We start from the raw sequence: 56,512 nt of genomic DNA, 5'->3' as shown, positions 1-56,512 counted from the left end.
TCCGGCTGGCCGCTCTTCGCGCTCTTTGCGCTCTGGTGCGCCGGACGCGCCGTGCTGCTCGTGCCGGATGCGGTCGGCGTGACCACGGCCGCCGTTATCGACGCACTCTTTCTGCCGGTGCTGCTTGCCATCTGCACGCGCGAGGTCGTGGCGGGGCGCAAGTGGAAGGACCTGAAGGTGCTCGGCGGCCTCCTCGCCTTGTCGATCGCCAACGGCATCTTCCATGTGGCGGCGATCGACGGAGAACATGACCGCATGGCGATCCGCCTGGCCGTTGCCGCCTATGTCGTGCTGGTGATGATCGTCGGCGGCCGCATCCTGCCGAGCTTCACCCGCAACTGGCTCAACAAGTCCGGCCGCACGGATTTTCCCGTGCCTTACAACCGCTTCGACATGGTCGCGATCCTTGTCGGCGTCGGCGCGCTTGCCGCCTGGACGCTCGTGCCCGAACACCCCGGCACCGCCGGCCTCGGCCTGGGTGCAGCCGTGCTGCATTGCATCCGTCTTCACCGCTGGCGGGGCTGGACGACGCGGCCGGAAAAGCTGCTCGTCGTCCTGCACATTGCCTATGCCTTCGTGCCGATCGGCTTCGCCTCCATCGCCCTCAGCGCACTCGGTTTCCTGGAGGAGCGCTCCGTCCTGCATCTCCTCTCGGTCGGCGCCATCGCCTGCATGATGCTTGCCGTCATGACGCGGGCGAGCCTCGGCCATACCGGCCGGCCGCTGCAGGCCTCGCGCCTCACCGTCGCAGCCTATGGCGCGCTTATCCTCTGCGCGCTCATCCGCCCGCTCGGCGAGGTTTTCCCGGAAGCGAGCCACCTCGTCTACGCCGGCTCAGGACTTCTCTGGATCGCAGCCTTCGGGCTCTTCTGCCTGGAATATGCGCCAATCCTTGCCTGCAAGCGCCGCGCACCGCTCTGAACACGAAGCGGCCCGGAAGCATTTCCGGGCCGTTTTCCTTACCTAGAGTTCCGCCGCCATCATCTCCGGCGTCCAGGGCGGCTCATAGGTCAGCCGCACCTCGGCATATTCGACGCCCGGCACGTACCAGACGCAATTGCCCACTGCATCCTTGAGGTAGTCGCTCGCCGGGCAACCGCGTGTCGTCGTCGTCATGGCGATGCGCGCAATGCCACCCTCTTCCACCGCAATCTCGTAGATCAGGCCGAGATCGACGATGTTGCGGCCGATCTCCGGGTCGATGATCATGCGCAGGGCATTGCGGATGGCCTCGGTCAATGCAGCCTTCTCGTCCTCGTCCATCGGATCACCCCCTCGCCCGGCCGGTCCGCACAAGAATGCGGTAGGCCGAACCCGTCTCGTCGAAATTGCCGGCCCACTGGTGGCCACGCTTCGTCAGTTCGGGGAACAGGAACAGTGGCTCGCGGGACAGGAGCGCGAAGAGAACCTCCCCCGGCTCCAGCGTCTCGGCCGCCGCAAGGATGCGAACCATGGGCTCGGGCGGGTCTAGGTCGCTGAGGTCGAGATGGAGGGAGGGATCGGGCCAGGCTTCCGGACGGTCCGCATCGCCGGAGGTTTCGACGGGCGCCGTCACCTGCTGCGGCGTGAAGAGGACCTCCCAATCGCCGCCCTCGATCTCATGGGCATCGTGGTCGAAACCGCGGCTTGCCATGACGCGGAACAGCGGTTGCGGGCGGAAGGTGGCGAAGAGCCGGAGCCCCTGCCCGGGGCCGAGCGACTGCACCGCCTCCATGATCGCCTGGAACGGCTCGCCACCGCTTTCCAGGATCGGCCGCACGTCGAGGGTCTTGGGGGCAGTGGCGTTTGAAACGTCGGACATCGGTTATCTCCTTGAAACAGGTAAAGGCAGGAAGAGATGGGGGCGCACCATGCCGGCCGGCGCTCGCAGCGCCTGCGGCACGACACAAAGCCGGCGCGCGCGAATGAATTCTCCGATCAGCCCCAGCGTCGCTGCCAGTTGCACGAGGACCGCCCATCGGAAAGCACCGGAAGCCTCCGCGAAAAGTGCGAGCGTGGCCGCTGCAACCGCGCCGTAGTAGAACCAGAACAGGACACGCCCGCGCCGTTCATCGACAAGATCCTGCACGCGCGGCACCGGGGCACGGCCCAGCACCGGCCCATAGGCCTCCAACCATGTCAGGAAGGCGACGATCTTGTAGAGCTGGGCAAGCCCCAGCCCCGTCAGCCAGCCGAAGACGAAGAGGTAGACGGCAGCTGCAAGCCCCCCGCCCGCCCGGACGGCCGGCAGGTTGACGAGGGCGACGGACAGCACAAGTGCACCAAAGGCCGCGAATGTAGCCCGGATGTTCAGCTCCGCCTGCCTGCGCTTGCGCGTCCGGTAGAGATGCACGACATCGCCGCCATAGAGCAGCACCGCGGCAAGCGTCAGGAGGAGGGCGACGGCAAAGAGCACCGTCGCGCCGGGGGCGGCAACAAGGACGACGGGAATGCCGGCCGCGACAAGCCCGATGGCAAGGCTTGCCGCCCACCAGACGATGCGGCTCGTCGGCCGCTCCGTCTCTGGCGCCAAAAGGAACATGGCAAGCAGTCGGTAGCTGACGCCGACCGCGGTAACGCTCAGCCAGCCGCCAAGGCCAAGCGCCGCATGCAGATCCACGCCATCGGCGACGAGCCGGACAAGCAAGAGATTGTCACTGGTGCCGGAAAGAGCCAACGTGAAGGCGAAGCCGGCAAGCGCCGCCCCAATGAGCGCCGCCAGCCCGACGGCGACGAAGCGCGCAGGTAGCGGCAAGGGCCGCGCCGCAAGAAGCGTGGCGGCCAGGATAGCGGCGAGAAGGACGAAACCGGCCAGCAGCAATCCGCCCCCCAGTGGCAGAAGGGCAAGCGGCAGGTCGATGGCGCCGGACAGCGCCACGAAACCGCCGACCAGCGCGCAGAGCCCGGCGACAAGCAGCAGCAGAGCGGGCGCCGCAAACCGCCCGCCGACCAGCGGACGGGCGATCAGCACCGGCACGAATTGCAGGAGCGCCCCCACCATCAGAAGGCTCAGCCAGCCGATGGCGAGGACATGCACGAGCACCAGTGTTTCCAGCGCACTGACGGCAGCGCCCGGATAACCGTAGCCGGCCAGCATCAGGCCCTGTCCCGCAACGAGCATCAGGCAGGCCAGGGCGAAATAGGACATGGTCCAGCGGGAGAGCGTTGCACCCTGCATGTGGTTTCCCTTTCGCCGTACACCGTCTGCCGCCTAGTGGTCCGAGCCGCAGCAGCAATCGCAGCCACGGTCCTCGATCCGGTCGATCTCGACGCGCCAGACCTCCGGGCCCTGTTCGAGATAGTCCCAACCGAACTGCCCCGGAAAATTCGTCTCCAACTGGTAGTGCAGCGGCCGCGGGTCATGATCGCTGGTGATCAACATCGATTTGCCCGGAAGCAGCGCGCCGAGCATGCCAAAGATCCGCGGATGACGCTCGCGCGGGGCAATGGTGCGGACATCGATGGAGGGCTTGGCCTGGTCGTCGTCTGACATGGTTTTCTGTTCCGTCCCGGCCGTTCCGAATCCCGTTCCGGAAGGCACGGCTCGACCGACCGGAACCAGCCGACGCTAACCCCGCGGCCGGCCCACCACTTTGACGTTGCGCAAACAATTCCGGAAATACGCGACCGCGATGCCCTGCTGCTTGGCTTTTCGCAAAGAAGCACTCCCGCCCGGCCCCTAGGCTCCTGCCACCATCCATTCCGGACAAAGGAAAGCGCCATGCAACAGGCCCTGATCGAAAAATACGGCGAAGCGCGGCTACCACGCTATACGAGCTATCCGACGGCTCCGGGCTTTTCGCCTACGGTCGGTGCCGGCACCCACAGCGACTGGCTTGCCGCCATCAAGCCCGGCACCGATGCCTCGCTCTACCTGCACATCCCGTTCTGCCGCTCCATGTGCTGGTACTGCGGCTGTCACACGACAATCACCCAGCGCGACGAACCGATTCTCGACTACATCGACATGCTCCGCAAGGAGATCGACCTCGTCTCCAGGACGGTCGGTGGTCGGCCGAACATCCGCCACGTCCACTTCGGCGGCGGCACGCCCACCATCATGCAGCCGGAGGAATTCCGCGACCTGATCGGCCTTCTGCGCGCCCGCTTCGCCTTCGCCGCCGGCGCGGAAATCGCCGTCGAGATCGACCCGCGCACCCTCACCGCCGAGATGGCGACGGCGCTCGGCGAGGCGGGCGTCACCCGCGCGAGCCTCGGCGTGCAGAGCTTCGACCCCGTCGTGCAGAAGGCGATCAACCGCATCCAGAGCGAGGCGCAGACGGCCGAAGCCGCCGCAAGACTGCGCAAGGCCGGCATCACCGGCATCAATTTCGACCTCATCTACGGCCTGCCGCACCAGACGGTGGCTTCCTGCATCGAGACGGCCCAAGCGGCGATCCGCATGCGGCCGGAGCGTTTCGCCGTCTTCGGCTATGCGCATATCCCCTCCTTCAAGAAACACCAGCGGCTGATCGACGAACGGGCGCTGCCCGACGCCGCCATGCGCAGCGAGCAGGCCGAGGCGATCGCCGAAACGCTTGCCGGCGCCGGTTATGTCCGAATCGGCCTCGACCACTATGCCCTGCCGGACGACAGCCTCACCCTTGCCGCCAACCGCGGCCGGCTACGCCGCAATTTCCAGGGCTATACTACGGATGCCTGCACCACCCTCATCGGCTTCGGCGCCTCGTCGATCGGCCGCACGGCGGACGGTTATGTACAGAACGAGGTGCCGCCCGGCCTCTATGCCCAGCGCATCGCCTCCGGCCGCCTCGCCACCGCCAAGGGCTACCGGCTGACGGCGGAGGACCGGCTGCGCGCCGAGATCATCGAGCGCCTGATGTGCGATTTCCGCGTCGACGTGACGGGCATCGCCGCGCGGCACGGTTTCGACGCAGCCCCGCTTCTCGACGGCAATGCCCGGCTGGCGGCGCTGAAGGAGGATGGCGCGGTCGATATCCGCGGCGGCACCGTCACCGTGCGACAGGACCATCGCTTCATCATCCGTGCGGTCGCCGCCGCCTTCGATGCCTATATCGACCAGTCGGCCCGCACGCACAGCAAAGCAGCTTGAGACAAAAAGGGCCCGGCATGGTGCGGCATGCCGGGCCCTTCCTCGCCGATCTTGCGCCTCTATCCGACAAGACCGCGATAAATCGCCGGCAGCGCCGCAGGCAGCCGGGCGATATTGCTGACGATGGCATAGCCGTTGCGGCCGAAGATCGCCGGCACATAGGCCTGTGCCTCCCGGTCGACCGTCACCCCGAACACGCTGACGCCGGTGCGTCGCGCCTCGTTCACCGCCCGGCGGCTGTCCTCCAGCGCGAAGCGGCCCTCATAATGGTCGACGTCGTTCGGCTTGCCGTCGGTGAGCAGCAGGAGGAGCTTTCGGCGGTTCGGCTGCTCACGCAGCTTTGCCGCCGCATGGCGGATCGCCGGGCCGATCCGGGTATAGAAGCCCGGCTTCAGCGCCGCGATGCGCGCCTCCACGGCGTGGTTCATCGTCTCGCCGAAATCCTTGACCGTCTCGACCCGCACCCAGGAGCGGCGGCGCGAGGTGAAGGTGAGGATCGAATGGCTGTCGCCACAGGCCGCAAGACCGTGCGCGAGAACCAGCAGCGCCTCCTTCTCCACGTCGAGCACCCGGCGGTTGTCGAACCAGGCGTCCGTCGAAAGCGAGACATCGACGAGGATGGTGACGGCAAGATCATGCGTCTGCGGCCGGCTCATCAGGTGGATGCGGTCGCTGCCCTGTCCGCCGGCGGCAAGGTCGCACCGGGCGCGCACCACGGCGTCAAGGTCGAGTTCCACTCCGTCGAGCTGCGCGCGCAGCATTTCATGGCGCGGCCGCAGCACCTCGAACTGCCGGCGCACGCGTCGGATCAGGCTCTTCGTGTCCGCATCGGCCTCGGGCACGGCGGCCATATCCGGCGCCGGAGAGGCGACCACACGGCAATGATCCGGCAGATAGGTGCCCGTGCGGAAATCCCATTCGGGATAGGTGTGTTCGCCAGTCAGGCGCGTACGGTCGAGCGCTTCCGGCGGCAGATCGAGATCGAAATGGAAGCGGGCGGAAGGCCGGCCCTTGCGCTCGCCGAGCGTCATGTCATCCAGTTCGTCGGCAGCACTCGAATCGTGGTCGTCGCTGTCGTCGCCGGGACGGTCGACATTGACCATCTCCGCCATGGCGAGGATCTTCTCGAAGCGGTTGAGGATGAAGGGGCTGCGCTCGTTCTTGCGATTCTCGGCCTTTTCGCGCAGCGCGACATGGCGACCGGTCTCCGGCGTCTCGGGCGTGCCGCCCGTCGCGGGCTGATCCTCCTCGCCACGCCCCTCGCCCTCTTCGCGCAGAAGCGCATCCGGCCACAGCGGAACCGGCAGCATCGGCAGGTAGCCGGCCGGTGCGCGGTGCGGGAAGATGACCGGCAGCGTATCGTCCGCAAGACCAGCGCCCTTCCTCAGAAGGCTGAGGATACGGCTCTCCACATGCCGCTCGATGGAGGGCAGCGGCCGGCTGCGACGCGCGTCCAGCACGGCGGCCGAAAGCCGCCGGTAACGCCGCGCAAGACCCGGAAAGGCCAAGAGCACCGCCTTCACCGTCGCCTCCGCCCGCTGGAGAACAGCAAGGTCGCGCTGGAGCGGATCACTCTCCGTGACCGGATCCAGCGGCATCACCGCCATCGCCGCAGCGAGCCAGACATAGAGGTCCCGGTTGAGGCCGCGATCGGCGAAGAGGTCGATCGCGCCGGGCAGCATCAAGGCCGCATGGTCGCGGCCAGGCTGCACCAGCTTTTCCTCGCCGAGCCCCATGCGTTGGCGCAACCGGAGGCGATGCGCCGAGGTGCGCCCCCGGGCGGGCGCGATCTGCACCGCCCCCTCGCCGCCGAAACCGCGGAAGCAGACGGCGAGCACCGGCCGGACATCCTCCAGCCGCACGGCATGCTCCGGATAGCGCGGCCAGGTGCCGGTCTTGCCGACGAGCCGGTGCCAGGCCCGGCCGACCGTTTCCTCAAGCTCCAGGAAATCCAGCATGGCGGTTCCTCAGCGGATCATCGCATCGGCGATTTCAAGAAGGGCGACGCGGACATCCGGCTCGTCGGTCAGCGGCTCGATCATCGCCGCTCGCACCGCCTCGCGCATGGTCATGCCGCTGTCGATGAGGCAGGCGCAGTAGACGAGGAGACGGGTGGAAACGCCCTCTTCCAGGTCGTGACCCTTGAGAGCCCGCAGCCGATGCGCCAGTTCGACGAGCGGCGCGACCTGCGCTTCGTCCAGCCCGCTTTCCGTGGCGACGACGGCGATTTCCTGGGGCTTCGGCAGGAAATCGAACTCGATGGCAACGAAGCGCTGGCGCGTGGAGGGCTTCAGCGCCTTCAGGAGATTCTGGTAGCCGGGATTGTAGGAGACGACGAGCATGAAGCGGGACGGCGCCTCCAGCACCTCGCCAGTGCGCTCCAGCGGCAGGATGCGCCGGTCGTCGGTAAGCGGATGCAGCACGACGGCAACGTCCTTGCGCGCCTCGACGATCTCGTCGAGATAACACACGCCGCCCTGGCGCACCGCGCGGGTCAGGGGCCCGTCCACCCAGACCGTATCGCCACCCTTCAGCAGGTAGCGGCCAGTGAGGTCGGCGGCCGAAAGGTCGTCATGGCAGGAGACGGTGGAGAGCGGCAGGCCAAGCCTTGCCGCCATATGGCTGACGAAGCGGGTCTTGCCGCAGCCGGTCGGCCCCTTCAGGAGCAGCGGAAGCTGACGCGTCCAGGCCGTCTCGAACAGGGCGCATTCATTGCCGGAGGGGCTGTAGGCCGGGATCTCCGAAACGGGACGGGGCGTATCCTTGAGCAGGACGTTCATTCTGATCTCCAAGAAACTGTCGGGAAAAGGTGCCGGCCCCGTGGGATGACGGGACCGGCCAGCACTCACTCGGCCGGTTGGACCATGCGGGTGAGGCTGTCGCTACGCTCCCGGCCGGGCACAAGCACCGCCCAGATGAACATCAGCGCCGAGACGAGCACGACGACGCCCGAGCCGAGGCGGACCCAGTAGAACAGCGCAAGCTGGTCCTGGACGTCCATGAAGCCCTCGCCGAGCACGCGCTGCAGGTGGACCTGCACGACGCCGGCAAAGGTGAGCGCGAAGGTCATCACCGACATGGCCGTGCACATGATCCAGAAGCTGGCGATCGAGAGCCACTGGTTGAACGGCGCCCGGCCGCGGATTTCCGGGATCGCATAGGCCATCATGGCAAGGTTCAGCATGACATAGGCACCGAAGAAGGCGAGGTGCCCGTGTGCGGCGGTGACCTGCGTGCCGTGGGTGTAGTAGTTCACCGACGACAGCGTGTGCAGGAAGCCCCAGACACCCGCGCCGAAGAAGGCCATGACCGAGCAGCCGATCGACCACAGCAGCGCCGCCTTGTTCGGATGGTTGCGGCCGGCCTTCCAGGTCATCACGAAGGTGAAGATGACCATGCTGAAGAAGGGCGCCACTTCCAGCGTCGAGAACAGCGAGCCGATCCACTGCCAGTAGCCTGGCGCGCCGATCCAGTAGTAGTGGTGACCCGTACCGAGGATGCCCGAGAAGAGGGCGAGGCCGACGATGACATAGAGCCACTTTTCCACGACCTCGCGGTCGATGCCGTTGAGCTTGATCATCAGGAAGGCGAGCACGGAGGCCATGATCAGCTCCCAGACACCCTCGACCCACAGGTGGATGACGTACCACCAGTACATCTTGTCGAGCGCGAGGTTGATCGGGTTGTAGAAAGCGAAGAGGAAGAAGAGGGCAAGGCCCCACAGGCCGAACAGCAGAATGTTGATGACCGTGGTCTTGCGACCCTTCAGCGCCGTCATGGTGATATTGAAGAGGAACATCAGCACGACGACGACGATACCGACCTTGGCGATGAAGGTCTGCTCGAGGAATTCGCGGCCCTCATGGATGCGGAACATGTAGCCGACGACCGTCAGCCCTGCCGCCACGAAGAACATCCAGAACTGGAGGACGGCGAGTTTGGGGCTGTAAAGCTCCGTCTCGGTCTCCTCCGGGATCATGTAGTAGGTCGCACCCATGAAGCCCATGAGCAACCAGACGACAAGCGCATTGGTGTGGATCATGCGCACGATGTTGAAGGGCAGAAGCTCGGACAGCACGTTCGGCAGCACGTAGATCGTGCCGGCCACGACGCCGAAGAGAACCTGGGCGAGGAAGAGGCCAAGCGCGCCGTAGAAGTACAGCATCGCGACCTTTTGCGTTTGATATTTCATCTTTTTTCTCCTGAAACGCGTGTCGCTCAACCGGCGTCGTTCGGCGGCCAGTTCTGGGTCAAGATGCGGCTCGTCCATTCGAGGAAGTCGGCCAGATCGTTGAGTTCCTGTTCGGTGAGGTTGAACTGCGGCATCTGCCGCCGGCCTTCCGCCCCGCTCGGCTGCGCGGCCATCCAGGCTTTCAGCGCTTCGCGCGCACCTTCAGGGTCGTCGACACCGCCGTAGCGCTTCCACACATTGCCGAGTTCGGGCGCGAAATAGGCGCCTTCACCCAGCAGCGTGTGGCAGTTGATACAGGCGTTCTTCTCCCAGACATGCTTGCCGCGCGCCACGCTGTCGGTCAGCGTCGTCTCGTCGGTGGAGGTCGTTCGTATGAAATAGTGCGAGTGGGCCGTCAGCCCCACGAAGATCGCGAAGAAGAAGATGGACCCGCCATAGAAGACGTTGCGGGCCCCGGTCTTGGTAAGGCGCTCTGCCATCCCATGGTCCTTTCCTTGCCGGAAACCCCATGGCCCCGGCGAAAACCCCCGCCGACTTTCTGCCGGCGATCCCCTCGCCGACACTGCGGGACGTCTTCGTTCTAGCGGGAGGAAAAAAGCCTTCTTTGCGCATTGGCAAAGAGCCAGGCGGTTCGTCAGCCGATAAACGCGACGAAGATGGAACGGGCGAGCGCCAGCGACAAAAGCAGCGCCGGCCAGGCCAGGAGGGCCGGCCGCAGAGCGCTGCGGCTGGTGCGCAATTCCATGAAATCGAGGATGACGAAACGGCCCTTGGCATAGGCCATGACCAGCACAGCGGCAATCGGCACGAGAAGGCCGCCACTGAGGCCGCCCACAAGGGCGCCACCGACGGCGAGCGTCAGCAGCATGGCAAGGGTGGCGATGAACTGTTCGCGGGCCTGTCGGGTCATGGTTGTCTCAGGTCAGGTAGACGATCGGGAACATCACGAGCCAGACCAGGTCGATCGCATGCCACAGCGTCGCGATCATCACGACATTGCCGCGCGACGGACGCCAGGCGACGAGGAAGAGGACGACCGCGCCGAAGACGACGTGCAGCAGATGAAAGCCGGTGACGAGAAAATAGAGTTCGGCCAGCGTGCCGGCTGCGCCGATGCCGGAGCGGACCTCGATCCCATATTCAGTGAGTTTCACCGCCGCGAACACGAGGCCAAGGAGGCCTGCAAGGACGAGAGAACGGCGAACGCCCGAAAGGTCCGCGCCGCGGCGCACTGCCAGTGCCGCCTGCCAGCCGCTGAGAACAAGGAGAACCGTGTTGAGCGCGGCAAGGCCCGGATGGAGATGCGCCCGCAGGAGTGACGCATTTCCGACATCCACCAGCGTCAGCACCATGAAGGCGACGAGCAGCGCGCCGAAGGCCGCAAGTTCGCTCCACACCAGGATCCAGAGAAGAAGGCAATCGCCCTCCCCGCTCTCCGTCTCCGCAATCGCCGTGCGTATATCGTCCATTGTCGCCATGAGCCAGCCCTAGCTCATGAAGCCGCGGGCTTCTTTGCGCCGGCGCAAAGAGCGGCGATGCCGGGCGCCGCATGATGGCGGCAACAGAAAGGACCTTCCCATGACGGATGCACAGTTCGGTCTCCTCATCGCCGCTCCGGTTATCGCCGGCTTCGCCCTGATGCTCTACCGCATGGGCGTGCTGCAGGGCGCGGGAACGCTCTCTGCCGTCAGCGCCTCGGTGGTCATCGCAGCCGTGCTCTTCTTCGGCCAGTAGGAGGCGGCGATGGACGAACCGACACTCAACGCCGCCGACATCGGCCGGCTGGAAACGCTTCATCAGGCCCTGCTCGGTCTCTGCCTGCGCCTTGAAGAGGCCGCAAGCGAGCCGGGCACCGCCGGCGAGCTGCACGCGCTCGCCGAAGCCATTCCACCCGCGCTCAAGGCCGTGCACGAGCTGGAGGAGCGCCTGCTCTTTCCGGATTTCGATCGCCATGCAGGGTCCTGCTTCGCCGCCATGGCGATCGAGCGCCTGAAGGCGGAGCACCGCTGCGACCGGCTTGCGGCCGAGGAACTCGCGCTGACGCTGAAGGCCGTGGCCAACGGTCGTTGCGGACTGTCGCCCGAGACCGTGTCGCGCATGATAGGTGGCTTCCAGGAAAGCCTGCGCCGTCATGTCTTCTCCGAACAGATGATCCTCGAAACGCTCCTCGCCGCCAAGGCGGAAGCACGCGACGTCTTCGCCTGACGGCCGTCAGTCCCGCCCCATCGCTGCATTGCGCCCGCGCGACACCCAGGCCGCGCCCTCCTGCCGGTGCAGGAAACCGTTCGAAAAGCGCACGCCGGGATAGACTTTTGCCAGGTCTGCAATCGCCTCCTCGCCATCGATCCTGCCGTCGAGCACCGCGCGGTAAAGGCTCGCAACCTTCACCATGTCGCAATCCTGCGGCGAGAGCCGCACGCGCGACAGGCCCGCCTCGACGAGCGGCGCAAGATCGTCGATAAGCACGACGCAGCTGTTCGACAGGGTCTGCACACCGTTCAGCACAAGGAAGGACTGACGATCGACCGTGCGCAACGGCAGGCCGTCGGGCTCCTCGCCGCAGACGAACTGGCAGTTGTCCTTGGTCAACCCCTTGGAGCGGGCATGGGCGCAGCGTGCGGAAATGGCAAGCGGCATGCGGCCGAAGGCGAAGACCTCGAAGGAGAAATCCGGCATGGCCTCCAGCATCTGCCGGATGGAGCCGGCGGGCAGCTCCGGCGGCAGACAGATGTTCTGCGCACCGCGGGCCGCAAGCGTGCGGGCCGTCGCCGCATTGTAGACATTGACCAGCGGACCGATCGAATGCGGCCGGTCCTTGAGAAGGCCGAGCGCGGAAAGGTCGTTCGCCTCCACCGGATGCAGGCTATCGGCGATCAGGTCGCGCACATGCCGGCTTTCGCGCGGCAGCGTCACCATGGCGAGCGTCGAGAGCGTCACGCGCTTGCCCGCCGCCTCCAGCCGCTCGACGACCTCGGCGACATGCGGCTCGCTGAAATGCTGGCGCTTGGAACAGACCGTCTCGCCGAGCGTGACGTGCTCGACTACCGCCTCGTCGGCGATGCGGAAGTAGAAATCCCGCCATTTCGGCCCATCCCAGAGGAAATAGACCGGCCCGAGGCTCAGCGCCGGTTTGCCTGTCGTCGTCATCAGCGTCTCCTATCGCCAGCGTTTGTCATAGGCGCCCGTCGTCGTGCGCTGGCCCTCGCTCATCGCACGCAGCCGGGCGACAAGCGCTGCACGCTCGCCGGACGATGCACCGAGCGCTTTCTTGAGCGACGACACCACCTCGGCGACATAGGCCTTGCCGCGCTGGCGCCCCTCGATCTTCAGCGCCGAGACGCCGGCCTCCCGCAGCGCGTCGATTTCGTCGATGACATCGAGCGAAACGGGGTCCTCGAAGGCATAGCCCTCGACATCGCCGATCTCGAAGCGCCCCTTGCAGAGCGTCGGATAGCCCGACGCTTCGTCGGGGCCGAAGCGGTTGATCGTGTAGGCGCCGAGCTCGGAGACCAGGTCCGCGCCGTCCTGCCGGTAGCGCACATGGCTCGCCGGCGAGCAGACGCCGTTCATGTTGGGTGATTTTCCCGTCGCATAGGAGGAAAGCGAGCAGCGCCCCTCCGCCATGACGCAGAGCCCGCCGAAGGCGAAGACCTCGACCTCGCAGTCGATCTGGCGCGTCAGCCGGGCGATGTCCTGCACGGTCAAAACGCGCGGCAGCACGACACGCTTTGCCCCGAAGGCCTCGACAAGAAAGCGGATCGCCTCCGGGTTCGAGGCGGAGGCCTGGACGGAAACGTGCAGCCGCTGGTCCGGATATTTTTCCGCCACATAGGCCATCAGGCCGAAATCGGCGAGGATCAGCGCATCGGCGCCCATCGCCACCGCGTCGTCGGCGGCCGAATACCACAGCGCCTCGTCACCCGCGCGCATGAAGGTGTTGAGCGCGACGAAGGTCTCAACATGCTTGCGGCGGGCGAGCGTGATCGACTGGCGCAACTCCTCGCGGCTGAAATTGAGGCCCGGGAAGTTGCGGGCATTGGTCTCGTCGCGAAAGCCGCAATAGACGGCATCGGCACCGGCCTCCACCGCCTCACGGAAGGCGGCGGGGGTGCCGGCGGGGCAGATCAGTTCCATGTCGCGTCCCTTCCTTCGAGCGCCTTGCTGCGAATGTAGCGCGCCGTGCCGGCGATGAGCGGCGACAGCGGGCCGGCCAGCGCACCGAGTTCGCGCGGCAGGTCGATGGCGCTGTCGTCGAGTGCGTTGCGCAGCGCCAGCATCGCCTCCATGTCTCCGGTGACCGAAAGGTCGCGCGAGAAGAACAGCGCATCGGCATCGCAGCGACCTTCGAGCAGGCCGAGAAGCAGCACCAGCGGCCCCTCGATGCGCGCATCGACCAGCGGAGCCGCGCCGCGCGAGACGGCCAGCGCCTTCATGGCAGGCACGACAGTGAAATGCAGCGGCAGATCGACCGGCGAGAATCCGTAGCGGGTCTGGCGATACTCACCAAGTCGTTCGAAGAGATCGGGATGGGCCTTCAGCACACCGGAAAACAGGTGGCGCGCCACCCGTTCCACGAGCCAGAGAGGCGCAAGATCGACCGGTTTGACGAGAAGGGGCGGAAGCGATGGCATGCAGGACTTTCCAGAATCGAACGGCCGGACCCTAGGCAGCGTCGGGCGCCAAGAGTTTGCGCCAGCACAAAGACCGTGACGTTTTTCCCCGGCAAGGGAGCACCATGAAAGCCGATGCCCCCGTTCCGCGCCGTTTCGACAGTCTTCAGGATTTCGTCGCCCTCCTGGAGCGGCGGGCGCGGCTGACGCGCATCCGCGAGCCGGTCTCGCTCGTCCACGAGGTGACGGAAATCCATCGCCGCGTTTTGGCCGAGGGCGGGCCGGCGCTGCTCTTCGAGCGGCCGGTGGATGCCGCGGGCCGCATTCAGCCCATTCCGCTTCTCGCCAATCTCTTCGGTACACGCGAACGCATCGAATGGGGTTTCGGCCTTGAGGCCGGCGACCTGCCGCACCTTGCCGCCTTCCTCGCCGACCTGCGCGACCCCAGGCCGCCACGCTCCCTGCGCGATGCCTGGCAGAAGTTGCCGCATCTGAAGGCCGCCCTGTCGATGAACCCGCGCACGGTCCGCCGCGCCCCCTGCCAGGCGACCGTCTGGCAAGGCGAAGACGCCGATCTCGACCGCCTGCCGATCCAGACCTGCTGGCCGGGCGAACCCGCCCCCCTCGTCAGTTGGCCGCTCGTCATCACGCAGGCACCGGACGACCCGGCGGACATCAATGTCGGCATCTACCGCATGCAGAAGCTCGGCAAGAACCGGCTCATCCTGCGCTGGCTCGCCCATCGCGGCGGCGCGCGCCACCATCGCCTCTGGCAGGCGGCAGGGCGCGACATGCCGGTTGCGGTCGTCATCGGCGCCGACCCGGCGACGATCCTCTCCGCCGTCATGCCGCTGCCCGACGGCATGAGCGAGCTCAGCTTTGCCGGCGCGCTCAGCGGCCGCCGGCAGGAGACGGCCTGCGGCCTTACCGTCCCGCTGCCCATTCCCGCCAGCGCGGAGATCGTGCTCGAAGGCACGGTCTCGGCCGACGAGACGGCGGAGGAAGGTCCCTATGGCGACCACACCGGCTATTACAATGCCGTCGAGCCCTTCCCGGTCATGACGCTTTCGGCGATCACCCTGCGCAAGGACCCGCTCTATCTTTCCACCTATACCGGCCGGCCGCCGGACGAGCCGTCAAGACTCGGCGAGGCGATGAACGAACTCTTCGTGCCGCTGGTCAAACGCCAGTTCCCGGAAATCCTCGACCTGTGGCTACCGCCCGAGGCCTGCTCCTACCGTGCCATGGTGGTTTCCATCGACAAGCGCTATCCCGGCCAGGCGCGGCGGGTGATGATGGGCCTCTGGTCCATGCTGCCGCAGTTCAGCTACACCAAGCTGATCATCGCCGTCGACGGCGATATCGACGTGAAAAGCTGGCCGGACGTGATCTGGGCGCTCTCCACCCGCTTCGATGCCGGCCGCGACCTGATGCTCGTGGAAAACACGCCGATCGACTATCTCGACTTCGCCTCGCCCAAATCCGGCCTCGGCGGCAAGCTCGGGCTGGATGCGACACGAAAGATCGGCACGGAGAGCGAACGGGAATGGGGGCGGGTCCTCACTATGACACCCGACATCATCGCAAGGGTAGACAGCCTCTGGGCCTCTCTCGGCCTTTCGGAGCCGTCTGCGTGAGCATAGAACGGGTGATCGTCGGCGTAACCGGCGCATCCGGTGCAGGACTTGCCGTGCGCATCGTCGAGCGGCTCGCCGCGCTCGGCGACGTCGAGATCCATCTCGTGGTCTCCGATGCCGCGCGCCGCACGCTGGATCTCGAATGCGGCACGGACGCGCTGGAACACCTGCTGCCGCTCGTCCATCGCCACCATCCGACAAACGATATCGGCGCGTCGATTGCCAGCGGCTCGTTCCCCGTCCGCGGCATGATCGTCGCGCCCTGCTCCATGCAGACGCTCTCGGCCATCGCCACCGGCCGGACGGACACGCTGATCGGCCGTGCTGCCGATGTGCAACTGAAGGAACGCCGCCGGCTCGTTCTTCTCGCGCGCGAGACGCCGTTGCATCTCGGCCATCTGCGCAACATGTGCGCCGTGACGGAGATGGGTGCCATCGTCATGCCCCCGGTGCCGGCCTTCTACCATCGCCCGCAATCCGTGGCCGATATCATCGACCACCTCGCCGCCCGCGCCATCGATCTTCTGGCTATGCCGCACCCGTCTCTTGCACGCCCCTGGGAGGGGGCCGAGGGCGCGGGATAACGGAAAAGGCAAGGTATGAAACCGGGCCGCTCGAAGGAGCAGCCCGGTTTTTTGATGCCTTAGCCGATGCTCATCAGGCTCGCATTGCCACCGGCGGCGGCCGTGTTGATGGAGGTCGAGACCTCTTCGAGCAGCCAGTTGAGGCAATAGGCTTCCGCGCCTGCCCGGATTTCCGCCGTGGTGGCGGCCTGCGTCAGGACAAGCGGGCCGGGCAGCGCCGCGATGCGGCGGGCGGCCTCGACCACCCTCTCCCCATCCCCTTCGATGAGCGCACCCGCATAGGAACCATCCGCCGCCCAATCGGTCGACCAGGAAGTCAGGGCCGCAAGGCTCGCCGGAAGGCCGGCAAGTGTGGACTGGAGCCCGGAAGCGGCATCGATCACCGCCCTGTTGCCCGTGGCGAACACCGCGCCGAGCTGGGCGAGCAACCCTTCTTCCGTCATTGGCGCGAGAAGGATCCGGCCGCGCGGATGGAGCGCGTAAAGGTTCTTCTCGCCGACGGGACCAGGAAGTTCGAGGTCCAGTCCGAGCGCCGAATTGCTGCCGAGATCGCGCACTCGATCCGAAAGCTCCGACTTACCATTTCCGCGCAGCCACTGCGCAAAATCGAGCACTGCCGGCTGGATATGGACGGAGCTGTGTTGCGGGGGAACCGGCGGGACCTGCACGAGGCGGCCGATATAGAGAGGGCCGCCGGCCTTGGGCCCGGTGCCCGAAAGCCCCCGGCCGCCGAACGGCTGCACGCCGACAATGGCGCCGATGATGTTGCGGTTGACGTAGATATTGCCAGCCTTCACACGGCCGGTGACATGGGCAATCGTCTCGTCTAGGCGCGTGTGCAGGCCGAAAGTCAGGCCGTAACCCGTCGCATTGATGTCGTCGATCAGGCGGTCGACGTCTTCGCGCTTGTAGCGGATGACATGCAGGACCGGGCCGAACACTTCGCGCTCCAGATCGGCAAGCGACTGCAGCTCGATGATGGTGGGCGAAACGAAGGTGCCAAGGGCGGCCTCCGCGGGAAGCGCCACCTGCTCGATCTTGCGACCGCGCGCACGCATTTTCTCGATATGCGCCTCGATCGTCTGCTTGGCCTCCGCGGTGATGACCGGGCCGGTGTCGACACTGAGCTTGTCTGTGCGGCCGATCTTCAGTTCGGCAAGCGCGCCCTTCAACATGGTGAGCGTACGATCGGCGACGTCCTCCTGCAGGCACAGCACGCGTAGCGCCGAGCAGCGCTGGCCGGCACTGTCGAAGGCCGAGGCGATGACGTCGAACACCACCTGTTCGGCGAGCGCCGAGGAATCGACGATCATCGCATTCTGTCCGCCAGTCTCGGCGATCAGCGGAATCGGCTTGCCCACTGCCGACAGGCGGCCGGAGAGTTCCTTCTGGATGAGGCGGGCGACTTCCGTCGAGCCGGTGAACATCACGCCTGCCGTTTCCGGCGCACCGACAAGCGCGGCGCCGACGCGGCCGTCGCCCGGCAGCAGTTGCAGCGCACCGACCGGAATACCGGCTTCATGCAGAATGCGCACGGCCTCGGCGGCGATCAGCGGCGTTTCCTCCGCCGGCTTTGCCAGCACCGGGTTGCCGGCGACGAGCGCGGCCGCGATCTGACCGGAGAAGATCGCCAGCGGGAAGTTCCACGGGCTGATACAGACAATGGGGCCGAGCGGCGGATGGCCGGCACCCAGCGTACGCCGCGCCTGTTCGGCATAGTAGCGCAGGAAGTCGATCGCCTCGCGCACTTCGGCAATGGCATTGGCGGCGGACTTGCCCGCCTCGCGGATGGCAAGGCCGATCAGGGTCGCGATCTCCGCCTGCATCAGGTCGGCGGCGCGGTCGAGCCGGTCGCCGCGCTCGCGCGGCGGCACCGCCGCCCAGGCCGGAGCCGCTTCCAGCGCAAGCCTCGCGGCCTTCGCGACGCCTGCATCCGTGGTCTCGATGACGGTACCGACCATGTCCCTGTGATCGGCCGGATTGAGCACGGCCCGCCGCTCGCCCTCGCTGGAACCGTCGGCGATGACAGGCACGGCCTGCCATTCGACAGCAGCCGTCTTCGCAAGGTCCTGCGCCAGCCTCGCCAGCACAGTCTCGTTGGAAAGATCGAGGCCGGCGGAATTCAGGCGGCCCTTGCCGTAGAGGTCTGCGGGAAGCGCGATCTTGTCATGCTTGCCGCCCGGCACTGGCATGGCGCGCACCACGCCCGCCGGATCGGCGATGAGCTCGTCGACCGAGATGGCCGGATCGGCAATGCGGTTGACGAAGGAGGAATTCGCACCGTTTTCCAGCAGGCGGCGGACGAGATAGGCGAGCAGCGTCTCATGCGTGCCGACCGGTGCATAAATACGGCACGGGCGGTTCAGCTTCTCCTGGCCGACGACCTCGTCATAGAGCGGTTCGCCCATGCCGTGCAGGCACTGGAACTCGTAGTCGCCGACGCGGAAATCCGGACCGGCAAGCTGGTAGATTGTGGCGAGCGACTGGGCGTTGTGCGTGGCAAACTGCGGGAAGACCACATCCTTCGCCGCCAGCAGCTTCTGGGCGCAGGCGATGTAGGAGATGTCCGTGTGGATTTTCCGCGTGAAGACGGGGAACTCTTCCAGCCCGTCGAGCTGCGCGCGCTTGATCTCGGCGTCCCAATAGGCGCCTTTGACGAGGCGCACCATGATGCGCCGGTTGGAACGTCGGGCAAGATCGATGATGAAATCAAGCACGAAGGGGCAGCGCTTGCCATAGGCCTGCACCACGAAGCCGACGCCATCCCAGCGTGCGAGGGCCGGATCGTGGCAAAGCTCCTCCAGCAGATCGAGCGACAGCTCCAACCGGTCAGCCTCCTCGGCATCGATGTTGAGGCCGATATTGTAGGACTTCGCGATGGCGGCCAGCGCCTTCACCTTGGGCAACAGCTCGCCCATCACCCGCTCTGCCTGGGCGCGTACATAGCGCGGATGCAGAGCAGACAGCTTGATCGAGATGCCGGGGCCTTCATAGATGCCGCGGCCGGCCGAGGCCTTGCCGATGGCGTGGATGGCGTTTTCGTAGTCGCGATAATAGCGCTCCGCATCCGCGGCCGTCGTCGCCGCCTCGCCGAGCATGTCGTAGGAATAGCGGAAGCCCTTGCGCTCCATGGCACGCGAATTGCGCAGCGCCTCGTCGATCGTCTCGCCAGTGACGAACTGCTCGCCCATCATGCGCATGGCCATATCGACACCGCGGCGGATGACAGGCTCGCCGCAGCGGGCGATGAGGCGCGTGAGGGCAGCGGAAAGGCCGCGATCATTGACGGTGGAGGTGAGCTTACCCGTAACCACGAGGCCCCAGGTGGCGGCATTGACGAAGAGCGAACGACCGCCCCCCATATGCGACTTCCAGTCGCCTTCCGAAATCTTGTCGCGGATCAGCGCGTCGCGGGTCGCGTTGTCGGGAATGCGCAGCAGCGCCTCGGCAAGGCACATCAGCGCGACGCCCTCCTGGCTGGAGAGCGAATATTCGTGCACCAGCCCCTCGACGCCGGTGCCCTTGTGCTTGGCACGCAGCGCGACGATCAGTGTGCGGGCGGTCTCCCGGATGCGCGCGACAGCATCTGCCGGAAGGGTGGCCTTTTCGAGCAGAGGGCGAACCGCGTCCTCTTCCGGCGTACGATAGGCGGCGGTGATGCGCTGGCGCAGCTCGCTCTGCGGCCGGATCGGCGGCGCAAAATCAGCGAAAGCGGAGATTTGTTGTTCGTTTGCAGACTGGACCATTTCCATCACCATCTCGGGTTCGGCCACTGGATGCGAGGAGAGGATACACCGCTTGCCGATGCATTCCAGCCTCATGGCACTGGCGCGGAAGATAGTCGATTGCCTTGCGACTTTCTCACCATTATAGGAGCATAGACAGGATCTATCTCCATATATTCGCGCCAGAAGTGAGATTAATGTCCAAGATAAAGCCTATACATAGTGAAATAGACGCAATCGACCGCAAGATCCTCGATCTTCTCGTTGAAAATGCACGGATTTCCATCACAGAAATGTCCGAAATCGTCGGGCTTTCGAAGACCCCCTGCACGCTGCGTCTGCAACGCCTGATCAATGACGGCTATATCGACGGCTTCCGCGCCGTGCTCAACCCGAAGAAACTCGGGCTCGACCATGTCGCCTTCGCCGAGGTGAAGCTTTCGGACACCAAGGAAGCGGCGCTCAACGCCTTCAACAGCGCGGTGCGCAAGATCAAGGAGGTCGAGGAGTGCCACATGATCGCCGGCCGCTTCGACTATCTGATCAAGATCCGCACCGCCGATATCCGCCGCTACCGGGAGGTGCTGGGCGAGAAGATCTCGAGCCTGCCGAATGTCGCCAGCACCTCGACCTCCGTCGCCATGGAATCCATCAAGGAAGGCGGGCGATGAACCCGGTCAGCCGTTGCGGCGGAAGCCTTCGCTGGCCGTGAGCAGGCTGCGCGTATAGTCCTGCGTCACCCGGTGCGCCGCAAGGTCCGTGGAGGCGAGTTGTTCCACCGCCTGCCCGTGCTGCATGACCATCAGCCGGTCGCACATATGGGTGACGACGGCAAGGTCGTGGCTGACCATGACGAAAGTGAGCTTGCGCGCCGCGCGCACCTGTTCGAGCAGGTTCAGCACCTCGGCCTGCACCGAGGCATCAAGTGCGGAGGTCGGCTCGTCGAGCAGCAGGATGGACGGTTCGAGGATCAGGGCCCGGGCGATCGCCACGCGCTGGCGCTGGCCGCCGGAAAGCTGGTGCGAATAGCGGAAGCGGAAGCTCGCGCCGAGCCCCACCTCGTCCAGCGCCCGCACGATGCGGCTTTCAGAATTGTCGAAGCCGTGGATGGCGAGCGGTTCCAGCAACAGCCGGTCGACCGTCTGGCGCGGGTGCAGCGATCCATAGGGATCCTGAAACACCATCTGCACCTGTCGATAAAAAGCTTTGTCGCGCTTGTCGCCAAGCACCTTGCCGTCGACGCTGATCGTGCCATCGGAAACCGGCGCGAGCCCGGCAACCGCCCGCAGCAGCGTCGACTTGCCGGAGCCGGATTCGCCGACCAGCCCGAAAGATTCGCCCGGCGCCACCACGAGGCTGACATTCTCAAGGGCGACGAAATCGTCGAAGACGACGCTGAGGCCGTCGATGGCAAGAGCCGCGGTCATAGCGCCCACTCCGGCTTGCGGTCGAGAACCGGCAAGGGATGCCGGTCGACACCGATCTGCGGCATGCAGTTGAGCAGGCCCCGCGTATAGGGGTGCTCGGCCTCGGAAAGCCGGGAGGCCGGCAACTCCTCGACGATGCGCCCGGCATACATGACGATGACCCGGTCGCAGAAGGACGACACCAGCCTGAGATCGTGCGAGATGAAGATCAGCCCCATACCGCGATCGGCGACCAGCCGGTGGAGGATGCCGAGTACTTCGAGCTGGACGGTCACGTCGAGCGCCGAGGTCGGTTCGTCGGCGATCAAAAGCTCCGGTCCCGCCACCAGCATCATGGCGATCATCGCACGCTGGCCCATACCGCCGGAGACCTCGTGCGGATAAAGGTCGAAGACACGTTCGGGGTCGCGAATCTGCACGGCGGCCAGCATGTCGAGCGCTCGCCTGCGCGCTTCCGCCCTGCCGACCGGCTCGTGTGTGCGCAGCGTCTCGATGATCTGGCGGCCGATGCTCATGACCGGATTGAGCGAATATTTCGGATCCTGCAGGATCATGGCGATGCGTTTGCCGCGCAGGGCGCGCCGCTCCGCCTTCGAGGCCGCGGTGAGATCGATGCCGTTGAAATCCAGCTTTTCCGCCGAGATCCGGCCGTGCTCCGGCGTCAGCCCCATGATGGCGCGGCCGGTCTGCGACTTGCCCGAGCCGCTTTCGCCGACAATGCCGAGCCGTTCTCGGCCGAGCGTGAAGGACACGCCACGCACCGCCTCGACCACGCCGGTGCGGGTGGGGAACGTGACGCGCAGCTCCTTGACGTCGAGAAGCGCGCTCATTGGCTGCTCCCGCGGGGATCCAGCGCATCGCGCAGGCCATCGCCCAAGAGGTTGAAGCCGAGGCTGACGACGAGAATGGCAAAGCCCGGCATGGCGGCCACCCACCACTGGTCGAGGATGAAGCGGCGGCCAGAGGCGATCATCGCGCCCCATTCCGGCAGCGGCGGCTGCGCGCCGAGACCGAGGAAGCCGAGGCCTGCCGCCGTCAGGATGATGCCCGCCATGTCGAGCGTCACGCGCACGATAAGCGAGGAGATGCAGAGCGGCATGATGTGACGCAGCACGATGCGCCAGGGCGAGGCGCCCATCAGCCGCACGGCCGAGATATAGTCGGAGTTTCGCACCGTCAGCGTCTCGGCGCGGGCAATGCGCGCATAGGGCGGCCAGGAGGTGATGGCAATGGCGATGATGGCATTGCCGATGCCGGGCCCGAGCGCCGCGACGAAGGCGAGTGCCAGCACGAGCTTCGGGAAGGCAAGGAAGATGTCGGTGATGCGCATCAGCACGGCATCCACCCAGCCGCCGGCATAACCGGCGACGGTGCCGACCAGAAGGCCGAGCGGCGCGGCGATGATGGCGACCAGCAGCACGACCTGAAGCGTCAGGCGCGAGCCGTAGATGAGGCGCGAAAGGATATCGCGGCCCTGGTCGTCCGTGCCGAGCCAATGGGTGGCGTCCGGCGACAGGAGGCGGGACTTGGCAAGATCCCCGACATAGGGCGAATGCGGCGCAAGCAGCGGCGCGAAAACCGCAAGCACGATCAGTGCAAGGATGATCAGCAAGCCGATAACGGCAAGCCGGTTGGCGGCAAACCGCCGCCAGGTGACATAGGCGCGGCCGAGCCGGGCCTGCAGGCGCGATTGCGGCCGGTCGGTCAAAAGCCATTCACGGCGGGTCATGGCAGTCTCGTTCATCGTGTCCTCGTCCGCGGATCGAGCATGCGGTAGAGCACGTCGGATAACAGGTTGATGGCGATGAAGACGGAACCGATGACGATGGTACCGCCGAGAACCGCGTTCATGTCGGCATTCTGCAGCGAATTGGTGATGTAGAGGCCGAGGCCCGGCCAGGCGAAGACGGTCTCCGTCAGCACCGAGCCCTCCAGCAGGCCGGCATAGGAGAGCGCGATCACCGTAACGAGCGGCACGGCCGCGTTGCGCAGCGCATGGCCCCAGATGATGCGGGTTTCCGACAGGCCCTTGGCGCGCGCCGCGACGATGTATTCCTGGCCGAGTTCATTCAGCATGAAGGACCGCGTCATGCGGCTGATATAGGCAAGCGAGAAATAGCCGAGCAGCGACCCCGGCAGCACGATATGCGAGACGATGTCGCGGAAAGCCGCCCAGTCGCGGTTGAGGATCGCGTCGAGCAGGAAAAAGCCGGTGATCGGCGTGAAGGTATATTCGAACACCACATCGATGCGGCCGGGACCGGACGTCCAGCCGAGACGGGCATAGAACACCAGGAGGGCAAGGAGGCCGAGCCAGAAGATCGGCACCGAGTAGCCGACGAGGCCGACGATGCGCACGATCTGGTCGGCAAGACTGCCGCGCCGGACGGCCGCGAGCACTCCGAGCGGAATGCCGAAGGACGCCCCGATGAGCGTACCGACGGTGGCAAGTTCCATGGTCGCCGGGAAAACGCGGCGAATATCGGTCATCACCGGATTGGTGGTAAGCACCGAGGTGCCGAAGTCGCCCTGCAGCACGCCTTTCACATAGAGGAAGAACTGCTGGTAGTAGGGCAGGTTAAAGCCCATTTCCTGCCGCACGCGTTCAACGACATGGGCGGGCGCCCGGTCACCGACGATCGCCAACACCGGATCGATCGGCACGACACGGCCGATGAAGAAGGTGACGGCGAGAAGGCCGAGATAGGTGGTGGCGACGACCACGACGAAGCCGGCGATCGACTTGAGGGTCGCAAAGGCGCGCCGGTTGGCGCGCCTTGCCGGCATTTGTCTTTCAGCAGTGCTCAAGGAACCGATCCTTCCGGGTCATTCCTTGGACACGGTGGCGAGGAAGTTCGTGTCCATGGTCGGGCCGAGCTTGTAGTTCTTCACCGCGCCGCGCACACCGGCCACTTCGGTCTGCTGGAAGATCATGACGAAGGGGCTCGTATCCAGCGCCTGCTGCTGCAGCTTCTTGTACATCTCGGCGCGCTTGTCGTTGTCGCGCTCCAGAAGCGCAGCTTTCGCCTCTGCGGTCAGCTCAGGGATATCCCATGCGTTACGCCAGGCCAGCGTCTTGACCGAGGCCTCGTCGCCATTGTCGGGGTTCGACGTGAAGGCTTCCGCGTTCGAGTTCGGATCCCAGTAATCCATGCCCCACTGGCCGATATACATATCGTGGTTGCGGGCGCGGTACTTGGTCAGCGTCTGCTTACCATCCCCAGGAATGATCTCGACCTTCACGCCGGCCTGGCCGGCGGTCTGCTGGAAGGATTCGGCAATGCCGGTCACGGGCTGCGTGTTGCGCACGTCGAAGGTGACGGAGAAGCCGTCCTTCAGGCCCGCCTTTTCCAGAAGCTCCTTCGCCTTGGCAACGTCGAACTTGTAAGGGCTCGCATCGAGCGCACCGAGCACGCCCTTGGCCTGATAGGTCTGGCGAATCTCGCCGATACCCTTGATCAGCGTGGCACCGATCGCATCATAATCGACGAGATATTTGAGCGCCTCGCGCACTTCCGGCTTGGAGAGGTTCTCGTTCTTCTGGTTGAGGCTGATATAGTAGACCGTGCCCTTTGCCGCGCTGGTGGTGGCAAGATCGGCATTCTTGGAAACGGCCTCGAAATCGCCCGGCTCGAGATTACGCGCGACGTCAATATCGCCGGCCTCGAGCATCAGGCGCTGGGTCGCGCTTTCCTTGACGTGGCGGTAAATGACGCGGGTGAGCGCCGGCTTGTCACCGTAGTAGTTGTCGTTGCGCTCCATCACGAGGATTTCGTTGGCGCGCCAGTCGCGAATCTTGAACGGGCCGGAGCCGGCATAGTTGGTCTTCAGCCATGCATAACCGAAATCGGTATCGTATTTGTATTCATCGCTCGGCGTCTTGGCTTCGGCATGCTCCATGACAAGCTTCTTGTCGAGCACCGCGCCCACCGTCGCGGTGAGGCAGTTGAGCACAAAGCTCGGCGCATAGGCCTTGTCGACGGTGAAGACGAATGTGCCCGCGTCCACTGCCTTGGCTTTTTCGGCGACATTGTCGCCGGTCAGGCCGAACTGGGTGAGGATGAAGGCCGGGCTTTTGTCGAGCTTGACGACACGCTCGAACGACCAGGCGACATCCTCGGCGGTGACCGGGTTGCCGGACGCGAATTTGATGCCGGGCTTCAGCTTGAACGTATAGGTCAGGCCGTCCTCGGAGACCTCCCAGCTCTCGGCGATGCCACCCTTGACCTTGGTCGTATCCGCAACATCAAGACGCACCAGCATGTCATAACCGTTGCCGAGGAATTCGGCAGGGCTCAGCTCGAAGGATTCGGCCGGGTCGAGCGTGATCGTGTCATCGATCGCCCAGGCCTGCACCAGCGTATCGGCCGGCGTCTCGGCAAAGGCCGGCGCCACGCCGCCGGACGCTAACAACAACGAAAAGGCTACGCCGGCAAGCAGCGGACGAACGCGTACGGTGATGTTTTCCCTGATCATTCCAGTTCCCCGTTTCACACGATTTTCCCTTGGCGCCCATGCACGCGCGTGCACCCGATGCCATTTTTAAAATTCAATCACGATATCGACGGCAAAGACAATCCCCCTTCAGGACGATACAGGGGAAATCACCCGGCGCCACTCCTGCGGGAACGACAGGAATGACGATTGCCAAGCAATATGAAAGCCTTTGCTAACGAAAGCGGTGCGGCACCGCTCGCATCACACGGCCGAAAGACGCAACCATTCCGCGCAACCCTGAAGTGCCGTGCGGTCGTCAAGAAGCAGGTGAACGGGGAAGCTTTCCATGAAATCCGCCTGACGGCCCTTCGCCAGGAAGGCTTCGAGGAACGTCTGATCTTGCGCGAGAGGCCCGGCAAAGGCGCGGGAGACGCCGCCCGAGAGATAGACGCCCGAAAAGGGCAGATAGGCGAGCGCAAGATCACCGCAGACCCGCCCGAGCAGGCGCATGAACACATGACCTGCCTCTTCACAGTCCCTGTCCGCCTTCGCGACCGCAAGCCGCGACACCTCAACCGCAGTCGTTGCAAGGGGCCCGCGCCTGGCTTGGGCGCATTGCCATTGATAGATCTCGAAGAGGCCGCGGCCCGACAGGGCACGCTCCACCGACGCCCGCCCGCGCCCCACCGAAAGCGCGCCCTGCAGCGAAAACTCCACTTCGCCGGCGAGCGGCAGCGTCATGTGCCCGCATTCCGCCGCCACGACATGGGGCGCTCCACCAAAACGGGAGGGGCACCAGGCCGAAGCATTGAAGCCCGTACCGGCACCGAGCACCAGCCGTGGCCCCGGCTGCCCGGATGCCCTGCCCGGCGTCAGGCATTGCGTCTCCAGCCTTTCCACCTGACCCATCGCGTAGCCGAGCGCCTCGAAATCGTTGATGAAATCGACCCGGTCAGCACCGGAGGTCAGCGCCACGCGATCTCGTCTGATGGTCCAGTCCCGGTTCGTCAGCGTGGCCCCTTCGGCCGTCGCCACGGCCGCAAGTGCGATGCAGACACGGTCGACGCGGCTTTCCCCGCGCTCGCGCAGGAACGCCGCCGCCACGGCATAAAAGTCCTCGAAATCATCATTGGCATAACTGCTCGTGCTCTCGGAGAGCAGGACGCCGTCACGAACGAGGCCAAGGCGGGTATTGGTTCCACCGATATCGCAGGCAAGTGCAAGCATGGGGATCCGCCTATCGTGCAATCGGCTGGGCCGTGCCGGCGGCAGCGGCCCGATAGGCCGCATCGATCATCGCGAAGGCCCTGCGACCGTCTTCCAGGGTGACGGGCATCGGACCACCGTGCTTCAGGGCATCGACGAAAGCCCAGGCGACATGCTCGTGAAACACGCCCGTCTTGAACGAAGGCACGATCGGCGAGGCCGACCATCCCCCCTCCTCGCCGCGCCGGAAAACACGCAAAAAATCGGTCTCGCGTGTCGGACGCGAGGCAATGTCCACGCCGGAAAGCAGGATCGATCCTTCCGTGCCGTAGATCTCGATCGATGTATCGGCGCCGGCAAAACACCAGCTCGTCGTCACCTCGGCAATCATGCCATCCGCATAGCGGAAGGTGGCGACTGCCGTGTCCTCCACCGGCAGGCCGAGCGTGGACGAGAGCGTGGCATAGGCGGTTTCCGGCTCGCCGAACATCCAGCGCAGGAAATCAGCGGCGTGCACGCCTTCGTCGAGCAGCGTGCCGCCGCCCGAGCGCGCCGGATCGACGAACCAGGCAGAGCGGAAGGTCTCCGTCAGGCCGTGACTGTGACCATGCCGCACACGGCACAGCGTTATCCGGCCAAGCGTCTTCTCTTTCAGGAGGCGCGCGATCTCATGGTTGGCGGGATCGAAGCGCTTCGGGAAACTCTGCATGAAGCGGATGCCCGTGCGGGCCACCACGTCGGCGATGGCATCGCACTGCGCCTGATCGATGCCGAGCGGCTTTTCGCAAAGCACCGGCCGGCCGGCCGCGGCGGCCGCCTCCACCAGTGGCAAATGCGCATCCGTCGCCGAGCAGATGGCGACCGCGTGGCTCTTGCGGATGAGGGTCGCAAGATCGTGTGCAACCTCAAGGCCGTGACGGGCGGCAAAGTCCGCAGCCGCCGTTTCGGACGCATCCCAGACGCCGACGACCTTCACCTCGGGCCGCTCCAGAAAGGCACGGGTCCAGAAGTTGGCGTGGTAGTGCTCGACGCCGAGTATCGCGATCTTCAGGCGCATCCGGCCTTCTCCCCTTCCCTGCCGACCGGCATTCGCGTGCCGGCCTGCGCTGCTGCATAAAGTGTTTCCGCCACCTCGATCGAGCGCAGCCCGGCGGCGGCCGTGTCGTCGGCCGGCGCCTCGCCACGCACGGTCGACAACCAGTGGCGATGATGGGCCGCACCAAGCGGCTCATCCGGCAGGTCGGGCCCCGACCAGCCCGCCATACCGGTAACGGATGGCGCGTTGATGGCTGCTCCGCCACGCTCGGTGCGCAGCCAGACCGTGCCATGCTCGGCATAGAGCTCCAGGCGGAAACGGTCACATCCGGCAAGTTCGGTGTAGCTCATCTCATGGCTCACCCGTGTGCCGCCGGCTACCCTGTAGGTAGCGAGTACATTGTCTTCGAGCTCCGTCCGCACCGTTCTCCCGTCGGCCAGCCGGCGCTCAGGCCGCGCCGTCATCATGTCGGCGGCAACAGACTCGATCGGGCCGAGGAGATGTTGCGTGAGGTCGATGCCATGCACCCCGAGCTGCATGACGACGCCGCCCGAAACGTTGCCGGGCTTGAAGAACCAGTCGTTCCAGTCCGCTCCCGGCGTGGCGTTGCGAAGGCGCACGGAGTGGATGGCGCCAAGCATACCGGCCTCGATCTGGCTGCGCAGCCAGCGCACCTCGGGAAAATAACGATGCATGAAACTGACGGTAAGGTGCCGTCCCGCCCGCTCATCTGCGGCGAGGATGGCACGGCATTGTTCGCTGGAGAGCGCCATCGGCTTCTGCAGGAGCACCCGCTTGCCAGCCCCCAGCGCATCGATCGCGATACGCTCATGCGTGTCGTCGGGCGTCGCGATGACGACGGCGTCGATTGCGCCGTCGTCCAGCACGCGGCGATAATCGGTCTCGGCCCGGCCGATGCCGAGCGCCGCAGCCTTCGCCTCTGTTGCCTCCGCTCGCCTTCCGGCAAGAACGGCGATATCGGCCCCGCCGGCGGCACGAAGACCGTTGATGTGGTAGTCGGCGATGAAACCCGCGCCGATGACAGCGACGGCGATCCGATCGGCAGCCGAACGGGACATGATGATCAATCCGCTTGGGTGACAAGGGAACGCCCGCCATGGCAGGCGCCCGGTTTCTTCAGGAGGTCAGGGCGCCCATTGGCCCTCAACCGACACAGCTGCGGCGTTCGCCGCCTTCAGTGGGGCGGTGTAGGTGTACGTGAGCACGTCCTTCGCCTCGCCTGGAATACGGTTCGTCGCCTTGAGGTAGTCGGCAATTGCCGCCATGTCCTCGACATAGGACGTATCGATATCCGGCTTGAAGGTGTAGTCGCCGAGAAGCGTAGTGTTCATCTCGACCGGCTGCTTCTGGAAGTCGGAGAAGATCTTCAGGACCTCGTCCTTGTTGGCGGGGTTGGCGACATAGGCTTGTGCCTTGGTGAGAACCTTCACCAGCGCCTCCGTCGCGACGGGATGGGCGCGCACCCAATCCTGCGAGGCGACCCAGACGGTTCGGTTGTTGGAGACGGCGACATCCTCGCCGCTGTTCTTGGCAAAGAAGCTCTTCGTGCCCGTATGCACGATCTTGGCGCCCTGCTCCTGCACCGCACGATAGGGGAAGGGCTCCCAGAAGATGATGCCCTGGATCTCGTTGTTGGCCATGGCGGCCATGGCCTCCGGCGGCGCAAGGTTCACCGTCTGGAGCTTTGCGGCATCGAGGCCGTAGTGCTTGGCGACATTGGCAAGCAGGGCGCCCGAGGTGGAGGAGACCAGCAGGCCGAACTTCACCTTTGCGAGGTCCTCCGGATTCTCGACGCCGGCATCCTTGCGGACCACGATCTTTTCCAACCCGTGGCTGACGGCATTCGTGCCGAGGATCACGACGGGTACGCCATTGTGCGCCATCGAGACCGGCGGCAGGTTGCCGGGCGTCCAGAGCTGGATCTCGTCGGCGAGCAGCGCCTCACCGGCGAGATTGCCGGACGCGAAGGTCTTGAACTCGACGGTCTTGAAGCCGGCCTCGTCAAACCAGCCTTTCTCCTTGGCAACGATATGGACGAGGAACGGCAGGTCCGGACCGATGCTGATGGACAGCGTGTCGGTTTCAACCTCCGTGGCGGCGGACGGGCCGGCTGCAAGGAGCAGGCCGGCTATGGCGGCGGATATCAGGGATTTCAAGACGATGCGCATGTGGTTCTCCCTCTTGTTGTGTGAATGAGGCCTGCGTTCAGGCGCCATGCCAGCGCCCGATCCAGCGTTTGATCGCGGCGCCGATCGCCGCGTCGGTGACAAGGTTGAGCGCGCCGATGAGCAGGATACCGACGACGATGACGCCAACGGAACCACCGGTGTTGCGCTCGTTGATGATCATGTAGCCAAGCCCCCGGTCGGCGGCGATCAGCTCGGCGGCGACCAGCACCCCGAAGCTCAGCCCCCAGCCGATACGCACGCCCGTTGCCAGATCGGGCGCGGCGGCCGGTACGGCGACACGCAGGAGAAGCGGCACGCCGCTGAGACCGAAGGTCTGCGCCGCCTTCAGCAGCATAGGATCGATGCTGCGCATACCCTGATAAGCGGCCGTGACGACCGGGAAGAAGGCGCCGAGGAAGATGATAAAGAACTTCGACGGCTCGCCGAGACCGAACCAGATGATCGCAAGCGGGATCCAGGCGAGCGGCGGGATCGGGCGCAGCAGCTCGATCAGCGGCCGCGCGATGGCGCCGAAGCCACGATACCATCCCGCCGCGATGCCGACTGTCGCACCCGCCAGCGCACCGAGCAGGAAGCCGGAAAAGACGCGCAGCAGGCTCCAGAACAGGTTGTCGGCGACAGTTTCGGCCGTCAGGCGCTCGGCCGCGGCGCGGATCGCGAGCGACGGGCTCGGGAAGATCGCCGGATCGATCAGCCCGGTGCGGGCGCTGATTTCCCAGGCGGCGACGGCAAGGACCGCGCCGATGACGCCGAGGGTCAGGTCGCTTGCTGCGGAAAGGCAGGAAAACGACTTCATCGGCGCACCCGTTCGAGCTCAGCCGCCCAGGGCAGCATGGCGCGCTCCAGCGCCATCAGGCCGGCGGAGATGACAAAGCCGATGAGGCCGATGACCAGCATGCCGATGATGGTGATCTCGCTGCGGTAGAAGGTACGGGCCTCCATGATCAGCGCACCGAGCCCCTCGATGGTGCCGATCATCTCGGCCCCGACGATGACCATGAAGCCGACGCCGAGCGCCATGCGCGCGCCGGCGAAGACGCGCGGCAGGGCGGCGGGCAGCACGACGCTGCGATAGAGCTCCAGCCCCCTCAGCCCGAAAATTCGCGCCGCGCGGACAAGCATCGGATCGACATAGCGTACGCCGGCAATCACGTTGGACAGCATGACCCAGAAGCAGCCGTAGCCGATGAGGAAAACCTTGGTCAGCTCGCCCGCGCCGAACCAGACGATGACCAGCGGCAGGAGGCTGAGCGTCGCGACCGAGCGGCAGAAGACGATCAGCGGTGCCGTCAGCTTGTCCACGACAGGCAGGGCGCCGACGACGAGACCGAGCGGGATCGCAAGGACCAGCGCCGCGCCGTAGCCCTGCAGCACACGCAGGATGGTGGTCAGTGCATGCGACCAGATCGAGACGCCGGTCGGAAAGCCCGTCGTCGACAACTCGACGAAACCCTGCGCGATACGGCTGACGGGCGGGAACTGGTAGGGCTTGAGGACACCGTAGCGCACCCCGGCCTCCCAGAGGAGGAGGAGTGCCGCAAAGGCGGCAAGCGGCGGAAGTGTCCGGACGAGTTTGCGCGTCATGTCGAAAGCTCGTTCCAGATGGCCTGATAGAGCGCATTGAAGGTCGGATCGGTGCGTAGGCGCGGACGCGGCAGGTCGACCGGGAAGATGCGCTTGATACGTCCCGGATTGGGCGCCAGAAGCACGATCCGGTCCGACAGCATCAACGCCTCGCTGATCGAATGGGTGACGAAGACGATCGTCTTGCGCCGCGCCTCCCAGATACGCAGCAGCTCCTGCTGCAGTTCGATGCGCGTCAGCTCGTCGAGCGCACCGAAGGGCTCGTCCATCAGGAGGATCTGCGGATCGAGCGCCAGCGCGCGGGCAATGGAGACGCGCTGCTGCATGCCGCCCGACATTTCCCGCGGATAGCGCCCCGCCGCCGCTTCAAGGCCGACGAGCGCCAGGAGTTCCAGGGCGCGCCGCCGGCGCTCGGCCTTGGCAAGACCGGATTTACGGAAACCGAAGGCGACATTGTCCACCGCCGTCAACCAGGGAAACAGCGCATGCTGCTGGAAGACGACGCCCTGCCCCTGTCCCGGTCCAGTGACGACCTTGCCGGCAATGGTGATCCGGCCGGCCGAAACATCCTCAAGTCCGGCGATCATGTTGAGGAGGGTCGTCTTGCCGCAGCCGCTGCGGCCGATGAACGAAACGAATTCGTTCTCTGCGATGGAAAGATCGATGCTGTCGAGCACCGGAACGGCGCCGCCGCTGCGCTGCGTGAACACCTTGCGCGCACTGTCGATGCGGATGAAGTCCGTTCCGGCAGGATTCTGGCCTTCCGCCCGGCCGACCGGGCTGCGTCGTTCGATGACTTGGCTTTGCGACACGACGGACTCCCCTTCCGATCGCTGCGACGGACGGTCTTTGCCGATCCGGAAGCCAAGCGTATACGTGAAAATCAAATTGTAAAGTGCAATTTGTATCCGCTATAATACAATCAAACACGAACAGGAGGCCCGCCTCCCTCGACCATCCGCGGGAACGGCGGGATTGCCGGGGCGGGATTCAAAATGTATCCGGTTAGAAGCAACAAGAAACACACACGAATCGACGAACGGGGCAGACCCTTGCGCGCAGCCTCTTCACATGCGGTCCTTGTGTCCCTCAGGGACCAGATTGCCCGACTCGACGACGGCGCGCGGCTGCCGACGGTGCGTGAGCTGATGCGCAGCCATCAGGTCAGCCAGGCGACCGTGCAGGAGGCGCTGACGCGTCTGCGCGAAGAAGGGCTTCTCACCTCGCAGGTCGGCCGCGGAACCTATGTTGTCAAGGACGGCGACGCGGCCACGCCGGATGGCGCCGGCCCCGCCAGACACCTCGACAGCCTTCTGATCCTGTCGAATGCCAGCCTCAACGAGCGCTGCGTGCTGGTGCAGAACCACATCGTCGGGCACCTGTCGCGCACCGGCAGCAAGGTGGTGCAGATCTCCTACCACAATACGGGCCATCTGCTGGACATCCTGACATCGGTTCCGGATTTCGACGCTGCGATCCTCCAGTCCCACTACGAGAACATCCCGATCCGGCTGCTCAATCTGCTCCAGGGCAAGACGCGCGCCCTCGTCGTCGACGGCAACTCCGTCGCGGGCGTCGATATCGACCGGGTCGGCACCGACTGGGAGGAGGCGCTGGACCTCGCGCTCGAGCATCTTTCGGAGCTGGGACACCGCTCCATCGCCCTGGTTTCGCTGGATTCAATGGCGCAGCCGATCCTCTCCGTGCGGCGCGCCTTCGACCGTATTGGCCGCCGCCACAAGACGGGCTGGGAGCACACCGAAAGCATCGCGCTCGGCGGTGTGCTGCACCCCACGCAACGGGTCGGTGACGCCTTGAAAACAGCGCTCGGCGCACTTGTCGACCGGCACGGCCGGCTTCCTTTCACGGCAATGGCAACGCTCGGCATTTCCGACTCTCTCGGCATCCGGCAATGCCTCACCGAAATGGGCATCTCATGCCCACAGGACCTCAGCCTCGTCGTACTCGGCCACCACGACGTTCCGACCGAACATTTCGGCTTCATGAGCATGGCCGGCAGTTCGTATCTGGCGGCCGCAAGGAGCCTGATCGAGGTCATCCACAAGCGTATCGAAGCGCCGCGCGAGGCGCCCCAGATCGTCTATCTCGACTGCGTTGCCGAGTTCCGCGAAAGCACCGGCGCACCGTCCCGCTGACAGACACACGCCAGCCGGACGACGACATACATCATCAGCCCAAAAACACGCTTGCATCAAGAAATGCATCTGCTACGGTACAATACATATTGTATCAGCCGAATTTGCCTGGAGCACGACGCTTCCCGGCCATTCGCAATGGGGAGGGGTGCGATATGTTGGGTGAGCGTCTGCCGGAACGGCTACAGCCACTTGCCTCGCGCTTTGGCGTCCGGCCGTTCTATGGCGACATCCACAATCACTGCGACATTTCCTATGGCCACGGCAGCCTCGAGCAGGCTTTGCGCCGCGCCCGCCGCCAGCTGGATTTCGTCTCCGTCACGGGGCACGCCTACTGGCCCGACATGCCGGTCGACGACCCGCGTGTCGCCCATATCGTCGATTTCCACGTCAAGGGTTTCGCCAAGCTCGAAAAGCTGTGGGATGCCCATTTCGATACACTGGCGGCAGCCGACGAACCCGGCGCCTTCACCGTCTTTCCAGGTTACGAAATCCATTCCTTCGCCCATGGCGACTACACGATCGTCTATCGCGACATCGCCCGCCAGGAGGTCATCAAGGCCGATACGCCGGCCGAGCTGCATGCCAAGCTGCGCGCCACCTATGGCGACGGCGTTTTCGCCTTTCCGCACCATATCGGCTACCGCCTTGGCGCGCGCGGCGTGAACTGGGACACGGTCGTCGAAGACCTGTCCCCGGTCATGGAGATCATCTCCATGCACGGCTGTTCCGAGACATCGGTCATGGACCGGCCGTTCCTGCACTCCATGGGCCCGAGCGACGGCCAGTCTACCGCCCGCCATGGCCTCAACCGTGGCATACGCTTCGGCTTTCTCGGCAATACCGACCATCACAGCGGCTATCCCGGCTCCTACGGCCATGGCCGCTCGGCCGTCTATGCACCGGAGAATTCCCGCACGGCCCTCTGGAACGGCATCCACCGGCGCCGCACCAATGCCCTTACCGGCGATGCGAGCCACCTCTTCTTTGCGATCGGCGACACCATGCAGGGCGGCAGCGTTGCGGCCGGCGGCCAAGCTGCGCTTGAACTCGAAGCGGTCGCAGGCGGCGCCATCGACTATATCGACCTCATCCGCAACGGCGATGTCATCGGCCGGGTGACCCCGGACCTGCAGCAAAACCCGATCGACAATGCCGGGAGCGGCATGGAAACCCTGCTCGTGCTGGAACTCGGCTGGGGCGCGCGCGGAAAATTCCACGACTGGCAAGGTTCTTTGGAACTTGCCGGCGGCGACATCCTCTCCGTCGAGCCGCGCCTGCGCGGTTCCGAAGTGGTCTCGCCGCTCGAGGGCGGCGGCGACGCGAAGGACGAAAACGATATCCGCCTTTCCGGCAACCGCATCGACTTTGCGATCCGCTCGATCGCCAACCCCAACAACACCACAGCCTCGATGCAGGCGATCGCGGCGCGCATCCGCATCACACCGGATGCGAAGGTCCGACTGGTGCTCGACGGCCAGAATTTCGAGGTGAGCGCCGAGCGTCTGCTCCAGGGCGCGCTTTCGGGCAATCTCGGCCCGATCGACAGCCCCGCCTTCCGCCTGCATCCGCTGCCGCGCCCGCATCAATGGCAGTGGCGCGGAAAGCTCGCCATCGACCCCTTGCGCACGGGCGACTGGATCTACGCCCGCATGCGCCAGGCCAATGGCCAGTGGAACTGGGCAAGTCCGATCTTTTGCGAATAGGAAGGCGGAGAGGCCCTCCGTTTTCCGCGACGTTGAAAGCAAGCAGTGAACATTCATGAGGCAATGGGAGACTCATCGATGACCTCTACGACCCGCATTCCAAGACGCAACGTCCTCAAGGGCATGGGGCTGGCCGCAGGCGCCAGCCTTGTGCCGAGCGCATTCCGGCCGCTCTACGCCGCCAGCGTCGCGCCGATCACCATCGTGATCAACCAATCGCCCTGGTTCGAAAGCTTCCGCAAGACGGTGGAGGCCTATGAGGCCGAGACCGGCAACAAGGTGGAACTTGACGTCAACCCTTTCGCTGGCTCGCTTGAAAAGCAGCGCAACTCCGTGCGCGCGAGCGAGGGCCAGTACGATATCCTGATCATGAATTCCGGCTGGTTCGCCGAAATGTATGCCGGCGGCTTCGTGGAGGCCATCACCGATATCGACCCCGGCTTCAAGCTCGACCCTGACGTTTACACGCTCGGCGACACAATCTATTACGACGCCGCCAACAAGACGATGACCAAGGCCGGCAAGCTGATGTCGATGCCGGTCTCGCCGTTGATCCCGATGCTCTACTATCGCGGCGACCTCTATCAGAAGGCCGGCCTTTCGGCACCGAAGACCTTTGCGGAACTCGAAGCCAACGCGAAGAAGTTCCACAACCCGCCGGGCATGTATGGCATCGTGCAGCGCGGCGCGCGCGGGCCACATACCGTCGCCTACGACTTCTACCCCTATCTCTACGGTTTCGGCGGCGGCATCTTCAAGGACCAGTCGGCGGGCGACTACTCCGTCACGCTGAACTCCGATCACGGCCGCGAAGCGCTCGACTACTATGTGCGACTCGCCAAGGAGGCCGGTCATCCGAAGACGGCGGCCGCCGACCAGGCCGAGGTCATCCAGGCCATGGTCACCGGCCATTCCGCCCATATCATGATGGTCATCGCCGCTTGGTCTCAGATGGACGACCCGAACAAGTCGGCCATCGTCGACAAGGTCGAGTGGGCGCCGACGCCATCCGTGGAAGGCATCCCCACCTCGCCGGGCCTCGGCCACTGGCTGGCCGGCATTTCCAGGAACGTGCCCGACGACCGCAAGCGCGCCGCTGTGGAGTTCCTGCGCTGGTTCCAGACAAAGGCCGCGCAGCTCGAGACGGCCAAGGCCGGCGGCATTCCCGTCAATGCGGCGGTCTACAAGGAACCGATCGCCGACGAGCGCCGCTATCGCTGGATGAAGCCGCTCGCCGAAGCCCTGCCGCATGCAGTCAACATCTACCAGTTCCCGGAGGCAAGCGAGGTCATCTCGGTGCTGGAGCTCGGGCTCAACCGGGCCGTCGCCGGCGAAATCACGACCATCGACGCCCTGAACGGCATGTCTGACGAGATCGAGAAGATCATGGCCGGCCATTCCTACAAGACCGGCAAGCTCGATCCGCTGAAGTAAGGACCGGACCATGGCCGCCGCGCAAGCACAGATACCATCGTCCCCGCGGCGGCCGGCAAAGGTCTCCGAAGACCGCGGCCAGCGTCTCTGGCGCTGGCTGACCTTCGGGCCTGCCCTCGCCATGATGCTCGCCCTCAGTGTCCTTCCCATCGCGAACCTGTTCCTCACCAGCTTCCAGAACATCACCTGGGCGGACGGGCAGCAGGTGCGCAGCTGGGTGGGCCTTACCCATTACCAGGCGCTGTTCTCCGACAGCCTTTTCGGCGCCGGCATTTCCAATACGCTGATCTTCGCCTTCGGCGCCGTCGCTGGCCAGATGATCCTCGGCTTCGCCATGGCTCTGCTCTGCACCAAGATCGTGCGCGGCCGCGTGCTCTACAGGGCGATCTTCATCCTGCCGATCCTCATCCCCGGCATCGTCATCGGCGCCATCTGGAAGCTGATGCTCAATTTCGATTTCGGCCTCGTCAACAAGGCCTTCGGCCTCCTTGGCATCTTGCCGCACGACTGGCTGGGCAGTCCCGAGACTGCGCTGCTCTCGGTCATCGCCGTCGATATCTGGCACTGGACGCCGTTCTGCTTCCTCCTGTTTCTCGCAGGGCTCGAATCCCTGCCGCAGGATGTCTTCGAAGCCGCCAAGATGGACGGTGCAGGCGCCTGGCAGGAGCTGATCTACGTCACGCTGCCATTGATGATCCCGACGATCATCGTCACCTTCGCCTTCCGCCTCGTGCTCGCCTTCAAGGTCTTCGATGAGGTCTACCTGCTCACCAGCGGCGGCCCCGGCACCTCGACGGAGGTGATCAGCTTCACGCTCTACCAGCGCTTCTTCACCGAGGACAAGGCAGGCTACGGCTCGGCGATGTCGGTCGCCGTCATCTTCCTCGTCTCGTTGCTTCTCGTCGTCGCCCTTTCGGCGCGCCGCCGCACGGGAGCCGCCTCATGAGCCGGCGCACCAACTCTGCCCTTCCCGTCCATATCGTGCTGGCGATCACCGCCGCCGTCGTCCTCGTGCCGATCATCTGGACCGTCGCCGCCGGTTTCCGCACGCAGATCTCGCTTCTGATGGGGGACGTGCTCTTCACACCGATCGGCAGCAACTTTGCCGAGGTGCTCTGGTCGAAGACCTCCGACTTCCTGCTCAACTATCGCAACTCGATCATCGTCGGCGTCGTCAGCACCGTCCTTTGCGTTGTCGTCGCCACGCTCGCCGCCTTCTCGCTGAACAGGATGCGCTGGCCGACCTGGACCGTGCATCTCTTCCTCGCCTGGACGATGATCTTCCACATGATCCCGCCGGTGGCGCTGGCAAGCGCCTGGTTCTCCATGGCGCGAGCGGTGGGGCTGGAAAACACCTTCACCGGCCTGATCCTAGCCCATGCGACGCTCAACCTGCCGATGGCGATCTGGCTGATGGCTGTCTTCGTGCGCGACGTGCCGAAGGAGTTGGAGGAAGCCGCGATCATGGATGGGGCCGATACGCCGCATATCCTGTGGCATGTCATCCTGCCGCTGATCACGCCGGGCCTCGCGGCCACGTCGATCCTCACCTTCATCTTCTCCTGGAACGAATTCGCCGTCGCCCTGACGCTAACGATGAAACAGACGGCCACCGTACCAGTCGCCATCGCCAAGTTCGCCCAGGATTTCGAGATCCAATACACCCAGATGGCGGCCAGCGCCGCGCTGGCAATGGTTCCGGCCATTCTCGTGCTGCTCGTTGCGCAGCGCTACATCGTCAAGGGCCTCACGCAAGGAGCGGTGAAATAGCATGAAGGCGGTTTTTGTCCTGTTCGATTCCCTCAACCGGCACCTGCTGGGGCCCTATGGCGGAACACGTATCCCCACGCCGAATTTCGATCGGCTCGCCGCCCGCAGCGTGACCTACGACAAGCACTATGTCGGCAGCCTGCCCTGCATGCCGGCAAGGCGCGACATGCTGACCGGCCGCCTCACCTTCCTGCACCGGAGCTGGGGACCGCTGGAGCCCTTCGACAACGCCTTTCCCGAAATCCTGCATCGGGAATGCGGTACCTACAGCCATCTGGTGACCGACCACTTCCACTATTGGGAGGATGGCGGCGCGACCTATCACAACCGCTACGATTCCTACGAATTCGTGCGCGGCCAGGAAGGCGATCGCTGGAAGGCGATGGTGCAGCCGCACTGGGAGCGCCTGCGCGAGAAATACCATGCCCGCCAGTTCAGCGACCAGCGGCGCTCCTATTTCGGCCAGAACATCATCAACCGCGAGTTCATCAAGGAAGAGAAGGACTTCCCGTCCGTGCGCTGCTTTGCCGAGGGTTTCGACTTCCTCGACCGCAACCGGGATGCCGACAACTGGATGCTGCAGATCGAGACCTTCGATCCGCACGAGCCCTTCACGGCACCGGAGCGCTTCAAGGCGCAGTTCGACACCGGCCGGGAAGGCCCGATCCGCGATTGGCCGCGCTACGGCCGTGTCGACGAGCTGCCCGAGGAATGCGAGGAGCTGCGCGCCAACTACTATGCGGTGGTGGCCATGTGCGATCACCTGCTTGGCGAACTGCTCGACTACTTCGACCGTCACGACCTGTGGAAGGACACCGCCCTCGTCGTCACCACCGACCATGGCTTCCTGCTCGGCGAGCACGATTTCTGGGCGAAGAACCGCATGAACCTCTATGAGGAAGTGGCGCATATCCCGCTCTTCCTGCACGACCCCCGCCATGCCGAGCGCGCCGGAAGCCGCACGGAGGCGCTCAGCCAGTCGATCGACCTGGCAGCCACCTTCCTCGACCTTTTCGGCGCCACGCCACCGGCCGAGAACGAAGGCTTCTCCCTGTGCGCAATGGCCGACGGCACATCGCCGCGCCAGGGCGCCCTGTTCGGCTATTTCGGCGGTGCGGTGAATGTCGCCGACGGCCGCTACACCTATCACCGCTTCCCGGAGGACCTGTCGCAGCAGGAGCTCTACCAGTACACGCTGATGCCGACGCATATCTTCTCGCCGTTCTCACCGGACGAGCTGGCCAATGTCGAACTCTCGCCGCCGCTCGATTTCACCAAGGGCGCGACGCTGCTGAAGGTGCCGGTGATCGAGCGCTCGCCGATGTACAACAACTACGGCCCCGGGGCGCTGCTCGAATCCGAAACGCGCCTCTACGACCTTGCGAGCGATCCCGGCCAGGAAAAGCCGCTCGCCGATCCCGACGAAGAAAAGCGCCTCACCGAGCTAATGACCCGCCTGATGCAGGCAAACGGGGCGCCACCCGAAGCCTTTTCGCGCCTCGCATTCAACACCGTCTCGGGAGGCGACCGTGGCTGAAGTCCAGATCCGGGATGCCCGCAAATCCTATGGTGCCGTAGAAGTCCTGCGCGGTGTCGACGTCGAGGTCAGGGACGGTGAATTCGTCGCGCTGGTCGGCCCGTCCGGCTGCGGGAAGTCCACCCTCTTGCGCATGATCGCCGGGCTGGAGGGCATTTCCGGCGGCGAGATCCGCATCGGTGCGCGTGTCGTCAACGACATCCCGCCGAAACAGCGCGACGTCGCCATGGTGTTCCAGAACTACGCGCTCTATCCGCACATGACCGTCGCGAAGAACATGGGCTTCTCGCTGAAACTTGCCGGCAAGCCGAAGGAGGAGATCGACAGGCGTGTGGCGGCGGCCGCCGAGATCCTCGACCTCTCGGCCCTGCTCGACCGCCTGCCGCGCCAGCTCTCCGGCGGGCAGCGCCAGCGTGTCGCAATGGGCCGCGCCATCGTGCGCGATCCGCGCGTCTTCCTGTTCGACGAGCCCCTGTCTAACCTCGACGCCAAGCTGCGCGTGCAGATGCGCGCGGAAATCAAGGCGCTGCACCAGCGCCTCGGCACCACGACGGTCTATGTCACCCATGACCAGGTCGAGGCGATGACCATGGCAGACAAGATCGTCGTCATGCGGGCGGGCATCGTCGAGCAGGTGGGATCGCCGCTCGAGCTCTACGACAGCCCCGCCAACATGTTCGTCGCCGGCTTCATCGGCTCACCGGCGATGAATTTCGTCGAGGGGCGCATCGAAAGGGGGCATTTCGTCGCCGGCTGCGGCCTGTCGGCTCCAACCGGCACCGCTGTAGACACCGCCCGGGCCGTACTCGGCATCCGACCCGAGCACCTGACGCTCGATCCCGCGGGCACGGCGGCAACCGTCGTGGTGGTCGAGCAGACCGGTTCGGAAACCCTGCTCCTACTCGACATGGCCGGGCAGAAGCTCACCTATCTCGGCCGCGACCGCCTGCATATCCGGCCCGGCGAAACCGTGCACATCCTACCCGACAGCGCGCACTTGCATCTCTTCGACCCGCAAGGCGGCCATCGATTGGGCGCCACTTCGGCGACGTGAGCATCCCGCACACGGCTGCCGCAACGACGTCCGGAGGCGTACACCTCCCCGATCCCGGGGAGGTATTGCCGTTTACGCAACATGCCTGGGTTCAGGATTTGTATTCGAAACGGTGCCTCGCTCCTGTTCACCGAAGCGTCGGCAACGGACCCACTCCAGCCGTCGAAATGCCTTGTCCTGGTCTCTGAAAGCCGCCAGACCACTTAAAGCCTTGGGTCACAGCACCGCATAGCTTCTGTTGTTTCTCTTCCGAAAAGAGAACCGGCAGACCTCGGCTTTCCTATTCCGCCAGGTAGGCCCTTATCCAGGCGCGGACCAGGCTTGAATAAGGGGCCTGCGGCTGGGCCATCTCGCGGATACGTGCCTGCGCCTCCTCCGCGTAGCGGCCGATCTTGCCGGCAATTCGCTCATCCATGGCGATATCGTCGGAAAGGCGCTCTCTTGCTGCGCCATGCAGGGTGGCAAGTTCGGTCGATCGGGCTGCCACCCTTTCGGCCAGGTCCGCAGCGATCTCATGGAGGTTCAGGCTCATTGCCAGAAGGAACTCGAGGTCGCGCAGCACGCGCGTGCGCGCCTGCACCAAGCCAAGCCGGTTCAGCCCGTAGACCTGGATCGACACCGCGCCCGCAGCGCTGACCCTTGACGCAACGGCTGCGCTCGCGATCGCGGCAGGATCGGCCAAGGCATCGGGGAGACCTGCGGCTCCGCCGGGATCGAGGGATTTTGGATGGATGAGGCTGATCAGGTGCACGCGATCAACGTGGAAGGCGAGGTGCAGGTCAGGGTCGTCACGCGTTGGGTCGAGCAGGAGACGCTTCTCGGCCTCGATGTCGTCGCCGGGGCGGGCTACATGCACACTCCCCTCCTCGAGCGGGAACGCGCTCTGCTTTCCGGTCAGGATGCTGCGGGAGCGGTCGAAATCACCTTCGGCACGCAAGGCGACCAGCCGGTCCTCGCCCGGCTTCGGCGTCTTCTGACTGCGGCGCCGGTTGCAGTCGATGCAGCTCGGCAGGAGGTTGCTCCACTCCATCGCCAGCCACCAGTAGCCGGGATGGCCGGGAGCGCCCTCGACCTCGCCTTTGGGCCGGTAGTGTTCGACATCCACCGGCTGGAGGCCGGCATAAACGCTCTCGCAGTAGGCACATTTGCCATGGAACAGCGTCTCGAGGGCGGTCTTGACGGACGCTTCCTTGTATCGGGCGAAATCGAACGCCTCCAGTTTCTCCCCGGCCGCGATCCTTTCCATATGCTCCGTGACGAGCTGAAGTTCGGACTTGCCGTCCGACGGGCGCGGCTTGCGCAGGATCGCCGGTTCCGTTGCCAGCGAGCGGTTGGCGCGCCTCATTCCAGCAATCCTTGAAGGAATCTTTTGACTTCCGTCTTCGCGGCCTCGCGGGCCGCACTGACGCGCGTGCTGGCGGCGGTGCGCCGCATCGCAAGGTACTCGGCGACCGCCTCTTGAACGACGCGCGTCACCTCGGTGCGGCCATAGGGCAATCCGTCGGCGATGGCGGCGTTGAAATCGGCCAGAACGGCCCGCTCCCTTTCGTCGAGGATGCTCCTGTCGCGGGCCAGAAGGTCGGCCACCGCGGCAAAGGTATGATCGGTCCGCCGGTCGTCGGCCGAGAAGAGCTGGAACATGTCCGAGGTCAGAAGCTGCTCGACGGTCATCGTTTCGATATGATCGAAATCGGCAACGCGCTCGACCACTTCGGGCATGGAACTCGGGCCGTCACCGGTGTTCTGGTAACGGTGCAGCATCATCACCTCACCGTCGCGCATGCCCCTGACACAGAGCGGATCATGCGACGTGAAGATGAAGGTAACGCGCGGCAGCGCCTTGCGCAGGCCCGCAACGATCTGCAATTTCCAGCGCGGATGCAGATGCGCTTCGATCTCGTCGACAAGCACGATCGCCTCGCCATGGCGCGCGTCACGCGGGGAAAGATGCGGCGCGACATCCATCAGCCCTTCGAGCACGTCGCAGACCAGTGCCAGAACGGCCCGATAACCGGACGAGACGATGTCGAGCCGCTGCGGCACGATATAGTCGCTGCCATCCTGCTTCTTCTTGCGCACATTGATGATGCAACGGCCGGCTTCGCTTTCCTTGCCCGGCTTCACCTCGATGTCACGGAAATCACCGTCGATGCGGATGATATGGCGCAGCGCACTGACCACCTCGCCGAGTGCCTCCGGCCGCCGCTTTGCCAATCCGGCAAGCCATGGCTCGGGGTTGGAGATCTGGCGGTCGTTTCGGAACAGCGTCTCGATCCGGCGGGCATAGCTTTTCTGCCGTGCCCTGCCGAAAAGCCGGTGTGCGCCATAGGCGAAGATCGGCGGCCGCAGGCTCTTCAGCTTCGATCGGGTACGCATGCGGCCATCCTTCGCACCGATCGTCAGGCTAGTGCCGCCGCCGTCGCGAAACTCCAGTTCGATACGGCAGTCACGCGTGGCGCTCGTTCCGGTTTCGCCCATATATTCCGGATTGAGCGTCATGTTGCGGCCGTTCAGATCGAGTTCGTCACGCATGTCTTCCGGGATTGCGGCAAGCACGATCGCTTCGAGGATTGAGCTCTTGCCGGTCGAGTTTTCTCCAAGGATGAGCAGGCATGGGGTCGGCGGCAGTTCGTCGGGGTTGCTGCCCATGGCCGGGTCATGCGGCGGGTCCGGCAAGGCGAAGGAGATCGCCTCCAACGATTTGTAGTTCTTGATGGTTGCGGCGCGGAGTTGCGAGTATGTCGGGCGCGGTTGGGAAACCGCCTTCTGTTCGTTGGTGCCTTGCAGCCCCCGCGCCATGTCCTTGTCTTCACTGCGCAATTCGCGAAGGGTTTCGCGAACCGCCGCCGCAAAATCACTCCGCCGAGACCAGCTGCTGAGGGTCGCGCCGATGCGTTCGGTGGACAACGGACCGGATGCTTGGAAGCGTCCGGAAAGTTTGTCCGCAATCCGGCGCAGGAGCAGGTAGAGCGCTCCGCCGAATTCGACTTCCTTGTAGGAGCGGTTCTCTTCCATCCACCGTGCAAGGTCGAAGAACGCGAGCGGAGCGCGGCGTATCTCGCCGATCCACCCCGTCAAGGCTGCCGCGCGGCGGCGGACGAGATCGGCACGGTTGAGATTGAACTGGACGATCGTCGGTTCGGCACGGCGGTTCTTGCCGAGCAGAAAACCATCAAGCTTCATGTTGAAGGCGGCGGCCGGTTTCGTGACTTCACCGGGAAAGTAGAGGCGCGGCGTCTCGTCGATCTGCAGCCCCACCGTGCCGAAGGGTGCCAGGGAGGGAGGAGGAGGCGCGGCGCGCGGGCCATCGACGGGGAAATGGGCCTTGTCTTGCGGCAGGCATCCCTCGCAGATCGGGAAAAGGTTTTCCCATTGAAAGGCGAGCCACAGGTAACATTCCCTGTCTTCCGGCCGCTTCATCGGGGTCGCATAGGCCGGCGGGCGAAACCGGTATGGCTGCAGCCGCCGATCGGCCTGCTCACAGAAGGGGCACTTGCCGTAGGAAAGCGCTGCCAACGCGTCGAGAACGTCGCGCCCGAGCGGAGACTTCCAGACCCAGGGCACATCGGTCTGCAGGCGCTCCCTCCGATCGAGCGCATAATAGGCGGTCATGTCGTGCAGCCCGCTGTCTCGCCCTTGCAGGCTGCCGGGGAATACCCGGTCCCGGCTCCCATGATCGAAGAAGAACACCGTCCGCTCCTCCTTCGCCTAGTTGGAGGACGACGTCTTGCGCACCGGCGCACGGTCGGCACCGGCGACAAGGCGCAGATTGCTGTCGGCGCTCGGCACCGCACCCTTGCGCACAGAGCCGGCCCCGTCCGCAGCCTGGGCGTCGGCGGCCTTTTCGCCGATCCCGGCCAAAGCGGTGACAAACGGCACCAGCACCTCCTCGCGCCATTTCTGGGTATTCCTGTAGGCGCGGGGGGTGTGGTCGGTCAGCAGCGTTTCGTAGATCGGCCCGCCACCGGCAGGTGGGGCGCGATAGGCGGTCGCCATGCCGTCCAGCGCGCCTTCCAGCTTGGGCATCAGCGACACCGCACGCAGCCAGCGATGTTCGTCAAAATCGAAGCGTTCGACCAAGGCCCGTCCCGCCTGACGACCATAGTCACCGAGCTGGCGGATGGTGCTCTCGTCCATCGCAAGGTTCATGCCGCCCTCCCGGCTTTCGTCGAGGCGGATCTCGACGATACGGTCCGCGTAGCCGGGCAGCAGCGACTGCAGCGTGTCCTGCCAGTCCTTCGCAGTGTTGAGGATCGAGCTCAAGGCATTACCGATCCCGGTGATGGTCCGAACAGGAAGGTGCGTGCTCTGGCGCGGATGACTGGGGAGCTCGACGCGCACGTCGCCGTGACGGGCCTCCTCCCAAGCGGAAAGCGTAATGCCGAATGTCGGCCGCGACGGCAGGAAGGAATCGAAGAAATGGATGGGGAAGTTGCTGGAGATGCCGCCATCCGAGAACAGGCAGCGCCGCACCTTTGACCGGCCCGGCCCTTCGGGAAGCAGGTCGTCGAAACGGTAAAGCGGCACCGCACTGATCAGCCCCGGGAAGCTCAGGCTCATGCGCGCGACCAGCAGGACCGGAAAATCCCTGCCACTGGCAAGCGGATAGAGATCGGCTGGGAGCTGCGGGCCGACATCAGCCAGCGGCGCCCTGCCGCGGACCAGATAATCAACCACGCGCTTTGGAAAAAGCGCCTCGAATTCGCGCCGGGAGAAATAGTGGTGGTCGCTTTTCAGCGGCAGCTGGTAGGGCCGGCCCGACGACAGGTCGGTCGTCATGGTTGCGACCTCGATGCCGTGATCGGCAAGCTGGCCGATAGTAAGCGGGTCGCCAGCAATGCCGTCAGGGTCGAGATTGCCGGCCACCCTGTCGATGCGGTCCGCAAGCCAGTCGGTCAGCGCGGGCTTGCCATTGCCCTTCTGGGTCAGGCCGGGGCAGATCCCGAAATCGTGCGCCGGCAGGTCGGCCTTGACTGCACGCCACAGGGCCAAACCCATGGCGGTCACCAGCAGGACGATCCCGGCAACGATCCCCAGGACAGCAAGAGATACGTCCGAACGGCAGATGCCAACCACCACCACGGCAAGGCCAAGGACCGCTGCGGTCAACGCCCGGCCGCGGTAGGCTGCAAGCATCGCCTTCATCACTGCCATCGGTTTGCCGGCAATGCCGGCGGCCGATGCCGCCATCAGGATGTCGAACAGGGGCTTCAACTTCGGCGCGGGCTGGAACAGCGAGGCCATGTCACGGCCGATCTCGTCGGCAATGGCGACAATGCCGTCATAGCCGGTAAAATCATTCTTGCCGGCCGAGCGCTCGCGGCGGTACTCCGCGGCGGCGGCCACCGCTGCGGCGATGGCACCCGCCGAAGTCCCGCCGATGCTGCGCAGCCGGTAGGCACGGGCGATTTCCACGATCGCGTGCGGGTAGACCACCCCTGACGTGATCCCGCCTTTCATGACCAGGTCGCATTCGCGCATGACGCCTCCGTTCAATGCAAACCCGCTTCGGTGTGCTCGGACTGAAAGAGATCAATTCAAGATTGCTAACCCAGTTGCCGCCCATCGTACAGAGCCTTCGTTCCGCTCCCCCGAAAGCGGGGCGTGCCTGCAACGGGCAGAACGGTGGAAATCGGCATTCATGCCGTGGATATCTCGACGAGATCACCGAGAGGCCAGGCTTCGGACAAGGCTTGCCTGAGAGCCACCTTCAAGCGTGCGAGGTCATCGTCGGCGGTATCGTGAAAGGCTTCGGCGACGACAAGGACGGACCGCGTTTGCGGCCTTATGACGGAACGGCCGCTCTGACGGTTGGACCAACGGCGTGCATGGGCATGTCCGGTACGGTCCGCAAAAATCACCTCCCCCGCATCCGGCGTCTCGATGGCACCGGAGAAGGTCTCGTAGATTTCTGTTCCCACGGCATGCCGCACTTCGAGATGCCCTTGAACCTTCTCGGTGTCGAAGAGCGCAATGGGGATGGCGAAGGCGACGGAAACCGCGTTGCAGAGATCGACGAGGGGATGGATGGATGGAAGCCCCTCTTCCTTTCGCAGCCGGCGAAGCAGGGCTTCCGAAGCGCACCTGTATTGTGTCGGCTTCAGGCCCATCTTCGCGAAGGTCCGCCGCCATGCCTGAATCTCGGGGAACTCGCCTTCGGGTCCTTCGGCGAGGCGTTGCTGTGCGATGCGGGTGAACATCTGCTGCGGCCGGGACACATCGGCCACGGCCGTGACACCGGTGAAAAGCATGACCTGTGAGGAAAGGTCGCCGAACTGCTGTCTGAGGGCGGCGGAGTAACCGAAGGTGATCAAAGGCATTCCTTTCATTGAGCTGACCTTGCAGATCGCAACTCGAATCCACTTCGGTCTTGAACGAAATTGCGGCAGGTCTGCCGCTAAATCCTTTTCTTGTGCCGAATAGACGGTCGTCGCCGCGCGTGCTGATCTTGTCGCCGGAAACCGCGACACTGAAATCGGGCACGCGGGCGAAAGGCCCTCTCGCGTCGCCCCCGCGAAAGGGAGACGCCGATGCGGTGCGGAACTGGAAATGGGATGCCAGGTGTGTTCGTGCCATTCGCGCTGGCGGCAGGGTTTTCCCTTCTGTCGACGGCAACGATGGCGAGCGGGCCGGAGATACGGGAGTTTCGGGACTGGAGGGCCGGCTGCGACAATGTCGGGCACTGCACGGCGCTGTCTCTGCCCGACGACGAGGACAATGCGATTGCCTATCTGCGTCTCGATCGGGCTGCTGGGGCGGATGCGCCGGTTCGGCTCGTCCTTCGCGTGCTCGGCGACTGGAAAACGGTATCAGTGCCCCTCCGGCTCACACTTGATGGTACCGCTTTTCCGGCTACCGCCGAGGCGGCGCAGGTCGGAACCGATAGCGGCACCATCTCACTGACCTTCCAGCCTGCCGAAGCGTCGGCCTTTGTCGCGGCGGCCCGCAAGGCAACACAGCTTTCGATCAGCACTCCCGACATGACAGCGCACGTTTCGCTTTCCGGATCCGTCGCCGCCATGCTGTGGATCGACGAGCAGCAGGGTCGGCTCGACACCCCATCGGCCCTGATTCGCAAGGGGAGCGGCAGCCATGTTCCTGCGGCTCTCGCTTTGCCGGTCATCACCGCCAAGGTGCCGGATGGCGTGCTTGCAGACGATGCCGGCAAGGCGCTCGCCGAGGCGGTGCGCCAGGAGATGCTGCGGCGCGATTCTGATCTGTGCGAGGACGAGGAGACGCTTGCCGCCCTCGACGAGGCGTGGCTGCTCGATGGTACACGCCGCCTTGTCGGCTTGGCATGTTCACGTGGCGCCTACAATGTCACCACGGGCTTCTGGACGGTGGAGGGCGGCGATGCCGCGACGGCACAACCCGCCCTCTTCCCCTCCGGCGCAGGGGAGATGATGGAGAACATGCTGGTCAACGCGCAATTCGACCCGAAAACCGGACGGCTCGATTTCTTCTCCCGTGGGCGCGGCATCGGCGATTGCGGGGCCATTGGCGGCTATGCCTGGACCGGGGACGGCTTTGTTCGAACCCATTTCAGCATGATGGGCGAGTGCCGGGGCATTGCCCCGGACGACTGGATTGCGCTCTATCGCAGCACGGCAAAGTAGGCGCTCCGACAGACCGCGCTCTGATCAGGCCGTGCCACCGACGATGACGTAGGCGGCCGCGCCCTGTGTGCCTGCGATCACGGTATGACCATAGGGCGCGCGCCATTCGCTGTGGATATGGCTGTTCTCGCTGAGGTCCAGAACGGCGCTTGCCCGCAGGCCATCCTGGTGGAAGGCAACGGACTGGCCGTTCACCGTCAGCCAGAGCAAGGGGGCCTGGCTTTGCACCTCGATCGACAGACGCTGGAGCCCGTGACCGTCGGGTGCAATCGAAACGGTCAGTCGCAGCTCCTCCGCTTCAGGCAGCCCGATACCGCCAGGACCCGGCAGCTCCGCAAGCTCGGGCGTTCGCGGCGGTGCCATACGGTAGTCGCCGGTCTTTTCGAAGGCCGCGGCGTAGGTGAGCAGTGCGGTATCGTCGAAAGCCCGGCCGGCGAAGGTCAGGCCTGCCGGCATGCCGATATCGGCCAGCATGCCCATCGGTACGGTCACCGTCGGAATGCCGAGATGGCGGATCGCGAGGTTGCCATTGGCGACCCAGGTGCCGTTGCGCCAGGCAAGGTCGGCCGAGGCGGGATTCACGTCGGCATCGGCCGGGCCGATATCGGCAACGGCCGGGAAGATCACCGCGTCGAGCCCCAGCCGGTCCATCCAGACTTCGAGATCGATGCGCCGGGTCTCTTCCAGTCCGCGGAACCCCTCGGCAAGGCCCGGTATCTCGTCAAGGGAGGCGATGGGATGCGCACGCATATGGGCGGGATAGTCGGCGATATGGTCATCGAACCCATGGTAACGGTCCGGCAAGCTGCCTTGCGGTGCGGGAAAGATACGCGCACCGTCGATATCACCCAGCCGCCGCAGGGCTGGATCGGCATTGGCTGCCAGAAAGTCATGCCAGGCCCAAGCGGACAGGTCGACAATCTCGTGATGAAGATAGTCCGGGCTGACGAGGCCGCGCGTCGCAATGGTCGGCGCGCCTGGCCGGTCTCCCTCATAGTTGCTGACGACCGGGAAATCGGTGACCACGACCTCGGCACCGGCCGCTTCGAGGGCGGCGCGCGCCGCCGCGCACAGCGCGATCATCGAGGCGCGGGTTTCGATGCGCTGACCGGTGGCGCCGCCGATCCCGACCTTGCCGCCAGTTCCCGCCTCGGCGTCGGCGTTGATATACATTGCCGGCAGACCGAAACGCTTGCCTGCAAGGCTCGCGGTCCGGGCGACTGCCGCATAGGAGGCAGGGCGGACATCGGAGGCTTTCGGAATGTCCACCCAGGTCTGGCGACGCCAGAGGTCACCACGGGTGTCCGGATCGTCAGCGACGATGATGTCGAGGAGATCCAGCAGATCCGCCATCGAACGGCAGTGCGGCACCACGACATCCATGGTCGGCACAAGCGGCCAGTTGCCGCGTACGGAGATGACGCCGCGGCTCGGCGTATAGGCACAGAGCCCGTTGTTGGCCGCAGGCGCGCGGCCGCTCGACCAGGTTTCCTCGCCAAGCCCGAAGGCGGCGAAGCTCGCAGCGGTCGCGGTGCCGGACCCGTTCGAAGAGCCCGAGCCGAAGGCGGCCGTCAACCAGTCGGCATTGTAGGGCGATTCCGCACGCCCGTAGACACCGCGCTGCATGCCACCATTGGCCATCGGCGGCATGTTGGTAAGCCCGATCAGCACGGCCCCGGCGGCCCGCAGGCGGGAGATCGCAAAAGCATCCTCCATCGCGATCAGGTCGGCGAAGGCCGGCGAACCGGATGCGACGCTCAACCCCTTCACCTTGTAGCTGTCCTTGGCGGTGTATGGGATTCCGTCAAGCGGACCGAGGCTTTCGCCGCGGGCGCGCCGGAGGTCCGAAGCCCGCGCCTCGGTAAACATCTCGGGATTGAGCACCGGCACCGCATTGAGGCTGATGCCGTGCCGATCGTAACAGGCGATGCGGTTGAGATAGGCCGCGACCAGCCCGACGCTGGTTGTCTCACCCGCCTGAAGCGCTTCGCGCAATGTACCAATCGAAGCTTCGACGACCTTCATCGATGCCCTCCCCTTGATGTCTGGTTCCCGGCTGATGGTGTCCCCACCGCCTGTTTTTATCCGCAAGGCCGGCGACACAGATCTCCGGCAGATGTTGCTAGACGTTTCTAGCCCTCGCATATCGTCCGGGCAATCTCCCACCGGCGCGGCGCCGCCCGGGTCGGCTACCGCAAGCCTTTCGCCCGATCCCAGGCCTGCGACCATATTTTTAGAGCCTTCTGGCTCAATGCCTTCGGCAGGTGCAGGCGCTTCTGATCCGCTTCGGAAGGGTAGAGATCGGGGTTCGTCCTGAGCGTTTCATCGAGAAGCGCGAGCGCGGCCTTGTTGGCAGTGGAAAAGCCCGTCTCGGTGGCTGCGACTGCAGCGATTTCCGGGCGCAGAAAGAAATCGATGAAGGCGTGAGCCGCATCCGGATGGGCCGCATCGGCAGGTATGGCAAGCACATCGGCCCAGACAAGATTACCTTCCTTTGCAAGACGATAGGTGACGGTAAACGGCTTGCCCGCCTCCTTCGCCCGGCTGCTGGCGATCAGCATGTCGCCGGAAAAGCCGATGGCAAGGCAAAGGCCGCCGTCGGCGAGATCGTTGACATAACTGGAGCTGTGGAACTTGCGCACATAGGGGCGGACCTTGGCGACCACTTCCACCGCTTTCTCCAGCTCCTCCTTGTCGGTCGTGTCGGGGTTCAGCCCGAGATAGATGAGGGCAAGGCCCAGCACCTGCTCGGCATCATCGAGCATGCCGACGCCGCACGAGGCGAACTTCTCGACGACGGCGGGATCGAAGACCATGCGTAGGGAATCGACCGGCGCGTCAGGCATGATCGCCTTGATCTTCTCCACATTGTACCCGACACCGGTCGTGCCCCACATCCAGGGAACGTTGTGGGCGTTGTCCGCGTCGACGCTTGCCCCACGTGCAAGGACAGCAGGATCGAGATTGCCGAGATTGGCTAGGCGCGCGCGATCCAGCGGCGCCCATATGCCGACGGGAAGCTGGCGCAGGAAATGCGGGGAGAGATTGACAGTAACGAGGTCGTAACCCGACTTTCCCGTCAGCATCTTGGTCTCGACAATGTCGTTGGAATCGAACAGGTCGTAGGACACCTTGATGCCCGTCTCCTTCTCGAAGGCGGCGATCGACTGGGCGCTGAAGTAGGATTCCCAGGAGTAGAGGTAGAGAACCTTCTCTTCCGCCTGTGCCGCAGTCGTGAAAAGGCATGCCGTCGCAAGCGTGAGCCAGCGTTTCATGGTCATTCTCCGTTTCTGGTGTCGGTTCAATTTCCACCGCATTGTCCAACGCCGAAGCGCGCCGCTGCAGCGGGACATGCTCTATTCGGGCTGCTGCTGCGTGACGCAGTGGATGCCGCCGCCGTTTTCATAGATGCGGTCAACGTCGAGCTGGACGATGCGACGACCCGGATGCAGCCGGCCGAGAACGTCCTTGGCCAGCGTATCGGCCTTCCGGTCGCCGAATTGCGGCGTGTAGAGCGCGCCGTTGCCGACATAGTAGTTCGCATAGCTGCTCAGGAAATCCTCGCTTTCCGAGCGAACCTCGGTCGCCGCGGGAATGGAGACGATTTCAAGCGCACGGCCGCGCGCATCGCGGGCCTTGGCGAGGATAGCGAGGGCCTCCTTGTGGGCACGCCCCCATTCCGACCTGTCGCCGGGATAGCTGCTGGCAATGACAAGGCCGGGCTCCACGAAGCGGAACGAACCGTCGATATGCCCGTCGGTGATATCGAGCCCGCGCACGCCAGGCACCCACAGCACGGTTTCGACGCCGAGCGCGGCCTTGAGGCGCCGCTCGATCTCGGCTCGGTCCAGTCCGGGATTGCGGTTGTCGTTCACCCAGCAGCTCTCGGTGAGGAGAAGCGTGCCGTCTCCGTCATACTCGAAGCCGCCGCCCTCGCCGCAAAGTGCGGCATCGTGGTGTTCGACGCCGGCCAAGGCCGCGATCTTCACGGCAAGCTTGCTGTCGCTGGCGTGCGCCTGCTTGCCGCCCCACGCGTTGAAGCCGAAATCGACGGCGGCGACACGCCCGTCGTCCGTGTGCACGAAGACCGGGGCACTGTCGCGCGCCCACATGTCGTCGGTCGGGATGTCGACGAGCTCGACCCGGGGGCCGCAAAGGCGCGCGGCCAGCGCGTGTTGCTTCGCCGGGGCCGCCATGGTGACAGGTTCGTTTTCGGCAATCGCCGCGGCCAGCCGGCCGAGCGTTTCCTGCACGCTCTCGAAGTAGGCGCCGGGGCCACCGTAGAAAGCCGGCGTGCTCGGCCAGGCCATCCAGGTTCTTGCATGCGGTTCGGCTTCGGCGGGAACGGTCGGCATCCAGGTCTTTTCCTCTTGGGCACGGCTCGGCATTGCCGGCAGCAGCGCCAGGCTGGCGCTTGCCTGAACGAAGCGGCGGCGTGTCCAGGCGGTCACAGCGGCTGCTCCTGCGTGATGCAATGGATCGCCCCGCCGGCGGGAACGACGGCGCCGACATCGACGGTCACGATACGCCGGTCGGGGAAGGCCTTGGCAACGGCAGCCTTGGCTTCCTCGCCCGAGGGGCGGCCGAAGGTCGGCATCACGACGCCGCCATTGGCGAGCGCGAAGTTGATGTAGGAGCGCGCGAAGACCTCGCTGGTCGCCTCCACGTCATAGGCCTCCGGGATGGGGATGACCTCGAAGCTGCGGCCGCGCGCATCCGTCTGACTTTTGAGCGCCACCAGATTGTCGGCGAGGATGCGACCGTGCAGGTCGGCCGGATCGGGATTGTATTCGAACATGACGACACCCGGGCGCACGAAGCAGCACATGCCGTCCACATGGCCGTCCGTTTCGAGATCGAGCGGATCACCAGGCAGCCAGACGACCTTTTCGACATCAAGCATGCGCAGGAGTTCCTGCTCCACCCAGGCCTTCGAGAGGCCCGGATTTCGGTTGGGATGGAGCAGGCTCGTCTCTGTGACGATCAAAGTCCCGTCACCGTCGCAGGCCAGCGAACCGCCTTCGCAGTGGAGGAACGAGCGGAACATCTCCGCCTCTTCATAGGCAAGCACGCGGCCGGCCAGTGCATCGTCAGCGTCGAAGGGTTCATGTTTGCGGCCCCAGGCATTGAACCGCCAGGAAACCCCGGCGAGCCCGCCATCGGCCCGCTTCAGGAAGGTCGGACCGGAATCACGGATCCAGCAGTCGTCGATCGGCAGCGCCACGATCTCGATACCGTCGCCAAGGAGCGTGCGCGCACTTTTCGTGTGCTCAGGATGGGCCACCATGCTGACCGGCTCGAACTGGGCGATGGCTTTTGCGACGTCGGCATAGGCACGCTGCATGTCCGCCAGGCGCGGGCCGTAGAGGTCCTGCCGATGCGGCCAGGCCATCCATGTCTTGGCATGGGGCTCGAATTCGCCCGGACGGCGCAGCTTCATCTGCGGTTGCGGCCGTATCGTCGTGTCCATGATTGACTCCTATTCATGTATGGCGCTCATTATCTGCCCAATGGAGTGCCGATACAAACGAGAAGCATTCCTGCCTAGAATGAATGGATTTCATGTATGATCAAATTCCGACACATTCCCCCGACGCAGTTCCTGAAGGGGTTCGAGGCCGCGGCGCGGCTTGAGAGCTTCAGCCGGGCCGCCGAGGAGGTCGGCCTGACGCAATCGGCCATCAGCCACCAGATGCGCCTGCTTGAAGCCCAGATCGGCCAGCCGCTGTTCCTGCGTATCGGCCGGGAGGTGCGCCTCACGGACGCGGGTCGGGATTATCACCGCACGGTGCGACGCAGCCTGGAGATCATGGAGGAAGGTTACCGGCGCCTGGAGCCCTACCGCAAGCCCGGCAGCGTCGTCATCTATGCACCGCGGGATTTCACGCGGCGCTGGCTCCTGCCGCGTCTTCCATCGCTGAAGGCGGCCGCGCCGGCCTGCGAGCCGTGGCTCGACAGCAACGGCGCGGCCGTCGATTTCGAGACGATGGAGGCGGACATCGCCATCATCCACGCGCCCGAGCCACCGGCCGGCTGCGAAAGCCTTCTGATCGGGCACGACCATCTGTCGCCCACCGCTCTACCCGCCCTTGCCCGGGAACTTCGAAAACCTGCCGATCTCCTGTCGGCGCCGCTCATTCACGAAGAAGGCCCTGTGGGTTGGCCCGACTGGCTCGGTCATGTGGGCATCCATGCGGGGTCCGCCTGGAAGGGCACGAATTTCAGTGATCGCGACATTGCCCTTGCCGCAGCCGAACTCGGCCAGGGGGTCGCCCTTGCCAGCCTGCTTCTTGCTGACACCGCACTCTCATCCGGTGCGCTGGCGCGTCCCTTTGGCGAGACCGTCTCTTCCGGCCTTTCCTGGTACGCCCTTTCCATCCCCCGGAAGCTGGCGGACGACGACGTACGGGATGCCTGGCGGTGGTTATCGACGCAGGTCGCCGCCGATCCCCGATGAGGCCTCGCTGGCCTGGACGTTCGGGCGACGGCCCTCAGACTTCGAAAACGTCGTCGAAGGATTCCGGGAAAGTCTGGCGGGCGGTCTTCTCGTTGATGACGAGCAGGGCCTCATAGGAGAGCGGATCGAAGTCCTTTTCGGCAGGCAGGACTTCGCGGCCGAAGAGAAGGTTGAGGCGCGCAGCATCGAGATTGCCGCGCTCGAAGGGCTCCGCACCGAAATGATGCCAGAGGGCATGGAGGAAGGCCGCGTCGATGCGGTGCTCGGCCGTGCCCGGCCGCGCTCGACGAGGAAGGGCCTTGATCGGCGTAACGCCTCGTGGATTGGCGCGCCTGATGGTGAACTGGACCCCCGTGCCCGGCATGCCGGACGGGAAGCCGCGATGTTTCGTCATGTCGGGTACGTCCGCCATCCGTCTCTCCTTCTTCGAGCCCCTTCTAACCGATCCGGCCCGGTCGGGAAACCTCAGAAACGGGGTCGGACTTCAACAGCGGCGGGGCGACAATACCGTGGAAAGACCGGGACAGGGAGGGCCGCCAAGCCAAATCTTGCCGACCCGAGGCGTATCCGCCGATCCATAGCGACGAGGGTGGTAACGCTGTTTTTGCTGGGGGCGTGGCGATGGGCAGTCTGACAAAAACCCTGTCCCGCCGCATGGATATTTCAGAAAAAAATTTCACGCCCTTTCACGTCCTTTTCCCGTATTGCGACGACAACCCTTGCATTGCGATGAAACCCGCAGGCCTTTTCCGGCACCGATTTTCACCCTTCATCAGACACCTCCCGACGGCTCCGATCGGTTGCAACTTCGGCAGGCGTCCGGGAATGGCTTGATATTCAAGCGGGATTCGAATGCCGCGAAGGTCCTTGTAGGTTTTCCGTTGCGATTGCCGCCATGAAATTTTTCCCGCTCGCACGGCAAAAAGAAAACAGATTACACGATTACGGAGTCAATTGGGTGAATCCATTGACTTCCGAAGAAATTTCCGCATTATCGAGAAAACAAATTACATCGCCTCTGCGATGATCACTGACGGGAACTTTGCGATCCAGAACACGGCTTCCTGCCGTTCGGCCAGGC

General features: G+C 64.8%; 51 protein-coding genes (1 of these 51 cut by a window edge). 16 read left to right on the top strand and 35 right to left on the bottom strand.

All coding sequences use genetic code 11. From position 1 onward, the window contains the following. Positions 1–921, top strand: partial view of an NnrS family protein gene (locus P9A16_RS00255; protein ID WP_023512033.1) — the 3' portion only. It extends 294 nt beyond the left edge of the window; the window shows 921 of its 1,215 coding nt (coding positions 295–1,215); the start codon falls outside the window, past its left edge; it ends in the stop codon at positions 919–921. Between the two features lie 42 nt (positions 922–963). Here P9A16_RS00255 and P9A16_RS00250 read toward each other — a convergent pair whose 3' ends face one another. Genes P9A16_RS00250 through P9A16_RS00235 form a run of 4 tightly spaced genes read right to left on the bottom strand, consistent with a single transcriptional unit; the run spans position 964 to position 3,472 of the window. Next, the gene (locus P9A16_RS00250; protein ID WP_023512032.1) at positions 964–1,263 is read right to left on the bottom strand and encodes a metal-sulfur cluster assembly factor; all 300 of its coding nucleotides are present in this window, start codon (positions 1,261–1,263) and stop codon (positions 964–966) included. Between the two features lie 4 nt (positions 1,264–1,267). Then, positions 1,268–1,801, bottom strand: coding sequence for a DUF2249 domain-containing protein (locus P9A16_RS00245; RefSeq protein WP_023512031.1), 534 nt, complete (start codon positions 1,799–1,801; stop codon positions 1,268–1,270). Between the two features lie 3 nt (positions 1,802–1,804). Continuing rightward, a complete protein-coding gene (locus P9A16_RS00240) occupies positions 1,805–3,157 on the bottom strand; it encodes a hypothetical protein (protein ID WP_023512030.1) in 1,353 nt (450 codons plus the stop codon). Between the two features lie 33 nt (positions 3,158–3,190). Further along, the gene (locus P9A16_RS00235; RefSeq protein WP_023512029.1) at positions 3,191–3,472 is read right to left on the bottom strand and encodes a DUF2249 domain-containing protein; all 282 of its coding nucleotides are present in this window, start codon (positions 3,470–3,472) and stop codon (positions 3,191–3,193) included. A gap of 228 nt (positions 3,473–3,700) precedes the next feature. Here P9A16_RS00235 and hemN point away from each other — a divergent pair, with 228 nt between their 5' ends. Beyond that, positions 3,701–5,053: an oxygen-independent coproporphyrinogen III oxidase gene (gene hemN, locus P9A16_RS00230; RefSeq protein WP_023512028.1), complete on the top strand. Its 1,353-nt coding sequence runs from the start codon at positions 3,701–3,703 to the stop codon at positions 5,051–5,053. A 59-nt stretch (positions 5,054–5,112) separates the two neighbouring features. Here hemN and P9A16_RS00225 read toward each other — a convergent pair whose 3' ends face one another. From P9A16_RS00225 to P9A16_RS00200, 6 genes are all read right to left on the bottom strand, one after another. Next, positions 5,113–7,011: a nitric oxide reductase activation protein NorD gene (locus tag P9A16_RS00225; protein ID WP_024271303.1), complete on the bottom strand. Its 1,899-nt coding sequence runs from the start codon at positions 7,009–7,011 to the stop codon at positions 5,113–5,115. A gap of 9 nt (positions 7,012–7,020) precedes the next feature. After that, positions 7,021–7,833, bottom strand: a complete 813-nt coding sequence (locus tag P9A16_RS00220) for a CbbQ/NirQ/NorQ/GpvN family protein (protein ID WP_023513750.1) — start codon at positions 7,831–7,833, stop codon at positions 7,021–7,023. 65 nt (positions 7,834–7,898) lie between these two features. Further along, positions 7,899–9,245 carry a nitric-oxide reductase large subunit gene (locus P9A16_RS00215; RefSeq protein ID WP_024271302.1) on the bottom strand — a complete coding sequence of 449 codons (1,347 nt, stop codon included), beginning with the start codon at positions 9,243–9,245 and terminating at the stop codon, positions 7,899–7,901. Positions 9,246–9,271: 26 nt separating this feature from the next. Further along, complete coding sequence (locus P9A16_RS00210) at positions 9,272–9,724, bottom strand: c-type cytochrome (RefSeq protein ID WP_023514992.1); 453 nt, start codon at positions 9,722–9,724, stop codon at positions 9,272–9,274. A 155-nt stretch (positions 9,725–9,879) separates the two neighbouring features. Beyond that, positions 9,880–10,155 (bottom strand): cytochrome C oxidase subunit IV family protein, encoded by a 276-nt coding sequence (locus P9A16_RS00205; protein WP_023514991.1) that lies wholly within the window; start codon positions 10,153–10,155, stop codon positions 9,880–9,882. A 7-nt stretch (positions 10,156–10,162) separates the two neighbouring features. Then, positions 10,163–10,714, bottom strand: a complete 552-nt coding sequence (locus P9A16_RS00200) for a cytochrome c oxidase subunit 3 (protein ID WP_156032076.1) — start codon at positions 10,712–10,714, stop codon at positions 10,163–10,165. Positions 10,715–10,823: 109 nt separating this feature from the next. On the opposite strand from P9A16_RS00200, the gene P9A16_RS00195 reads away from it, so the two are divergent. Together P9A16_RS00195 and P9A16_RS00190 are read left to right on the top strand one after the other, a co-directional pair. Continuing rightward, the gene (locus tag P9A16_RS00195) at positions 10,824–10,979 is read left to right on the top strand and encodes a hypothetical protein (RefSeq protein ID WP_023514989.1); all 156 of its coding nucleotides are present in this window, start codon (positions 10,824–10,826) and stop codon (positions 10,977–10,979) included. Positions 10,980–10,988: 9 nt separating this feature from the next. Then, positions 10,989–11,450 carry a hemerythrin domain-containing protein gene (locus tag P9A16_RS00190; protein WP_023514988.1) on the top strand — a complete coding sequence of 154 codons (462 nt, stop codon included), beginning with the start codon at positions 10,989–10,991 and terminating at the stop codon, positions 11,448–11,450. A 6-nt stretch (positions 11,451–11,456) separates the two neighbouring features. Here P9A16_RS00190 and ubiV read toward each other — a convergent pair whose 3' ends face one another. Genes ubiV through ubiT form a run of 3 tightly spaced genes read right to left on the bottom strand, consistent with a single transcriptional unit; the run spans position 11,457 to position 13,876 of the window. After that, entirely contained in the window at positions 11,457–12,392 is a 936-nt protein-coding gene (ubiV, locus tag P9A16_RS00185) for a ubiquinone anaerobic biosynthesis protein UbiV (protein ID WP_278025506.1), read from the bottom strand. Between the two features lie 9 nt (positions 12,393–12,401). Beyond that, positions 12,402–13,379 (bottom strand): ubiquinone anaerobic biosynthesis protein UbiU, encoded by a 978-nt coding sequence (gene ubiU / locus P9A16_RS00180; protein ID WP_023514986.1) that lies wholly within the window; start codon positions 13,377–13,379, stop codon positions 12,402–12,404. Next, positions 13,370–13,876, bottom strand: a complete 507-nt coding sequence (gene ubiT / locus P9A16_RS00175) for a ubiquinone anaerobic biosynthesis accessory factor UbiT (RefSeq protein WP_023514985.1) — start codon at positions 13,874–13,876, stop codon at positions 13,370–13,372. The genes ubiU and ubiT overlap by 10 nt, the downstream gene beginning before the upstream one ends. Before the next feature lie 104 nt (positions 13,877–13,980). On the opposite strand from ubiT, the gene P9A16_RS00170 reads away from it, so the two are divergent. Beyond that, positions 13,981–15,492, top strand: coding sequence for a UbiD family decarboxylase (locus P9A16_RS00170; RefSeq protein ID WP_024271301.1), 1,512 nt, complete (start codon positions 13,981–13,983; stop codon positions 15,490–15,492). Continuing rightward, positions 15,489–16,076 carry a UbiX family flavin prenyltransferase gene (locus tag P9A16_RS00165; protein ID WP_023515315.1) on the top strand — a complete coding sequence of 196 codons (588 nt, stop codon included), beginning with the start codon at positions 15,489–15,491 and terminating at the stop codon, positions 16,074–16,076. The genes P9A16_RS00170 and P9A16_RS00165 overlap by 4 nt, the downstream gene beginning before the upstream one ends. Positions 16,077–16,135: 59 nt before the next feature. On the opposite strand, the gene putA is transcribed toward P9A16_RS00165, so the two are convergent. Continuing rightward, a complete protein-coding gene (putA, locus tag P9A16_RS00160) occupies positions 16,136–19,822 on the bottom strand; it encodes a trifunctional transcriptional regulator/proline dehydrogenase/L-glutamate gamma-semialdehyde dehydrogenase (protein ID WP_037408835.1) in 3,687 nt (1,228 codons plus the stop codon). A 176-nt stretch (positions 19,823–19,998) separates the two neighbouring features. On the opposite strand from putA, the gene P9A16_RS00155 reads away from it, so the two are divergent. After that, positions 19,999–20,472, top strand: a complete 474-nt coding sequence (locus P9A16_RS00155; protein ID WP_024271299.1) for an Lrp/AsnC family transcriptional regulator — start codon at positions 19,999–20,001, stop codon at positions 20,470–20,472. A 6-nt stretch (positions 20,473–20,478) separates the two neighbouring features. Here the strand turns inward: P9A16_RS00155 and P9A16_RS00150 are convergent, their stop codons facing one another. The 12 genes from P9A16_RS00150 to P9A16_RS00095 form a co-directional block, all read right to left on the bottom strand. Then, positions 20,479–21,228, bottom strand: a complete 750-nt coding sequence (locus P9A16_RS00150) for an ABC transporter ATP-binding protein (protein ID WP_023517216.1) — start codon at positions 21,226–21,228, stop codon at positions 20,479–20,481. Further along, positions 21,225–22,058 (bottom strand): ABC transporter ATP-binding protein, encoded by an 834-nt coding sequence (locus tag P9A16_RS00145; RefSeq protein WP_023517215.1) that lies wholly within the window; start codon positions 22,056–22,058, stop codon positions 21,225–21,227. Before P9A16_RS00145 ends, P9A16_RS00150 begins: the two co-directional genes overlap by 4 nt. Next, on the bottom strand, positions 22,055–22,972 hold the full coding sequence (nikC, locus tag P9A16_RS00140) for a nickel transporter permease (protein ID WP_023517214.1): 918 nt from the start codon (positions 22,970–22,972) through the stop codon (positions 22,055–22,057). The genes P9A16_RS00145 and nikC overlap by 4 nt, the downstream gene beginning before the upstream one ends. Further along, a complete protein-coding gene (locus P9A16_RS00135) occupies positions 22,969–24,015 on the bottom strand; it encodes an ABC transporter permease (RefSeq protein ID WP_023517213.1) in 1,047 nt (348 codons plus the stop codon). Before P9A16_RS00135 ends, nikC begins: the two co-directional genes overlap by 4 nt. Before the next feature lie 39 nt (positions 24,016–24,054). Then, complete coding sequence (locus P9A16_RS00130; RefSeq protein WP_024271297.1) at positions 24,055–25,704, bottom strand: ABC transporter substrate-binding protein; 1,650 nt, start codon at positions 25,702–25,704, stop codon at positions 24,055–24,057. A 222-nt stretch (positions 25,705–25,926) separates the two neighbouring features. After that, positions 25,927–26,892, bottom strand: a complete 966-nt coding sequence (locus P9A16_RS00125; RefSeq protein WP_023515436.1) for a glucokinase — start codon at positions 26,890–26,892, stop codon at positions 25,927–25,929. A 10-nt stretch (positions 26,893–26,902) separates the two neighbouring features. Beyond that, positions 26,903–27,928 carry a Gfo/Idh/MocA family protein gene (locus P9A16_RS00120; protein WP_023515437.1) on the bottom strand — a complete coding sequence of 342 codons (1,026 nt, stop codon included), beginning with the start codon at positions 27,926–27,928 and terminating at the stop codon, positions 26,903–26,905. After that, positions 27,919–28,986: a Gfo/Idh/MocA family protein gene (locus P9A16_RS00115; protein ID WP_023515438.1), complete on the bottom strand. Its 1,068-nt coding sequence runs from the start codon at positions 28,984–28,986 to the stop codon at positions 27,919–27,921. The genes P9A16_RS00120 and P9A16_RS00115 overlap by 10 nt, the downstream gene beginning before the upstream one ends. A gap of 66 nt (positions 28,987–29,052) precedes the next feature. Next, a complete protein-coding gene (locus P9A16_RS00110; protein WP_024271296.1) occupies positions 29,053–30,096 on the bottom strand; it encodes an ABC transporter substrate-binding protein in 1,044 nt (347 codons plus the stop codon). A gap of 37 nt (positions 30,097–30,133) precedes the next feature. Continuing rightward, positions 30,134–30,913 carry an ABC transporter permease gene (locus tag P9A16_RS00105; protein WP_023512833.1) on the bottom strand — a complete coding sequence of 260 codons (780 nt, stop codon included), beginning with the start codon at positions 30,911–30,913 and terminating at the stop codon, positions 30,134–30,136. Further along, entirely contained in the window at positions 30,910–31,701 is a 792-nt protein-coding gene (locus P9A16_RS00100) for an ABC transporter permease (protein WP_023512832.1), read from the bottom strand. Before P9A16_RS00100 ends, P9A16_RS00105 begins: the two co-directional genes overlap by 4 nt. After that, a complete protein-coding gene (locus tag P9A16_RS00095) occupies positions 31,698–32,513 on the bottom strand; it encodes an ABC transporter ATP-binding protein (RefSeq protein WP_023512831.1) in 816 nt (271 codons plus the stop codon). The genes P9A16_RS00100 and P9A16_RS00095 overlap by 4 nt, the downstream gene beginning before the upstream one ends. Positions 32,514–32,783: 270 nt before the next feature. Here P9A16_RS00095 and P9A16_RS00090 point away from each other — a divergent pair, with 270 nt between their 5' ends. The 7 genes from P9A16_RS00090 (at position 32,784) to P9A16_RS00060 (ending at position 41,358) form a co-directional block, all read left to right on the top strand. Further along, the gene (locus tag P9A16_RS00090) at positions 32,784–33,857 is read left to right on the top strand and encodes a GntR family transcriptional regulator (RefSeq protein WP_051758772.1); all 1,074 of its coding nucleotides are present in this window, start codon (positions 32,784–32,786) and stop codon (positions 33,855–33,857) included. A 155-nt stretch (positions 33,858–34,012) separates the two neighbouring features. Further along, the gene (locus P9A16_RS00085) at positions 34,013–35,563 is read left to right on the top strand and encodes a hypothetical protein (protein ID WP_023513673.1); all 1,551 of its coding nucleotides are present in this window, start codon (positions 34,013–34,015) and stop codon (positions 35,561–35,563) included. 78 nt (positions 35,564–35,641) lie between these two features. Next, positions 35,642–36,997, top strand: a complete 1,356-nt coding sequence (locus P9A16_RS00080; protein WP_023513674.1) for an extracellular solute-binding protein — start codon at positions 35,642–35,644, stop codon at positions 36,995–36,997. Positions 36,998–37,007: 10 nt separating this feature from the next. Further along, the gene (locus P9A16_RS00075) at positions 37,008–37,943 is read left to right on the top strand and encodes a carbohydrate ABC transporter permease (protein WP_023513675.1); all 936 of its coding nucleotides are present in this window, start codon (positions 37,008–37,010) and stop codon (positions 37,941–37,943) included. After that, the gene (locus tag P9A16_RS00070; protein WP_023513676.1) at positions 37,940–38,767 is read left to right on the top strand and encodes a carbohydrate ABC transporter permease; all 828 of its coding nucleotides are present in this window, start codon (positions 37,940–37,942) and stop codon (positions 38,765–38,767) included. The genes P9A16_RS00075 and P9A16_RS00070 overlap by 4 nt, the downstream gene beginning before the upstream one ends. A gap of 1 nt (position 38,768) precedes the next feature. Beyond that, on the top strand, positions 38,769–40,304 hold the full coding sequence (locus P9A16_RS00065) for a sulfatase (RefSeq protein ID WP_023511908.1): 1,536 nt from the start codon (positions 38,769–38,771) through the stop codon (positions 40,302–40,304). Beyond that, a complete protein-coding gene (locus P9A16_RS00060) occupies positions 40,297–41,358 on the top strand; it encodes an ABC transporter ATP-binding protein (protein WP_023511909.1) in 1,062 nt (353 codons plus the stop codon). The genes P9A16_RS00065 and P9A16_RS00060 overlap by 8 nt, the downstream gene beginning before the upstream one ends. Before the next feature lie 280 nt (positions 41,359–41,638). Here the strand turns inward: P9A16_RS00060 and P9A16_RS00055 are convergent, their stop codons facing one another. The 4 genes from P9A16_RS00055 to P9A16_RS00040 all read right to left on the bottom strand — a co-directional run bounded on the left by P9A16_RS00055 (position 41,639) and on the right by P9A16_RS00040 (position 47,669). Next, positions 41,639–42,703, bottom strand: a complete 1,065-nt coding sequence (locus P9A16_RS00055; RefSeq protein ID WP_272790110.1) for a hypothetical protein — start codon at positions 42,701–42,703, stop codon at positions 41,639–41,641. Continuing rightward, a complete protein-coding gene (locus P9A16_RS00050; protein ID WP_023511911.1) occupies positions 42,700–45,048 on the bottom strand; it encodes an AAA family ATPase in 2,349 nt (782 codons plus the stop codon). The genes P9A16_RS00055 and P9A16_RS00050 overlap by 4 nt, the downstream gene beginning before the upstream one ends. Before the next feature lie 18 nt (positions 45,049–45,066). After that, positions 45,067–46,839 (bottom strand): patatin-like phospholipase family protein, encoded by a 1,773-nt coding sequence (locus P9A16_RS00045; protein WP_023511912.1) that lies wholly within the window; start codon positions 46,837–46,839, stop codon positions 45,067–45,069. A 158-nt stretch (positions 46,840–46,997) separates the two neighbouring features. Next, positions 46,998–47,669, bottom strand: coding sequence for a B3/B4 domain-containing protein (locus P9A16_RS00040; RefSeq protein ID WP_037408692.1), 672 nt, complete (start codon positions 47,667–47,669; stop codon positions 46,998–47,000). Between the two features lie 243 nt (positions 47,670–47,912). On the opposite strand from P9A16_RS00040, the gene P9A16_RS00035 reads away from it, so the two are divergent. After that, a complete protein-coding gene (locus P9A16_RS00035; protein ID WP_023515448.1) occupies positions 47,913–48,974 on the top strand; it encodes a DUF1176 domain-containing protein in 1,062 nt (353 codons plus the stop codon). Between the two features lie 24 nt (positions 48,975–48,998). Here the strand turns inward: P9A16_RS00035 and P9A16_RS00030 are convergent, their stop codons facing one another. The 4 genes from P9A16_RS00030 to P9A16_RS00015 form a co-directional block, all read right to left on the bottom strand. Beyond that, positions 48,999–50,999, bottom strand: coding sequence for an amidase (locus P9A16_RS00030; RefSeq protein ID WP_023515449.1), 2,001 nt, complete (start codon positions 50,997–50,999; stop codon positions 48,999–49,001). A gap of 164 nt (positions 51,000–51,163) precedes the next feature. Further along, the gene (locus P9A16_RS00025) at positions 51,164–52,249 is read right to left on the bottom strand and encodes an extracellular solute-binding protein (RefSeq protein WP_024271223.1); all 1,086 of its coding nucleotides are present in this window, start codon (positions 52,247–52,249) and stop codon (positions 51,164–51,166) included. A gap of 81 nt (positions 52,250–52,330) precedes the next feature. After that, positions 52,331–53,425 carry an agmatine deiminase family protein gene (locus tag P9A16_RS00020; RefSeq protein WP_023516770.1) on the bottom strand — a complete coding sequence of 365 codons (1,095 nt, stop codon included), beginning with the start codon at positions 53,423–53,425 and terminating at the stop codon, positions 52,331–52,333. Next, positions 53,422–54,444 (bottom strand): agmatine deiminase family protein, encoded by a 1,023-nt coding sequence (locus P9A16_RS00015; RefSeq protein WP_023516769.1) that lies wholly within the window; start codon positions 54,442–54,444, stop codon positions 53,422–53,424. Before P9A16_RS00015 ends, P9A16_RS00020 begins: the two co-directional genes overlap by 4 nt. Positions 54,445–54,540: 96 nt before the next feature. Here P9A16_RS00015 and P9A16_RS00010 point away from each other — a divergent pair, with 96 nt between their 5' ends. Beyond that, entirely contained in the window at positions 54,541–55,431 is an 891-nt protein-coding gene (locus P9A16_RS00010) for a LysR family transcriptional regulator (RefSeq protein WP_023516768.1), read from the top strand. Positions 55,432–55,465: 34 nt separating this feature from the next. Here the strand turns inward: P9A16_RS00010 and P9A16_RS00005 are convergent, their stop codons facing one another. Continuing rightward, positions 55,466–55,843, bottom strand: a complete 378-nt coding sequence (locus P9A16_RS00005) for a hypothetical protein (RefSeq protein WP_023516767.1) — start codon at positions 55,841–55,843, stop codon at positions 55,466–55,468. Positions 55,844–56,512 lie beyond the last annotated feature (669 nt).

It is taken from the genome of Shinella sp. 838, from assembly GCF_029623935.1.
GTDB lineage: Bacteria > Pseudomonadota > Alphaproteobacteria > Rhizobiales > Rhizobiaceae > Shinella.
This window is presented reverse-complemented; position numbering and strand designations above follow the sequence as displayed.

What these genes read in the sequence shown, in the direction of transcription:
- P9A16_RS00250 (WP_023512032.1), bottom strand. Translation starts at nt 1,263, where the DNA reads ATGGACGAGGACGAGAAGGCTGCATTGACCGAGGCCATCCGCAATGCC.
- P9A16_RS00245 (WP_023512031.1), bottom strand. Translation starts at nt 1,801, where the DNA reads ATGTCCGACGTTTCAAACGCCACTGCCCCCAAGACCCTCGACGTGCGG.
- P9A16_RS00240 (WP_023512030.1), bottom strand. Translation starts at nt 3,157, where the DNA reads ATGCAGGGTGCAACGCTCTCCCGCTGGACCATGTCCTATTTCGCCCTG.
- P9A16_RS00235 (WP_023512029.1), bottom strand. Translation starts at nt 3,472, where the DNA reads ATGTCAGACGACGACCAGGCCAAGCCCTCCATCGATGTCCGCACCATT.
- hemN (WP_023512028.1), top strand. Translation starts at nt 3,701, where the DNA reads ATGCAACAGGCCCTGATCGAAAAATACGGCGAAGCGCGGCTACCACGC.
- P9A16_RS00225 (WP_024271303.1), bottom strand. Translation starts at nt 7,011, where the DNA reads ATGCTGGATTTCCTGGAGCTTGAGGAAACGGTCGGCCGGGCCTGGCAC.
- P9A16_RS00220 (WP_023513750.1), bottom strand. Translation starts at nt 7,833, where the DNA reads ATGAACGTCCTGCTCAAGGATACGCCCCGTCCCGTTTCGGAGATCCCG.
- P9A16_RS00215 (WP_024271302.1), bottom strand. Translation starts at nt 9,245, where the DNA reads ATGAAATATCAAACGCAAAAGGTCGCGATGCTGTACTTCTACGGCGCG.
- P9A16_RS00210 (WP_023514992.1), bottom strand. Translation starts at nt 9,724, where the DNA reads ATGGCAGAGCGCCTTACCAAGACCGGGGCCCGCAACGTCTTCTATGGC.
- P9A16_RS00205 (WP_023514991.1), bottom strand. Translation starts at nt 10,155, where the DNA reads ATGACCCGACAGGCCCGCGAACAGTTCATCGCCACCCTTGCCATGCTG.
- P9A16_RS00200 (WP_156032076.1), bottom strand. Translation starts at nt 10,714, where the DNA reads ATGGACGATATACGCACGGCGATTGCGGAGACGGAGAGCGGGGAGGGC.
- P9A16_RS00195 (WP_023514989.1), top strand. Translation starts at nt 10,824, where the DNA reads ATGACGGATGCACAGTTCGGTCTCCTCATCGCCGCTCCGGTTATCGCC.
- P9A16_RS00190 (WP_023514988.1), top strand. Translation starts at nt 10,989, where the DNA reads ATGGACGAACCGACACTCAACGCCGCCGACATCGGCCGGCTGGAAACG.
- ubiV (WP_278025506.1), bottom strand. Translation starts at nt 12,392, where the DNA reads ATGACGACGACAGGCAAACCGGCGCTGAGCCTCGGGCCGGTCTATTTC.
- ubiU (WP_023514986.1), bottom strand. Translation starts at nt 13,379, where the DNA reads ATGGAACTGATCTGCCCCGCCGGCACCCCCGCCGCCTTCCGTGAGGCG.
- ubiT (WP_023514985.1), bottom strand. Translation starts at nt 13,876, where the DNA reads ATGCCATCGCTTCCGCCCCTTCTCGTCAAACCGGTCGATCTTGCGCCT.
- P9A16_RS00170 (WP_024271301.1), top strand. Translation starts at nt 13,981, where the DNA reads ATGAAAGCCGATGCCCCCGTTCCGCGCCGTTTCGACAGTCTTCAGGAT.
- putA (WP_037408835.1), bottom strand. Translation starts at nt 19,822, where the DNA reads ATGGTCCAGTCTGCAAACGAACAACAAATCTCCGCTTTCGCTGATTTT.
- P9A16_RS00155 (WP_024271299.1), top strand. Translation starts at nt 19,999, where the DNA reads ATGTCCAAGATAAAGCCTATACATAGTGAAATAGACGCAATCGACCGC.
- P9A16_RS00150 (WP_023517216.1), bottom strand. Translation starts at nt 21,228, where the DNA reads ATGACCGCGGCTCTTGCCATCGACGGCCTCAGCGTCGTCTTCGACGAT.
- P9A16_RS00145 (WP_023517215.1), bottom strand. Translation starts at nt 22,058, where the DNA reads ATGAGCGCGCTTCTCGACGTCAAGGAGCTGCGCGTCACGTTCCCCACC.
- nikC (WP_023517214.1), bottom strand. Translation starts at nt 22,972, where the DNA reads ATGAACGAGACTGCCATGACCCGCCGTGAATGGCTTTTGACCGACCGG.
- P9A16_RS00135 (WP_023517213.1), bottom strand. Translation starts at nt 24,015, where the DNA reads ATGCCGGCAAGGCGCGCCAACCGGCGCGCCTTTGCGACCCTCAAGTCG.
- P9A16_RS00130 (WP_024271297.1), bottom strand. Translation starts at nt 25,704, where the DNA reads ATGATCAGGGAAAACATCACCGTACGCGTTCGTCCGCTGCTTGCCGGC.
- P9A16_RS00125 (WP_023515436.1), bottom strand. Translation starts at nt 26,892, where the DNA reads ATGCTTGCACTTGCCTGCGATATCGGTGGAACCAATACCCGCCTTGGC.
- P9A16_RS00120 (WP_023515437.1), bottom strand. Translation starts at nt 27,928, where the DNA reads ATGCGCCTGAAGATCGCGATACTCGGCGTCGAGCACTACCACGCCAAC.
- P9A16_RS00115 (WP_023515438.1), bottom strand. Translation starts at nt 28,986, where the DNA reads ATGTCCCGTTCGGCTGCCGATCGGATCGCCGTCGCTGTCATCGGCGCG.
- P9A16_RS00110 (WP_024271296.1), bottom strand. Translation starts at nt 30,096, where the DNA reads ATGCGCATCGTCTTGAAATCCCTGATATCCGCCGCCATAGCCGGCCTG.
- P9A16_RS00105 (WP_023512833.1), bottom strand. Translation starts at nt 30,913, where the DNA reads ATGAAGTCGTTTTCCTGCCTTTCCGCAGCAAGCGACCTGACCCTCGGC.
- P9A16_RS00100 (WP_023512832.1), bottom strand. Translation starts at nt 31,701, where the DNA reads ATGACGCGCAAACTCGTCCGGACACTTCCGCCGCTTGCCGCCTTTGCG.
- P9A16_RS00085 (WP_023513673.1), top strand. Translation starts at nt 34,013, where the DNA reads ATGTTGGGTGAGCGTCTGCCGGAACGGCTACAGCCACTTGCCTCGCGC.
- P9A16_RS00080 (WP_023513674.1), top strand. Translation starts at nt 35,642, where the DNA reads ATGACCTCTACGACCCGCATTCCAAGACGCAACGTCCTCAAGGGCATG.
- P9A16_RS00075 (WP_023513675.1), top strand. Translation starts at nt 37,008, where the DNA reads ATGGCCGCCGCGCAAGCACAGATACCATCGTCCCCGCGGCGGCCGGCA.
- P9A16_RS00070 (WP_023513676.1), top strand. Translation starts at nt 37,940, where the DNA reads ATGAGCCGGCGCACCAACTCTGCCCTTCCCGTCCATATCGTGCTGGCG.
- P9A16_RS00065 (WP_023511908.1), top strand. Translation starts at nt 38,769, where the DNA reads ATGAAGGCGGTTTTTGTCCTGTTCGATTCCCTCAACCGGCACCTGCTG.
- P9A16_RS00055 (WP_272790110.1), bottom strand. Translation starts at nt 42,703, where the DNA reads ATGAGGCGCGCCAACCGCTCGCTGGCAACGGAACCGGCGATCCTGCGC.
- P9A16_RS00045 (WP_023511912.1), bottom strand. Translation starts at nt 46,839, where the DNA reads ATGCGCGAATGCGACCTGGTCATGAAAGGCGGGATCACGTCAGGGGTG.
- P9A16_RS00035 (WP_023515448.1), top strand. Translation starts at nt 47,913, where the DNA reads ATGCCAGGTGTGTTCGTGCCATTCGCGCTGGCGGCAGGGTTTTCCCTT.
- P9A16_RS00030 (WP_023515449.1), bottom strand. Translation starts at nt 50,999, where the DNA reads ATGAAGGTCGTCGAAGCTTCGATTGGTACATTGCGCGAAGCGCTTCAG.
- P9A16_RS00025 (WP_024271223.1), bottom strand. Translation starts at nt 52,249, where the DNA reads ATGAAACGCTGGCTCACGCTTGCGACGGCATGCCTTTTCACGACTGCG.
- P9A16_RS00015 (WP_023516769.1), bottom strand. Translation starts at nt 54,444, where the DNA reads ATGGACACGACGATACGGCCGCAACCGCAGATGAAGCTGCGCCGTCCG.
- P9A16_RS00010 (WP_023516768.1), top strand. Translation starts at nt 54,541, where the DNA reads ATGATCAAATTCCGACACATTCCCCCGACGCAGTTCCTGAAGGGGTTC.
- P9A16_RS00005 (WP_023516767.1), bottom strand. Translation starts at nt 55,843, where the DNA reads ATGGCGGACGTACCCGACATGACGAAACATCGCGGCTTCCCGTCCGGC.